Genomic DNA, 48,435 nt, shown 5'->3' with positions numbered 1-48,435 from the left:
ACTATCAAGGCGTATATAGAAAATCAAGGTTAGTTTCACTTAAGGTTTTTATATAGTTCCTAGCGGAACTAAAGCATTCATCCCAAACACTAAAGATATTTGGGATTTCTGCTTGGGTGGTTTTAAATCCTTGTAGGATAAAGTGTAAGTGGTATTAGGATTAGAAATAGGCGTGAATTTTAAAACAACATTATTAACTCTTTGCATAAGCTCTTGGCTAGGAATATGCATAACACATTCTTTGTTGTTAATTTTTACTCTCTTAATTTCTTTGGCAAACTTTTCTAAGAAACTCATAATCTGTAAGAAAAAAGGCGATGGGATATTGTTCTTTTGATTAGCTCCTATGTAGTTATAGCCCTCTAATTCTCTGTAATCTTTAAGATACACATACAAGTATCTTTGTTTTCCTTTAATGACTTCAATAAAACCTTGCTCTTCTAATATATTGACATTCTTTCTCTAATATCGCTTGAAAAACTTGCTGTCAAAATAGACATCAATAAATCAGAATAGCTTAACTTGACCCCACCACTATTGACACGGATAAAAATATTTAAAACTTTATTAAGATTTTTTTCTGTTTCTTCAAAAAATGAGATGAGTTGTTTGTCGTGAAAAGCTTTGTTTAGTGTTTCTAGTAATTCCAATTTATTATCTTTTAAATCATGTTCTTGCGCATAATTCCAAACATTTTTCAACTCCAAAATATCCCCCACCTTAAACCAAAAATGCTCTTTATCGTTTTCAGGCGTTTTTGCATGAAATTCAAATCGGTAATTGTCTTCTGGGTTGTCCATGTTTGGCTGGTGCTTCAAGTTCAAATACCAACGCTTCTCTTCGTAAGCGTTAGGGTTATCGTTTTTAGCCCCCTTTTTCTTAAGCGTTGCCTTTAAGCCCGATATAAAGCGAGGTTAAACGCTGTTGGCCATCTAAGACAATATACAAATCATCACGCTTGATTTGTTCAATACGGATTTTTTCATTGTGGGGCTTTCGCTCATCGTAGTTTGTAATGAATTGATAGAGTTGGAAATTGAGTTTATCGCTATCTTGTTCATCGCTCTTGGCTATATCCTCTTTTTGTAATTTCCAAAATAAAAAAGAGCTGATAGGATAGCCCCTAAGAATGGAGTCAAAAAGTTGCTCTATCTTTTTTTCATCGGCTTTTTTGAGCCACACATATTCACGCTGAATGTCAGGCAAAAAATAACACTCATTCAATTCATCTACCACATTTTTAATGCTATTATCCAAAAACATACTCATGAGAATCTCCTTATTTTGTATTTTATTTAGGCTGTATTATAATCAAATATTAGAATGAGCCAACCTAATTTAAGATTTTTTCCACGCGCTTTTGGATCACTTCTAAAACCAAGCAAAAAAGCCAGTAAATCAAAGCGGCTTCCAAGTAAATAGGCAAAAAATCATAGCTAGCGTTCGCTTTTTGCTGCGCGATCCTAAAAACCTCTGCGATAGTTACCACAGAAGCCAAAGAAGTTTCTTTAAAAAGGCTGATGAAAGTGTTACTCAGGCTTGGCGTAGCGACTTTGAGCGCTTGAAAAAAGATGACATGCCAAAAGGTTTGCAAGTAGTTCAAGCCCAAACTCAAGCTTGAATCCCATTGATCTTTAGGGACAGAAAGAAAGCTCGCCCTTAAAGTCTCTGAAGCGTATGCCCCCACATTAAAAGAAAACGCAATAATGCCTGCCGGGATTGGATCCATATAAACCCCAAGAGCGGGCAAACCATAAAACACGACTACGATTTGGACCAATAAAGGCGTGCCTCTAATGAGCGAAACATAGAAATTCACGCCCGCTAATAAAGCCTTATGCATGAAATGTTTAGGGGGCGCGATTTTAATGAGCGCTACCACAATAGCAATCAATAATCCTAAAATAAAAGAAATGATCGCTAAAGGCAAAGAAATGCAAAAAGCGGCTTTTAGCATTGGGTAGAAAGCCTCTAATAATAATTCCAAACGCTCCTTGCTCAAATCTAAAGTTTCAAAAAACAAAGACAGATTAGGGCTGGCTGACATCTTTTCCAAAAAATTGTTCGCCTAAGCGTTTTAAAACCCCTTTATTGATCAATCTTTGCATCGCTTGGTTGATAAGCTCTAAGGCTTTTTCTTGGTGCTTGTTAATGACAAAGGAAGCGCCCCCGTCTTTTTCTTTGGACTCCCATGCGATTTTAAAGGGGTTGTTTTTGTGGGTGTTTAAGTAGTTTAAGATCGCTAAAGAACTATTTAAGGTCAAATCGGCTCGTTTTTGCGCCACTAACAACAAGGCTTGCGCCATAGAATCCACCGAAACGATTTGAGCGTCGTATTTAAAAGCGATTTCCCCATAAGTGGAGCTTAAAGTGTTAGCCGCTCTCAAGCCTTTAATATCTTTAATGTCTTTAATGCGGTTTTCATCTTTCCTGACCAGCATGATGGTGCCTGAATAGCTATAAGGCAAGCTTTTGTCAAAAGCCGCTTGGCGTTTTTTAGTCGTCAAACTCACTTGATTAGCGACCATGTCAAAACGCCCTGATTTCAAGCCTGTAAGCATAATATCCCATGAAGTTTCGTGGAATTTGATCTTCACGCCAAGCTCTTTAGCCAACTCCCTAGCCACTTCCACATCATAGCCGGTGAGCTTGCCCTCTTTATCATGGTAAGTGAAAGGGGGGTAAATGCCTTCTGTGCCAACGCTGATAGTCTCTTTATTGACAAGCTTTTCATACAAGCTAGAAGCGTTCAAAAAACCCCCAAAAAGGCTTATTACGAACAATAAGCATGAAATTTTTTTCATTTTTTAATCAATCCTAATTTTTTCAAGCATTCTAACACAAAATAAAAATTTTACATGATTTTATTTCACACATAAACGCGCTCCAAGCGTTTGGACAAAGTGCTAATGACTTCATAAGGAATGGTGTTTAAAAGCGTGGCGATTTCGCTTGCGTCATTAGCTTTAGCGCTTTTATCCCCAAACAAAATGACCTCATCGCCCTCTTTGGCTTCAATATTATTGAGTTTGACAAAGCACTGATCCATGCACACCTTACCAATAAGGGGGGCTAATTGGTTATTGATCGCTACTTGAATGCGATTGCCCAAAGCGCGCACCAACCCATCCGCATACCCTAGAGCTAAAACGCCCACTAAAGTCTCTTCATTGGTGTAAAAATGCTCGCCGTAGCCAATCAATTCGCCTTTTTTGACTCGTTTGATTTGAACGATTCGCGCTTTCAAACTGATAACATTTTTTAATATCGTTTGAGACAACTCTTTCATTTTATTAGAAGGGTAAAAACCATAGAGCATGATGCCTGGGCGATAAAGGTTTAACAAACGATTTTCATTCCCGTTACACAAAGAAAGGATGCCGGCGGAATTATAGGCATGGCGGTATTGGAACTCTATTTTTTGATCCAAAAGCTGTTCTAAAAAAGCGTTAAAGGCTTTCATCTGGTTTTTAGCATGGGTTTTAATGTTAGCATCAGCGTTGCTTAAATGCGTGAATATCCCCTCTATTTCCAAGCCCTTTAAAGCGCGGATTTTTTTAATGGTTTCTATGCTTTTAAAATTAGGCTCTAAACCCAAGCGGTGCATACCGGTATCAATTTTGAGATGAATTTTTAAGCGTTTTTGAGACTTTAAAGCCATTTGAGAAAAAACCTCCGCTTGCTCAAGGCTAAAAACCATAGCGCTCAAATCGTTATCAATCAGCATGGAAGCGTTAGTATTAGGGCTATAGCCTAAGATCAAAATGGGGGTTTTAGAAAAATGAGAGCGCAATTCTAAAGCTTCATCTAAGGTCGCTACCCCTAAATAATTAGCCCCTTCTTGTAAAAAAATTTCGCTCGCTTTTAATGCCCCTGCTCCATAAGCGTTCGCCTTGACAACCGCCATGACACAAGCGTCTTTAGGGACAATATTTTTGACTGCATGAAAATTATGCCTTAAGGAATGGGTGTTCACTTCTACAAAACTCGCCCTTTTTAACATGCTGTCTTACTTATTAGAATGCTTGCTAAAATACCAACGAGTTTCAGAATAAACCACTTTATGCAATAAGATTAAAGCGATCAAATTAGGGATAGCCATAAGCCCGTTAGAAAGATCCGCTAAATTCCACACAAAATCAATTTTAGCCATAGCCCCCACCATCACGCTCGCTAAAAAGATCAAGCGGTAATATTTCACTTTTTTTTCACCAAAGGCGTATTCAGCGCATTTTTCCCCATAATAAGCCCAACCAATGATCGTAGAATAGGCAAAAAAGATCATGGTTGTAAAAATCACCACCGTCCCTAGTGAGCCTAGAAAATACTCCGTGCTTTTTAGAGTGAGTAAATTAGCGCTCAATTTCTCCCCATTAGGGAGCAAGGTGTTGTATTCTGGCGCCATTAAAATCACGCTCGCTGTCGCCGAACACACCACTAAAGTTACGATAAAAGTTTGGAGCATGGACACTAGGGCTTGGCGCACCGGGTGGTGTGTTTGAGCGCTTGCGGCAATAATGGCTGAGCTCCCTAACCCCGCTTCATTAGAATACAACCCCCTAGCCACGCCCGTTTTTATCATTGTCGCTACCAACGCGCCGCTCGCTCCGCCCACAACGGGTTTAGGGTTAAAGGCTTCTTCAAAAATGAGTTTGATCGCTTGAACGGCTAAATCAAAATGGCTAACAATAATATAAATGATAGCAATTAAATATAAAAGCACCATGACAGGAGCTAAGTAAGAAGTGAATTTACCAATGGATTTGATCCCCCCTATGACAATAACAGCGGTTAAAAGGGTGAGCAATAAGCCTGAAACCCAATTAGGCAAGTTCGCTTGTTCGCTCAAAATGGAAGAAACCGCATTGGATTGCGTCATGTTACCGGTGCCAATGCTCGCAATAATCGTAAAAATCGCAAACGCCATGGCGAGTTTGGGCATGTTAAGGCCGTTTTTGATGTAATACATGGGCCCTCCGTTGTATCCAAACGCCCCTTTTTCCCTGTATTTCACCGCTAAAATCCCCTCAGAATACTTAGTCGCCATGCCAACAAGCCCAGTAACCCACATCCAAAACACCGCTCCTGGCCCTGCGATGCTGATAGCGGTCGCTACGCCTACGATACTCCCAATGCCTACAGTCGCTCCTAAAGAAAGCATGAGAGCGGAAAATTGCGAAATGTCGCCCTTAGATTGGGACTCTTTGTCAAAAAGGATTTTGATCGCATAAAAGATTTTACTGAATTGCAAACCCCTAAGATAGAAGGTTAAAAACAAGCCGGTGCCTACTAATAAAATTTGCATAGGGATCCCCCACACCAAATTAGATAATAAACGCACCACCGAATCAATCGTTTCCATAAAAACTCCTCAATAAACTAGGGTTTAAAAAAGAAATTCCTTAATCCCTAAAAAATGCAGAAAAAAGCATAATATCGGCATTTTTTTCATTCGCTCCGTCTCGGCTTAAATTGGCGATGATTTTACCAATGGCCGGGCCAAAAGTGATGCCAAGCCACCCCAATCCTGTCGCATGGATTAAGTTTTTATAGCGTTTGTCATAGCCCAAATAAGGAATATCATTAGGGGTTAAGGGCCTGAAACCGCACCACTCTATGGCGTCTTTCATTTCAAAAGGCTGCGTGAAAGCGGCTAAATTCTTTTTCATGTTAGCGATTTGCTCTTTGTCAATGAGAGCGTTGTTGGTGTTTAATTCTAATTTAGAAGTGATCCTTACAGTGTCTCTTCGTGGGGTCATCGCCATGAAAATATCCGCAAACAAGGAGGAGGTTTTGGGCTTCAATTCTTCAGGCATTTTAAAGGTGATGCTATAGCCTTTAGCCCCCATCATTAAAAAATCATTTTTGGTTTTTTTAATGAGAGTGGGGTTAGCCCCGGTGGCTAGAATGATTGTTTCTGCTTGGATTTTTTCCTTATGCGTGATAACGCCATCAATAAGGTTGTTTTTAAACTCAAAATCAACCACTTCTTCATTATAAAGAAACTCCACGCCTGCGTTTTGTAAATATTCTTGCAAAGAGCGCACCACTTCGCCCGGATCCACATGCGCGTTTTCGGTCAAAAGCACGCTCCCGCAGATATTGTCATTAGCGATAGGCATGTATTCTTTGGTTTCTTTCACATTTAAAATCTTATAAGCACCGCTGTTATCGCAAGTTTTAAGCTTTTTTTCAAAACTTTCTTCTAAAGTGTAGATCATTAAAAGCCCATCTTCTTTATACCAAAAATCCATGCCGTCTTTTAGCATTTGATGATACGCATCAATACTCAGCCACCCGTAGCGTTCAAATAACGCCATGGTGCGGTGCGTGGATTTGGCGTTCGCGCTTGTCATAAACTTTAAAATCCATTGATAGAGCTTTAAATTAAGCCCAAAATGGAATTTTAAAGGGGCTTGGTTTTTGAGCATGAGCTTTAGGGTGTCTAACACCACACCAGGGCATGAGAGCGGGGCTTTTTTAAACGCAGAAATAAGCCCGGCATTCCCAAAAGAAGTGCCGTTTGCGCCATCGCTTTTTTCAATCACGCAGACCTTATGCCCTAACTTATGCATAGAATACGCGCAAGAAAGCCCTACAATCCCACCGCCGATTACCACGACTTCTTTTTTCATGCTGATAGTCCCTTTAATAGAATTACTTAATGGCTATCGCTTCAATTTCTACTAAAGCGTCTTTAGGCAGTTTAGCCACTTGAAAGGTCGCTCTAGCCGGATAAGGCTCTGTAAAATAGCTCCCATAAATTTCATTCACCACCGCAAAATCGTCTAAACTTTTCAATAAAATAGTCGTTTTAACCACGCTATCCATCCCTAACCCTGCTTCTTTTAAAATCGCTTTGATATTTTCCATGGATTGCGTGGTTTGAGAATGAATATCCGCACCTTTAAATTCGCCGGTGCTCGCATCAATGCCCAATTGCCCAGAGACAAAGACAAGATCGTTAGTAGCGATAGCTTGAGAGTAAGGGCCTATAGCCTTTGGGGCTAGCGTTGAATGAATGACTTCTTTCATGGTTGAAACTCCTATGATTATGTGTTGTGTCAGCTATTATTATGCAATCAAATTAAAAAGAAATAAAAAATGAGCGCAAAACGCCATGAATTTTCATCTTATTATAAGGTATTGTATATTTTTTACCCATATTTAGAAATTCTTAAACGGGTTTTATTTGAATTTTAGGCTTTGTTATCATCAATTTTAAAAGCTACCACTCGCTTGCAAGCCCTTTTATTATGACTTATTGTAAAAAATGCTTTTGAGCATTTTTATAGACACTCATTGCCACTAAAAGAGGGCAAATCCACAATCTGTTTTTAAAATAGAATTAGAAATTTGGACAAAACCTTGACTTTTATTATTGAGTTTAGATACAATAACAATCGTCTTTTTGAATAAAGAGCGCGGGAATAGCTCAGTGGTAGAGCACGACCTTGCCAAGGTCGGGGCCGCGGGTTCGATCCCCGTTTCCCGCTCCATATTGATTTAACTTCTAGAGCATGGTTTCTATTTAGTTTGCCCAGGTGGTGGAATTGGTAGACACAAGGGACTTAAAATCCCTCGGTAGCAATACCGTGCCGGTTCAAGTCCGGCTTTGGGCACCATTTTTGAGTGCGATTTGATTTTATTTTTTGAATACGCTAGTGTTAAAATTTAAGGCGACATAGCCAAGTGGTAAGGCATGAGTCTGCAAAACTTTGATTCCCCGGTTCGAATCCGGGTGTCGCCTCCATTTATTGTAGTCATTTAGGGACTTTTGTAAGGGACTTTTATGAAAATAGCGGGAGATGGCTGAGTGGTTGAAAGCGGCGGTCTTGAAAACCGTTGAGGGTCATACCTCCGGGGGTTCGAATCCCTCTCTCCCGGCCACTTGATTGAAATCTTTTAAGCGATTGGTTTTGGCAAATTCATCTCTTCTTTTAACAAAGAATTTTGTGAATATTGATTGTCTCTTTTAATTGAAATTTAAGGATTGATTTAAAGGATTTTATTCGGTGGGATTGTCAGCATCAAGCCTTATTGTTCCTCTTATCGTTATTTTAATGGTGGTTTTCACTAAAAGAGTCGCGCTCTCGTTATTTACAGGCATTTTAGCGAGCGCTGTTTTAATGCATTCGTTGCACCTTTCCCAACTTGTAGAATATATTTATCATAAAATCACTTCCGTTTTTTACACTTATGAGCCAGAAAAGGGGCTTCATTTCAATCTTTCCAACCTCTATGTTTTTGGGTTTTTAATCTTTTTAGGCATCTTAAGCCAAGTGATTTTAAAATCCGGTAGCGTGCAGAACTTTGTCAAAAAAGCCAAAAAATACTCTAAAAACGCTAAAACCCCTGAATTTATCGCCTTTTTTTCAGGCATCATTATTTTTGTAGATGATTATTTTAACGCCTTAACCGTGGGGCAAATCTCAAAGTCTTTAAACGACGCCCATAACTCCACACGAGAGCGCTTGGCCTATATTATAGACTCCACTTCAGCGCCGGTGTGCTTATTGGTCCCTATTTCTAGCTGGGGGGCATATATCATGGGGATCATGAATAACGACAACTCGCCCTTACTAAAGGATAGTTTTTCGGTGCTTGTCCAAAGCTTGAGCAGTAATTATTATGCGATTTTTGCGCTCATTGCGGTTTTTCTCACCATTTTATGGCAAATCAACCTCCCTAGCATGAGAAAGCATCAAAACATAGGCGTGAAGGATTTTTATAGCGAACAAGAAGAAAGCTCTTCAAAACTGGCTCCCTTGAGTTTGTTACCCCTTTCTATTTTATTATTGATTATATCCATTTCGTCATTGCTTTTTTATACCGCAGTGATCTTAAAAAACACTGATGCGAGTTTTTCGCTCTTTTATGGAGGGCTGTTTTCGCTCATTATTACTTATCTTTTAGCTTATCAATTTTTAGAAAAAGGGAGCTTTTTTAAACTCATGTTGGATGGCTTTAAGAGTGTGGGGCCGGCGATTTTAGTCTTAACGCTCGCTTGGGCTATTGGGCCTGTGATTAGAGATGACGCTCAAACAGGGCTTTACTTGGCTAACATTAGCAAGGAGTTTTTAAATAATGGAGGAGGCGTGTATATGCCTTTAATCTTTTTTTTAATCTCTGGGTTTATCGCTTTTTCTACCGGCACAAGCTGGGGAGCGTTTGCGATCATGCTTCCCATTGGAGCGGGCATGGCCAATGAAAGCGATATTATTTTGATTGTCTCAGCGATCCTTTCAGGCGCGGTTTATGGCGATCACACAAGCCCCATTTCTGACACGACTATACTATCGGCTACGGGGGCAGGGTGTTCGGTGCAAAGCCATTTCATCACACAATTCCCTTATGCGACTATTGCGATGCTTTGTAGCGCGGTGAGTTTAGGGGTGGCAAGTTTTATGCATTCGCGCTCGCTCGCGTTTGTAATCGGTGCGGCTTTGCTTGTGGGGGTGTTTTATCTTTTAAAAAAATTTTATGGTGAAAATCTAAAAACTTGAATATTCTTAAACAAAGCTTAAAAATCCCATTTTTTAAAATTAAAATAAGGTTTGAGCGATCCATATTGGACTAAAAAAGAGTCTTATTTCATTATCAATCAATTAAAAAAAGTTATTCAAAAATAACCATCAATTATAAAAATCTTCACAAATCCCTAAAGAGTAACGCTTTTTAAAAAAATACATTTTTTTTAATTTTTTAATCAACCATTAAGGTGTTTTAAGTTAAATTTCTTTATCTGTTAAACATACGGGTAATGTTATATCTAAGGAAAGAAAATGGGGTTAGGACACTAATAAGTTTAGGGATTTTGTTAAGCGTTTTGAATGGCGATGATCTGAAATTGTATTCAAAACCTTTGGTCTATTCGGCTGGAAGTGGGATTATTGGGATTGATATTGACAAACGGACATTCTATAAACGAGCGTTCGCTTTCACGATGAAATCGTTGTTCGGTGAAAACTTGCTTTTGTTTGTTAAGTTAAAGCACTCTGCGTTGATGAGCAAACACATGAAAGGACCTTTGGAAAACCGCCACCACCATTCTTTCGCTAAAAATTATGAAAAAGCGATCAATGGTTGTCAAAAATATGTCCATATCAAATTGCCTGAAGGCGCTCCTAGCAACTTCCAATCAGGCTCATACATGGCGACTATGGTGGTGCGTTTTTAAAGCGTTATTTGGGGTATTCTTTAATACCCTTTTGTCTTTTAAAATATCATCTTTTAAAAGACACAAATTTGTTCCTTTAGTCATTTTTTAAATCTTCTTAGAACTCTTTTCATCGTGTTGATTAAGCAAAGTATTTTCAAAACATGGATAAAATCCATAGAAAATTTATAAACTTAAAAAGGTTCTGTTTTCATCAAAATGGGTTACTAAAACCTTTTATGGTGGGTTATAGCGTATTTTTGGCTTTAATTGTTTCTTTTTAAAGGATTAATCTCTTTCCTCTTATCATTTGGTGCTAAAAGCGATCCAATTAGCCCATTCCTTGGTGATTGATTTTTTGTAACCATCTATTTTTATCTGCCCTAAAAACATGAAACAAAACAAACCCCCCTACAAAAACGCCTCTAATTTATAAGCTTTTTTATGCTCTTGTTTCAAATCCATGTAGGCGTTTAAAAGCATGTATTCTTCAAAAGATAAAACCGCTAGATGCTCCTTAGCGAGATCATTCATTTCTAATTCTAACAACACGAATAAAAAGGCTTTTTGCGCCTTATCGTCTTCTTGGCTTAAAATCTCAAAAAACTGGAACCATTGATCGGGAACAAGAAATTTTTGCGCTTTTTGCGCGAGCTTTAAATAATCGTCTTTATCATAACCCACCTTTTTGCAAAGCTCTGAAATTTTTAAAGTGTCTGTGTTTAAAGATTTTTCAAAAAAGGCTTTTAAAAAAGCTTTCACGCACTCTTTATCCAAGTTCTCTTGCATCGCATTCAAAGCCTTCAAAACCTCTTTTTTGCTGCCTTTTTGGGCGATTTCTATAAAAGCGTAGCGGCGTAATTCCAAAGGGATTTGCGCGTTTGTTAAAACTTCAAAGGCGTTTTTCAAATCGTTATGAATGAAAGCCTTCAAGCGTTTAGAAAAATAAGCATGCTCATAAGCTAACGAATGCTTAGCGTGATCTTTAGGCTCAAGGGTGTTATTTTCTATATTGTGGTAATGTTTAAAAAGGTTATCCACTTTTTCGCACCCGCTATTTGGCGTGTTTAAATCAGCCTTTAAATCATAGCGGGCTAAGATTTGAGAGAGGTTTTTAGCGAGATCGCTTTTAAACTTCGTTTTTAAAAAAGTCTTTTGAGTGTCTTGGGATAGGATTTGTTTGAGCAATTTGTCAAAATCCTTTTTTTCATGGTATAAGCGGATTTTATGGCTGAGATTGTGCTTGAATAAAAAAACCCATGAAAAAAAAGCGAACATGCCCAAAACGCCCATAAGCCATACGGCAATGGGGAGGTTAAAGCTATAGCTCCCTAAATTAAAGGCGTAAGCTTGCGGATCAATGCTATAAACAAACACGCCAAAACCCACAATAAACAAAAATGTAAAAATAATATAAAAACGCATGCGCACCTCCTATTTATGGTATGGATGCTTAAAAATAATGCTCAAAGCCCTATAAATTTGCTCGCACAAGACAATTTTAGCCACTTCATGGCTAAAAGTCATCTCGCTCAAACTCCAAGCTTGACAATCCTTTAAAAAATTTTCTTCAAACCCATACGCTCCAGCGATAAAAAAATTAATATTAAGATGATTTTCTAACATTTTACTAAACGCAAAGCTGTCGCCCCTTTGAGCTTTAGGGTGTAAGGCAATATTTTTTGCCTTAGGGCTTAAATACGGCTCAAAGGCTAGAGAGTAGCTTTTTTGAGCGAGTTCTTTAGAAACTTTTTGAGCGTTGGCGGTATTTTTAGGGAATAAATCCACTAATTCCAGCTCGCAATCAAATCGCTTGCATTGCTTTTGATAGCTTTTCACTAACTCTAGGGGCGAATTTTTAGCGATAGAATACACTACGCAACGCATCAATCTTAAAACTTTAAAAAATCTTTGAAGTCTTATGCGTCATCATAGCGATGAGATCGCTCAAAGTCTTTTTCAAATCCTTCCTGTGCACAATCATATCAATCAAGCCATGCTCTAATAAAAATTCCGCCGTTTGAAAGCCCTCAGGCAAATCCGCCCCTATAGTTTGTTTAATCACCCTAGGCCCTGCAAAACCTATCATCGCCCCAGGCTCTGCGATAATCAAATCCCCTAAAAAAGCAAAAGACGCGCTAACGCCCCCATAAGTGGGATCGCTTAAGAGCGAAATGAAAGGGAGTTTGGCCTCACTCAATCGGTTCAAAGCCGCGCTCGTTTTAGCCATTTGCATGAGCGAATAAGTGGATTCTTGCATCCTAGCCCCCCCACTCGCTGAAACGATCAACAACGCTTCTTTTTTAGTGACCGCACGATTGATCGCTCTTACGATCTTTTCGCCTTCCACAGAGCCTAAACTCCCCCCCATAAAGCTGAAATCAAACACCACAATCTGCAAAGGCATGCGGTTGATTTTAGCCTCACCGCTGATCACTGAGCTTGGGCGGTTAGTCCTTTTTTCGTATTTTTTAATGCGTTGTTTATAGCTCTCTTTATCCACGAAATTTAAAGGATCATTAGGCCGTAAGTGTTTGTCAAACTCTTCAAAACTTCCCACATCGCACAAAAATTCAATCCTTTCAGTCGCGTTCATGCGGAAATGGTAATGGCATTTCAAGCACACGCTGTATTTGCCAAACACTTCTTTATAATACATTAACGCATAACATTTAGGGCATTTCACCCAATGGCTTGGCTGTTCTTCCTTACTTGGTGTTGTCCGCAATTTATTGATCTTAAAATTTTTAAAGAAATCTGCAAATCCCATGTCTTTCCTTAATTTTGCAGTTTTGTTAGGATTGTATCCAAGTTTTGCTTATAATAAACCAAATTAGTTTAAGAGTAGCAATGCAAGGGTTTCTTTTACAAACACAAAGCATAAGAGATGAAGATTTGATCGTGCGTGTTTTAACCAAAAACCAGCTCAAAACCCTCTATCGTTTCTATGGCAAACGCCACAGCGTGCTGAATGTGGGGCGTAAAATTGATTTTGAAGAAGAAAACGATGATAAATTTTTACCCAAATTAAGGAATATTTTGCATTTAGGCTATATTTGGGAAAGAGAAATGGAGTGCTTGTTTTTTTGGCAACGCTTTTGCGCTCTTTTGTTCAAGCATTTAGAGGGCGTGCATTCTTTGGATAGCATCTATTTTGACACTTTAGATGATGGGGCTAGCAAACTCTCCAAACAGCACCCCTTAAGAGTGATTTTAGAAATGTATGCAGTCCTTTTGAATTTTGAAGGGCGCTTGCAAAGTTACAATTCTTGTTTTTTATGCGATGCAAAATTAGAGCGTTCTGTCGCTTTAGCGCAAGGGTTTATTTTAGCGCACCCCTCTTGTTTGAAAGCTAAAAGCTTGGATTTAGAAAAAATCCAGGCTTTTTTCCGCACTCAAAGCACGATTGATTTAGAAACAGAAGAAGTGGAAGAATTGTGGCGCACACTGAATTTAGGGTTTTAAAAGGTTAAAGATGAAATTTAAATTTTTGAATATGGATAATGAGAGCGGTTTTATTTTGATTGAAAAGGAATTGAAACGATTAAATGTTACCGCTCAAGTCAAAGAAGATGGCATTGAATTAAAAGGCGAAAACACAGAACAAGCGAGAATTTATCTTCAAACGCTTTTTAATTCTAACATTGTGGAATTAGACGATAACAAAAAAAGCGCAAACGCTGTGATAGAGCGCTTGAAATCTTTAGATTTAAAAATTGCGGTGGCTGAAAGCTGCTCTGGGGGGTTATTATCGCATGCATTCACTTCCATTAGCGGGGCTTCAGCGGTTTTTATGGGAGGTGTTGTGTGTTATAGTGAAGAGGTCAAGCACGAATTGTTGAAAGTCAATGCCACGACTTTAAAAGTCTTTGGAGTTTATAGCGAAGAATGCGTGAAAGAAATGCTATTAGGCGTGTTTTTAAATTTTAAAGTGGATCTAGCGCTGGCGATTAGCGGGGTGGCTGGCCCTAATGGGGGGAGTAAGGCTAATCCTGTAGGCACGATTTATATTGGCGCGCAAAGATTAGGATCTCAAGCTTTCATTGATCGTTGTTTTTTTGAAGGGGACAGAGAGAGTATTCAAAATAAAAGCGTAGAGCATGCCCTAAACATGCTCGCTAGAATGCTATAAAACTACCTTAACGCGCAAACGCTACCGAATTCTTTTTGAGCGACCTTAGCGATGTAGGCGATTTCATTATCGTTAAGGTTTTCAACGCTCGCTTTTAAATACCTTTTGATTTGCTCAATCTGGCAACCCTCTAGCTTGATTTTCACCACAGCCACCTCAGATTTTAAATTCGTGTAAGTGTCAGATACCCGGATCTTAGTCGCTAGGTAATTATAGATAGCGTAGCTGATATTCGTAGCCGTTTGCTCAGACTCATGGAATTGCTCCATGAAGCGTTTTTTATACTTCAACATGATTTCATGAAAAACCACGATCAAGCTCAATTTAGCGTTTAAAGTCGCTTGCTCAATCCCTAAATATTTATTATTAACAGGGATATACGCCACGCCCATTTCTTCGTAGGGGACTTTAGGGTCTTCAAAAACCCAAGCAGGAGCATCAGATAGTTCTGATTTCATGCCCTTTAAATCAGAGACTAAAATCCCATCATCTCTTAAAAGACTCTTAGCGCTTAATGAAACGCTTGAAAACACCCCTAAAAGAGCGATTAAAACCATTCTTTTAAACAAAATGCCACTCCTTAAACTTTAATTTAGTTTTGATTATAGTTAAAAAGTTTTTGATTTCGTTTAATCACAACCAAGTAATCGCATCAACTTTTGATTTTCTTGATTTTTGGCTCGCTTCTGCCACCCTCTTGCCCAAAGCGATCAAGCATGCGATTTTAGGCTTATTGATACGCTGTTCTAAAATCTCGCCCACTTTTAAAGGATCAAAGCCTCCAATAATGCAACTATCCAATCCCATTAAGCTCACGCCCATGCAAATTTGCCCCACAGCGATATAGCATTGCTCTAAAATATAGCTTTCTAATCTTTGCATGCTATGGTTGAATCTCACGCCAAGCATTTGAGCAAAAGAGGGAATCACTCTAACCTTATAAGACTCCGGATAGAGGTTTTGCATGTAATGGCCGTGTGGTAACAACTCGCTGGGTTTTAAAGAACATACCACCATTAACGCTGAAGCACTTTTAATCATTTCTTCATTAAAATAGCTGTGCACTGCAATTTGTTTTTTTAAATCCTTATTAGTAACCATCACAAAATGCCATGGCTGCGTGTTGTAAGAGCTTGGCGATAGTCTGGCGATTTCAGCGATTTCTTCTAATTCTTCACTAGAAAACTCATAATGGCTATCAAACATCTTGCAAGAATGGCGCTCGTTCAGTAATTGTCTTCTTTTTTCGTGATCCAAAAATTTCATTGATTTTCCTTTATTTTTTTAGAATTTCTTATAGCATACAATAAAATCCCTAACGAAACAATTACCATAAGTAAGCTTAAAATCTGCCCCATGCTCAAATTTAAAAAATAAACCCCCATTTGGCTATCCGGCTCTCTGTAAAATTCCGCAATAAAGCGCATCAAGGAATACCCCAAGCCATAAACCACAATCAGCAACCCATGCGTTTTGGTGTGTTTTTTAGCCCACATTACCATTAAAAACACGATAACCCCCTCTAAAAACGCTTCAATCAATTGGCTGGGATAACGCAATTGATTATCCACCATGATGCCAATGATTTGCCCTAAATGGCTGTCTTTGGGGACAACCCTCCCAAAAAGCTCCTGGTTTAAAAAATTCCCAATCCTCCCAAAAACATACCCTAAAGGCAGGCTGATCGCAATCAAATCCAAATAAATCAAAAGCTTTTTCAAATCCTTACGGCTATAAAGATACGAAGCGATCAAAAACCCCACCAACCCCCCATGATAGCTCATCCCACGAATGCCTACAAAATTCCCATGGCTATCAAAAGGGTTAAAGATTTGCCAAAAATGCGTCAAATAATAGCCAGAGTTAGGCTCATAAATGAGAATGTATCCTATCCTTGCCCCTAGCACAATGCCAAGCTCCGCCCATAAAAAATAACTCTCAAATTCCTTCCTTTCAATGGGGAATCGTTTGGGGTCTTTTTGAATCATTCGTAACGCCATGTAAAATGCGATAACAATCGCGCACGCATACGCCAAACCATACCAATGCACTTCAATACCGCCAAGACTAAAAGCGATAGGGTTAAATTGATCATAAATCGTATTCCAAGCGTTCATGCTCATCCTTAAATTTCAAATTCTTTAGGAGCGATCGCTTCAAATTCATACCCTAACAGCACGATTTTATGTGCATGGAGCATCAAGCGTTTGGCGGAACTTGGCTCATTGTTATAAAGCGTATCGCCTATAATGGGGTGGTTGATATGCTTTAAATGGACTCTGATCTGGTGGGTTCTTCCGGTTTTGATCCCCACTTTTAAAAGGGTTTTTTTGTTGATGATTTTTAAGGGCGTGATGATCGTAACCGCTTCTTGCCCTTTTTTAGAAATTTTGCTGAAAGCTTTAGTGGTTTTAATGGTAAGAATGGGGGCGTTGATTTCTCGCTCTTCTTCTACAATCCCTTGAACGATCGCTAAATACTCTTTTTTAACCGCCCTGTCTTTAAAAGCCTTTTTAGCTTTTAAGTGGAATTCTGAATTTTCTTTCACCAATAAAATCACCCCGCTTGTTTCTTTATCCAAGCGGTGCAACAGCGCCCAACCTTTGAAAAAAGAGGCTAGATCATAGCTCTCTATAAAAGGGGGTTTAAAAAGGGCTAGAGTGTTTTCATCTTCAAAAATCACGCTGGGTTTTTCAATTTTTTGGACGCTAAAGCGCGTGTTTTTGGGGAGTTCTTTTCTGGCGACCATCAATTTCTTCCCCCCTATACTCACTAACCCCAAATCAATCAAAGCTTTGGCTTTTTTATGCGAAACGTTTTCTTGAACGCTCAATATTTTATAAGCTTTTTCCATGTTTATCCTTTTTAATGTTTAATGAAAGCGAGCAATTCGTTTAAATCATGCCCGTTTTCTAAAAAACGCGCCACGCCTAAATTTTTGTAATCTAAAAGAGTGCCTAATAGATCCTCTTTTGGAACGATTTTATAAGGCTTGACTAATTCAAACAACGCCACCTGGTTGAAAAGATACTCCCCTGTGATCAAGCGCGTATTGAAAAACGCCGGCTCTAAAGGGTTATGCCCCCCCATTTTGACAAACGAACCCCCTAAAATGACAATGTCTGCGATCGCATAGAAGTTATTCAATTCCCCCAAGCTATCCACTAACAAAATATCGCATTCCACAAAACCCTTTGAAGAAAAACACTCCAAACTAAAACGAGTCGTTTTTAAAATATCTTGCAACAAATTTTGCACGCTTTTAAAACGCTCCGGGTGGCGCGGCACAACAATCAGTCTTGCGTTTTTAAAAGTCTTTTTCAATTCTAAAAACGCTTTTAACCCTAATTCCTCTTCGCCCTCATGCGTGCTGGCTAAAACAATATTTAAAGCGTTTGGGTTTTTAGGGTAAAACGAAGTGATCACAGGCTTTGAAAAACGCTTGATATTCAAAAAATCCACCACTTTTTTAGCCCCTAGATTCAACAAGCGCTTTTGATCATCCTTGCTTTGCGCTAAAATCAAATCAATGCGTTTGAATAAAATCGCATAAAAGAAAGAAAAACGCTGGTACTTGGGGTAAGAGCGAACGCTGATCCTAGCGTTAATGAGCATGGTTTTTGCCCCTAATTTTTGAGCCGTATCAAACACATTAAACCACAATTCCGCTTCTGTAACCACCAACATTTTCAAGCGTTTTAAGTTTTTTTCCCATGCGAATAATAGGGTTTCAAAAGGCAAGTAACGCACTTCTATGTGTTGAGAATGCTGGTAAGTTTGAGCGGCTAATTCAAAGCCGGTATTCGTGGTAACGCTGATTAAAATCGGCTCTTTTAAAGCGTGAATGATCGGCTCTAAAGATTTGACCTCCCCATAAGAGCATGCATGGAACCAAAAAACCGGCTCGCTTTTTAAAAGATTGTCTTTGAGAAAAAAACGAGCCTTTAAAGAATGGCGGTATTTTTCTTTAAAACTCAAAAGCAAGATGAAAGGTGCACAAAAAAGATGCCCCAAAGTCAAACATAAAAGGTAGAAAAACTTAAACAATCAAACGGATTCTTGGCTTTCTTCTTGGCTTTCTTTTGGTTGGCTTTCTTTTGGAGGTTGAGCGTTACTTTCATGTGCGCCCTCAGCGTATAAAATACGCCCGCAATACGGGCAAGTGATCATGTCCCCACTCGTTAGCACTTCGGTATAAATCTTATCGTTCAACCGAATAAAACAACCCCCACAAGCCTGTTTTTTGATCGTTACGATGCTCGTGTTTTTCGCCCATCTTCTAATCCTTTCATAAAAGCTATAGATTTTAGGCTCGGTTTTTTCCACGAGTTCTTCTTTCTTTTTAAAGATGATCTGTTGGGTTTCTTTGATGTTTTTGACTTCGTTTTCCACTAAGTTTTCCAATTCCAACGCTAATTTTTCAAGCTCTAGCATTTCCTTTTTCAAAACTTCTTGTTTTTCGCTTTTGTGCTTGATTTCATTTTGCAGGTTTTCAATTTCCCTGTTGGCTTGATTGGATCGTTCTTTAGCAATATCTTCTTCAATGTTTAAAGAGCGCAATTCCCTTTCGGATTTGATCTCGCTCATTTTCTTTTGGATACTGGCGATTTTAGCGTTCGTGTCTTGTAGGGTTTGCTCGTTTTTAGAAACCTGTAATTTTAGGGCTAATTTTTCTTCTTCCAAATTCAAAATCGCTTTATTTTTAGCTTCTTTATCATTCAAAGCCTTATCCAAGTCTTTCCGTTTTTCTCTGATCAACGGCTCTAAAGAGTCAATTTCTTTATCCAAATGCGAAATTTCAATCAATTGTTTGAGGTGGGTGTTCATCGCTTTCCTTTAAATGATTTGCAAGGGGTTTTTAAAATTCTCTATTGTAACCAAATAATCAAAAGAATGCAAAATTTCAGCCATAATGAGCACAAAACCCCTTTCGCTATAATAATGCGTGGCGTCAATCAAGCTTATCCCTAAAGATTGAGCGATCATAGCGTCATGGTATTTCACATCGCCTGTAACCAAGCAGCTTTGCGCTTTTAAAAAAGAAAACATGGACGCCCCCGATCCGCACACAAACGCTAAATCTTTAATGATTGGAGAACTTTTGACACACGCTAATTGTCCCACCCCTAAAGAAGATTTAATCCTTTCTAACAGCGCATCAAATTCTATATTGGCGTTTTCTTTCACTAACATAAGGCCTTTTTCCATCAAGCCATCAAACCCTAAAAGCGTGCACGCGAAATGCTTGTTTAAATGCGTTTTGTCAAAATTCGTGTGCATGCTGATGACTGAAATGTTTTTTTGGATTAGGATTTTTAAAATATTCCCCGGATAAGCCTCAACATTTAGCGTTTTTAAGGGCTTGAAAATTAAAGGGTGGTGCGTGATGATTAGGGCGTTTTGTGGCGCGTTTAGAGCGATTTGAAGCGTGATTTCTAAGCATGCGATAATGTGGCTAAACTCATGGTTTTTGCTCCCCACATTCAACCCGCTATTATCCCACGATTCTTGGAGTTCAAAAGGCGAAAGGCGGTTCAAAACTTCCAACACTTCCCTAACTAACGCCATTTTAAGCCTTTGTTAAAGCGTTTTTTAGGCGCTCTTCTCTTTCTTCTTCTTGCTCTTTATAAAGAACGGCGCACCCTTTGGCTAAATCCCTAATCTGTAAAATATAATTTTGCCTTTCAGCCACTGAAATCGCTTTTCTGGCGTCTAAAATATTGAAAAAATGCGAGCATAGCATCACCAAATCATAAGCCGGTAAGGGTAGCTTGTTTTCTAAGCAATGCAAGGCTTCGGCTTGGGCGTTTTTAAACATTTCTAACAGCCTTTTCACGCTCGCTACTTCAAAATGATACTTGCTGAATTCGTATTCGCTTTCCAAATGCACTTGCGCGTAACGAACGCTTTCATTATCCTTTTTAGCCCATTCAATCTCTAGGATATTTTCCACTTTTTGGACATACATCGCTAATCTTTCCAAGCCGTAAGTGATTTCCACAGGGATAGGGTTACAAGGAATGCCCCCCACTTGCTGGAAATAAGTGAATTGCGTAACCTCCATGCCATCAAGCCACACTTCCCAGCCAAGCCCCCATGCCCCTAAAGTCGGACTCTCCCAATTGTCTTCTACAAATCGTATGTCATGCTCACTAAGGTTTATCCCTAACACTTCCAAGCTTTTTAAATAGAGTTCTTGGATATTAGAAGGGCTTGGCTTGATAACCACTTGGAATTGGTAATAACTCCCCAAGCGGTTAGGGTTTTCCCCATAGCGCCCATCAGTAGGCCTTCTAGAGGGCGCGACATACGCCACATTCCACGGCTTTTTATCCAAACTCCTTAAAAGCGTGGCGGGGTGGAATGTCCCGGCTCCTGCAGGAATATCATAAGGCTGGATCACCAAACAGCCTTGATCTTTCCAATACTCTTGTAATTTTAATAATAAACTTGAAAAATCTTGCATGCTCTCTTTCCTTTTAAGTGCGTCTGATCAAATCGTTCATGCTCTCTAGCACACTCTTACCCTTTAAAAGCAAGGCTAATTCGCTCGCAATGGGCGTATAAATGCCGTATTTTCTAGCGATTTCCACAATGGCGTTGGTCGTTTTCACCCCTTCAGCCACTTCGCCCAATTCTTCTAAAACCACCTCTAAAGGCTTGTTTTGGGCTAGCCCCAAACCCACACGATAATTCCTAGATAAAATAGAATTAGCGGTTAAAAACAAATCCCCAGCCCCAGAAAGCCCTAAAAAAGTCTCTGTCTTGCCCCCAAAGAACGCCCCAAAGCGTTGCATTTCCACTAAACCCCTAGATAATAAACTCGCTTTAGCGCTATTGCCTAATTTCAAACCATCACAAACCCCCCCAGCAATGGCTATCACATTTTTATACGCGCCAGCGATTTCACCCCCTATGATGTCTTGTTGGGCGTAGGCTCTGATAAAAGAGGGGGTTTTATTGGCAAATTCTAGCGCTAAAGCCTGATTATTAGAATGAATGACTAACGCGCAAGGCAGGCCTTGAATGATTTCAGCTGCAAAACTCGGACCCGCTAAAAAACACAAAGAATCAGGATCGATAAAATCCTTTGCGATCTCGCTCACAAACGCCCTGTTTAAAACCTCTATCCCTTTAGAAGCGATTAAAACATTAGCGTTTTTGGGTAAAGAAGCGTTTTGAAACCATTCCCTTAAATGCTGCACGCTAATAGCGATGACATAGAGCGCTGCTTTTAAGCCTCTTTGTAAATCCACTTGCTCTATGGGGGCAGAACCTTTAGAAATCAAAGCGTCATTGAGCTTTTTTAACGGCTCGTTTAGATCGCGCCTTGAAATGATTTTGACTTCATTCTTTTCTCCAAAAGCAAAGGCTAAAGCCCTCCCCCACGCCCCGCCACCAAATACTGCAATTTCCATTAAATTCCTAATCTCATTGATTGTAAAACTCACCATTTTACAATAATAAGTTTAAAATAGCCCTTACATTCAAAACGCTGTCTTTGATTAAAACATATAAATATTAAATAATATTTTAAAATTAAAAAGCGTTAAATTAGTTGTTTCTCAATATATCTCATTGCATCGCCCACATTGACGATTTTTTCCGCTTGCTCATCAGAAATCTCAATGCCAAACCTTTCTTCTAACGCCATGACTAATTCCACGACATCTAAAGAGTCCGCACCCAAATCCTTCACAAATTTCGCTTCTGGCGTAACTTGTGATACATCTATTTCCAACTGCTCAGCAATAACTGCCTAAAAGTTTCAAATAAATTCGTATCATTCGTATTGAAAGCTTTATTGTTATTTTGTTGATTTTTTGATCGCCTCCACTCTCGCAAATCGTTTTGAAGCTTCTCATCGTTTAAAAACTTTTGATAAACTTCCTCATTTGTTTCTTAAATCTTTAAGTATTGACAAATTTGCTAAAGAATAGTCTAATTGTAGCAGTTTATTATCATAATCTATCCAATCTCTACATTGTTGGATTTCTTCTTGACTCAAATCATACCAATCCAAGTAAAACAAACTGCGATCCCTAAAATACAGCGCCATTTTTTTGATTTCTTCAAACTCTCTGTAGTTTGCTTCATCGTCCTCTTCGTCGTCGTTTTCTGCTTTGTATTTTTCCCAAGTGAAAGCGCTCACGCGATCAAAGACTTTATCAATGCTTCCTTTAAACAAGCCAATCACTTCATTCAATCGCGTTAAATCCTCTTCTTTAGATTGCTCTTGCTCGGCAAATTCTTTTTCTAAAATCTCAATTCTTCTAAAAATTTTATCGCTGAAATCATCAAAGCCATTTTGCATCAAATCCAGTTTGACAGAATGCAAAGCCTTTTGGTAGTGTTTGAATCGGCTAGCGTCTTGCTTAATAGCCCTTTCATACATGGAATGCACCTCGTATAAATATCCTAAAATTTCGTTTTGTTTCTCGCTCCTTTGATTTAACTTCATTAGAAATTCCTCAAGCGAGTCAAAAACAGGGCTTTTTTCGCTGAACTCTTTATATTCTTGATACCTTGTAGCGCTGTAAGTGCAAATCCCTAAAAATTCAATGCCATGATCTTTTAAAGTCTCTCTAATTTTCTTAGCGACTTCTTCTAATTGGCTTTTTGCACGCCTATCAGCCCTACTCAATACGATAAAAACCTGCTTGCCCTCTTCTTCGTATAATTCTTGCAAAAACTCTAAATCACCGCTTTCAATACCCCCACGCTCGCAACTAATAAGCCATAAAATGTGTTTAGCATGCTTTAGGGATTCTTTAGAGGCTTCTTTGTCCCCACCCGTATAGCCTTGATTGGCAGGGTTAAAACCAGGCGTGTCTATGAAGCATAAAAATTCAAAAGGCGCGCTAGGAGTGCTCAAAAGCATGAAAGGCATGATTTCTTTCAAATTAAAGCCAAGGGATTTTAAAAACTGATGATCAAAAGCGAGATGGGGTAATTCCACCATGCCTCCATTTTGAGAAAACCCCATTAAAACTTCTCTTTTACCCTTTAAGCAATAAGTGGGGATAGCTGTAGTGGGATTCATGTCTTCGGGGAGTTTTAATTTCAAGCCCAACAAGTTGTTTAAAAAAGTGGATTTGCCCGCGCTAAACCCTCCCCCCACCGCAACGATGGTTTTTTGGAACAAACTAGGGTAGCTCGCCACCAATTGCAATTCTTTTTGGATTTCTTGGAGCGTCAGTAACGCTATTTCCTTTTCTTTGAGCGAATCCACGCCGCTAGCGAACTCTAAAAACTCGTTGTCTAAAATGCTCTGGTATTCTTCTAGCCCTTCATTGCTTGTTTTGGCGTTTAAAATACGAGCGATTAAATCGTAGCGTTCTTTTAAGCTCACCAGCTCTGTATTGTGGTGGTTTTCAGCCTTGCTATTGTTATTAAAAATACCATTAAAAAAATTAATGCTCATTGGATCCCCTTTAAAGCGTTGATTTTTGCGTCTAATTGAGCGATGGATTGCTCTTTGTTTTGCGCTTGATTGTGCAAGTCTTGCATGTCTTTTTGGAGTTTTGAAAGCACCCCATTAGCAAAATCTTGTTCTTCTAGATCCTCTCTTAAACCTTGGATATAGCCTTTCACATCTTTTTTAGCCTCAGCTTCAAAACCTCTCACATGATTTTCCACGCTTTGTATGAAAGCATTAGCTTCATCGCCTTTTTAAAAAGCCCGTTTTCCCCCCTATCTCGCCAGGAAGCTTATCGGCATAATCAAACTCTTCAAATTCAATGGAATCCAAAACAGCTTTCACGCTTTTTTTGAAATCCACCTCATCAATCAAATCATCAGAGATGATTTCGTGCAATTGAGAAAAGACTTTAGCGTAGAGTTCTTTTTTAAAAACGACTTTAAAAGATTTAACGCTGTCATTCAAAGCTCCTTCGCAGCTTTCATGCATCTCTGTCAAATAATCAAGCACCGCTCCGGCTTTAATCACTGCTCTTGTGCGTTCTACTTCCTCATAACCCCAATCTTTTTCACCAAAAACGCTACCAAACCATCTTGCCCAACCTCCCAAACCGCCTTGCTCCACTCTTTCAGTGTAATACTCTGTTACTTCTTCCTCTTCCTTTCTAGTGCTCGCCCTAGCCGTTTGGATAGCTTTCTTCAATGTTTCTTCCAATCCAACTCTAATCTTGTTGATGAAATGCAAGATAAATTCTTCATACGCTTCCCTAAACTTCATTTCAATGTTACCAGAGAGGTTTTCATAAGCCTTTATTTGCTCTTTGATAGCGCTAATGTCAGCGTTTTTAACCCTCTTTTTTTTCTTCCTCTAGGTCTTGCAACAACTGCGTTATGAATTTATGGAGATTGTTTGCTTGGCTCTCTGCGTAATTTTGCAATTTTTGAGACATGGTTTTTTCTTTCTCTTTGGCGGCTTTTTTTAAACGCTCTTCAATCGCGCTCATATTGCTTAAAAACAATAAGCTTTCTTTAGACTTATCATCGCTACTAAAAGCGTCAGGATAAGAATCTCTTAAATTCCGTAAGGCATTGTGATACTCTTCTGTTTTTTGGCTTCTTTCCCAAGAAGCTTGGTTGTTGAAATCTTTATGCATGCTAAAGCAATTCCCTGAAGCCAAAATGACGCCATTTTTGATTGCTTTTTCAAAAACCTCTCGTTGGTTAGGGTAGGTTTGAATCAACGCTCCCATGATATTATTTAATTGAGATGAAAGGGATTTTTGCGCGTTTTCAAAGGCTGTAGGGAGGTATTGGTTGGATTTTTCCACTTCACCCATAGAGCCAACAGTGCTGTCGGCTTGGCTTGCCACAAAATAAATTTCTTGAAGGCCTTCTTTATGAGAAACCCTGTCAAACAAACTCATATCGCTATCCGTTAAAAACTGACCAGAAGGGCTTACGATAAACACCACATCGCAATCTTTCAATAAGGCTTTGGTGCGCTCTTCTCTGGAAGCGATGGGATCATTCACGCCCGGGGTATCAATCACTTCCAAATCTTTAAGGTTGGGGTTATTCAAAGAAATTCGCACCGCTTTAGTGTAGGGCATATACTTCCCGTCCGTGCCCACGAATTGGAGCAACTTTTGATTCAGCTCTTGTAAGCTGTTGGCTTGAATACGCGGATCTAAGTTTTTCGTGTTGAGCGATCCGCTTTTTTTCATTTTTTTGTATTGATCGTGTGATGAAACGAGTCTTGTATCCTTTTCTAACTCGTTTTTAGCGATCCTTTCAGCCCTTTTTACTATTTCTTCATCGCTTAAAACCCTCTCTTTGGGCGCTGCTTCAGTGTTTTTATTTCTGCCAAACATTTTGTTGCCAGCATTCCTAAATCCCTCTTTAGCCCTATTTGCCAAGCTCTGTTTTTCTTTTTGCTTTTTGACTTCTTCTTCAACAATCCTGTTAAACTCCCTTACATACCTTTCATGTTCGTTTTCAAGCTCTGCAATATCCTTTGGACTATAAAACTCCACTTCAGCGCTCAGGGTATTGGCGTATTTTAAAGTGGTAAGGCTAGCCGTCATGGGCGTTGCCGCTTTGGGTAAAACTTCTACACCCTCAAAAATCAAAGCGTTTAAGAGCGAGCTTTTACCCGCTTTCACGCACCCGATGATACCGACTTTAAGATCCCTATCTTCAGCCTGCATTTCTTTTAGCGTTTTCTCTAACTCTTCGGTTTTAATCACAGAGTTTTCGCTCATAAAAGGCTTCGCTTTTTCTTGTAAGCCTTGTTCTTTTAGCGCTTTTTCAATTAAAGCGCTTTTTTTAATGAGTTCTTGCGCGTTCATTATTAATCCTTTAAATATTGTTGTTCTAGATCGCTTAAAGCGTTGATCTTGTTTTCTAAGATTTGTTTTTGATTTTCTAAATCGTTTAGGTGTTTTTCTTTTTCCTTTTGAGCGAGCGCGATTTCTTGTTTTTTATGCGTGATTTCCAGTTCGCACCGATCTTTTAAACCTTTTAGGGAATTTTCCAAGCATTCATTAAACAAGCCCGGTAAAACTTTTTTAAGCTTGTATTGAACCTCTGGTATCACTTTGACTTCAATCAGATTTTCTAATTTCGCCCGCTCTTTTTCCTCGTTTCTAAAGAATGAAGCGATGATATTAGGCAGTAATGTCAGTAAATCTTTTAAAAGAGGTTTTAGCCCTTGCAAGATCAGCGCGAAGGGTCTTGTAACCGGGTGCTTGGCTAAAATCACGCTTAAGGCGTTGATCCCTAATTCAAGGCCATGCTCTACATTTACAGAAAAGCCGCTAGAAAGCTGCGTGTTGTTCAAGCTTGCAAATTCCACGCAAAAATCTTTTGAAGAAGAAAGGTTGATCTCTTCAATCTCTAATTTAGCGTTTTTGATCAAGCTTTGTTGCATGATGCTTTCTATTTCGCTATTGAACTCGTTAGGCTTGTTGATTAAAGAGGCTAAATAGGATTTTTGCTCCCTGATCTCTTCTATGACTTTTTTAACCACAGAATTTACAGCCACGCTAGAATATTCTTCTTCTAAATTAGCCCTTAATTTTTCATAGGTTTTTTCAATGTCTTTAACGCCCAAATCCAAAGCCTTGATCTTTTCTAAAGCCTTTTCTTTAGAGTAATCAAAGCTTTCCATCACGCTTTTTAGGCTGTTTTGTAACTGGGAATTTAAAAACTTCAATCGTTTCAAATACAAAGCGCTAAAAAGCTTTTCAGCGTCTATTTTATCCGCCACCTCTAAAAGAGCGTTATTGTCTTTATTGGAATGGATGAGGCGCGTTGTCAAATCAAGGTGATCCTGAAGTTGCTCTTCAATATAGTGAGAAATCTCTTCCACTTGCGAAGGCGTTCTTAAATTCGTTTTGCTCAAAATAAAGCTAAGGCCTTTGTCAAACTCTAAAAGGTTTTTTAATTCCCTAACCATGCGTTTAGTGAGACTGCCCTCTTCGACGCTTGTGAGAATGACAAAATGCACGCCTCTTTCTAAATATTCCAAAATGGCATGGGTGTGGCTTGAAATAGGGCTATCAAACCCTGGCATATCCACAAACACTAAAGGAGCGCTGTTTTTCAAAGCTTCATTATTCAAATAAACCTTAAGGTAGGAATACTTAGGTGCATTCTCTTTAATAATCTCAAAACTTTGCTCATTCAGTTCAAAACTTTCTGCTTTTTCATCTTATTTGAAAAAGCCTCTATGCGTTCATTAGCGCTATAGTGCAACTCTGTGGCTAAAGAAGTCTCTGGCGTGATAGCGGTAGGCAAAACGCTCTTCTCTAAAAAGCGGTTCAATAGCGTGCTTTTCCCTGCACTAAAATTCCCCACAACGGGTATCACAAGCTGTTGTTTTTGAATGCTTGCTAAAAGCGTGGAACATTCTATTTTATCAATCTCTACTTCTTTTAAAACTTCTAAAACCTGTTCTAAAAACTTCAAAAATTTGTCTGTGCGCGTAAAATCATCATCAATCCTTTATAATTAAAATCTAAAATCCAAACAAGACGCAAAAATCCCTAAAATAAAATATGGATAGGGTTTATATGGGTATGGGTTTATATGGGGGTGAAAAGATAAAACGGCTGACTAGAAAGAGAGAGAGAGAGAGAGAGAGAAAGCGGATTTTTAAGAATAATCATCATTACAAACTCCTAGCACCATTTAATGGTTGGTATTATACTTGATTTTTCACAATCAAAACTAAAAAACTCAAAAATATTAAAGAGCTTGATTTTAATCAAGCGATAGCTTATAAAAAGCGGTCTTCTTGGGTTAGGGGGATTTAGTTGGGGGTTAATGGGGGAGAGTTAAGCGCAAAATACCCCCCTATCCCCTTAAGAGAATGAGTTTCAAAAACAAGGTAACTAAAACCCCATTTTTTAAAAAAGTTAAAAATTTTAGTTATTGGCATTTAATGAAAAACGCCATGCGTTTTACAACCCATGCGTTTGAGAATAAAACAATTTCATTTCTTTAGAAGCGAACTGGTTTTTTAACGCTTGGGCTAGAGGTAAAGCGACTTCCTCGCTTAAAAAAAGCTTGAATTTAGCGTAGTCTTTACGCCCGCTCACCTGCTCTTTTTGGCTTAAAAGCAGCGAAGAAGCGGCGTATTTATAGCATTCCACATAAAAAAAATCATCAAAGCCTTTTTCAAACAGATAATCTATTAAAGCGTCTTTCAAGCAAATATCAATATAAATTTCTAAAGCCAGCATGCGAAATCCTTCAATTCAAACGATTTTAATCTTTTTAGCGATGAGCATGAACATGGGCGGCAGTAAGAGTAAGGTTAGAGCGCTTGAGGTAACTAAGCCTCCAAGTACCACGATCGCTAAAGGTTTTTGGACTTCGGATCCCACGCTATGAGAAAATAATAAAGGTATCAAACCCAAACCGGCAATGCAAGCGGTCATTAAAACCGGCCTCAAACGCCTTTTAGCGCCCAATAAAACGCATTCTTCTACGCTTTTTCCTTGCAAGAGAAGCTCTTTAAAATAACCTATCATCACCACGCCATTTAAAACCGCAATCCCAAAAAGAGCGATAAAGCCCACGCTCGCTGGCACGGAAATATACTCCCCGACCACAAACAACGCAATAAGGCCTCCGGTAACCGCAAAAGGGATATTCAAAAGAATGAGCAAGGCTAAAGGAATGCTTTTAAAAGTGAAAAAAAGAATGAAAAAAATCGCTAAGATGCTTAAAGGGATAACGGTGGAAAGCCTTTTGTTGGCCCGTTGCTGGTTTTCAAACTGCCCCCCATAAGTGATATAGTAGCTTGGAGGGAGTTTGATGTTTTGAGCGATCACTTTTTTAGCCTCTTCTACAAAAGAGTTCAAATCGCGCCCCACCACATTACTGCGAACCACGCTCATGCGCATTGAATTTTCACGCACGATAGAAACAGGGCCATCCACTTCTTCAATTTTAGCGATAGAAGTGATAGGCACTAAAACGCCATATTTTGAAGTCAAGGCTAAACTTTTGATTTTAGTGATAGAGCTTGCAAAATCGCTCTCTTGGCGGATCATCACCGGCGTGCGTGAAATCCCTGTAGGGATCACATCCACAACCAAGCCCTCTAAAGCGGATTTTAAAAACTTGGAAAATTCATTGCTAGTGATCCCCACATCCGCCATCGCTTCTTTGTTAGGGGTTACATACAAATAATTCACGCCCTCATTGAGCGTGGTTAAAACTTCACTGGATCCTTTAATCCCTTTTAGAGCTTGCGCGATTTGAAAACTCAATTTATTCAATTCGCTAATATCATCTCCAAAAATCTTAACCGCTAAATCCCCTCTAACCCCTGTAAGCATTTCAGAAATCCTCATTTCAATGGGTTGGGTGAAAGAAAAGTTAATCCCCTTAAAGTCTTTTAAAGAATCCATGATTTTTTCTAATAATTCATCTTTAGTTTTAACGCTCCATTCTTTTTTAGGGATGAAAGAAATAAAAGTATCGGTTTGATTCAAGCCCCCTAAATCCAGCCCCAATTCATCGCTCCCTGTGCGCGCGACAATGCTTTTAACTTCCTTGACATGCTTTTTAATCGCGCTCTCAATGTTTAACATGAGATCTTTAGATTGATCTAAAGAAATAGAAGGGGTGGTTTCCACGCTCAAAACCACATCGCCCTCATCTAAAGCGGGCATGAAATTCTTCCCCACAAAAGGGAATAAAGAAAGGCTTGCGATTAAAAAAACAAACGCTCCTAAAATCACTTTTTTAGGGTTATGCACAAAAAATTCCAATAAAGGGGCGTAGATTCTGTTTAAAAACCTCGTTAAAAAGGTTTCACTATGGGGCGTGGCTTTTAAGACAAGAGAGCTGACTACAGGAATGATAGTGATGGATAAAACTAAAGTGCCTAAAAGCGCATACACAATGCTTTGCGCTAAAGGCCTAAACATCTTGCCTTCTAACCCCTGTAAGGTTAGAATCGGCACAAAAAACACAATAATGATCACCACCCCGCTCACCACTGAAACGGCGATTTCTTTACAAGAGCGATAGATCGCATGGAGTTTAGTGGTTTTAGTGTTAGCGCTTAATTTTTCAAAAGCGTTTTCCACCACCACCACGGATGAGTCAATGAGCATGCCTATAGCGATAATCAACCCCCCCAAACTCATCAAATTTAAAGTCAAATTATTGAGCTTGATAAAAATAAACGCCACGGACAAGCTTAAGGGTAAAATCACCCCCACAGCCACGCTCGCCCTCAAATTCCCTAAAAATAAAAAGAGCGTGATGATGATTAAAACAACGGCTTCAATGAGCGTTTTAGAAACGGTGGCAATGGCTTTTTGCGTGAATTCTGAGCGATCATAAAAAACATTAATGGACACGCCATTCGGTAAAAAGGGTTTTAATTCTTCTAGTTTTTGATACACTTGAGTGATGATTTCTTTGGTGTTAGCGTCTTTTAAAGAAAGCACTAAGCCCTCTGTGGTCTCGCCCACGCCATCTTTAGTAACAAACCCCAAACGGGTGCGAGACTGGCTGATGACTTTCGCAAAATCCTTAATGTGCAAATGCCCTAAATTCGTGGAAACGGTGATTTTGCCAATGTCTTCTAAACTCAAAGAAGCGGTTTGGATTTTGACTAAAAAGGTTTCGCCATCTCTATCCACGCGCCCCGCTCCGCTGTTTCTTAAATTCACTCTCACAGCCGATTCTAAATCAGAAATACTCACCCCAAGCCTTGCCATGTCATTAAAATCCGGCACGATCACAAACGCCCTGCTAAAGCCTCCAATGGAATTGACATCCGCCACGCCGCTAATCATTCTTAATTGCGGGCGGATCACAAAGTCTAAAAGCTGTCGTTTTTCTATCTCGGTGATATTGCCATCAATGGTGAACATAAAGATGTCTGATAGCGGCGTAACAATGGGCGCCATGCCCCCCTCAACCCCCACGGGTAAATCTTTCATCACGCTGCTCAAGCGCTCATTAACAATGTTTCTCGCTAAATAAATATCCACGCTGTCATCAAAATCTATCGTAATGTCTGAAATAGAATATTTTGAAACACTTCTTAAAGATTTTTGCCCTTTTAAACCCAAAAGCTCTAATTCTAAAGGGCGCACGATATTATTTTCCATTTCTTCAGGGCTAGAGCCGGGGAGTTTTAAAATGATTTTAACTTGAGTGGGCGAAATATCCGGGAAAGCATCCACTGGAGTGTGGATAAAACTATAAGTCCCAAAAAACAAAATAAGAATCGCGCCAACAATCACAATCACTCTCTGGCGTAAGGAAAATTCAATAATGGAAGCGAGCATTATTCCTCCCCTAAATTGTTGATCATGCCTTTTAACCCTATCAATGACCCCACTGCCACGCTGTCATTGGGGTGTAAATTTTGAGCGTTCACGATAAAAATCTTGCTGCGCTCTTCTAAAACTTGAACCACCACAGGCTTAAAACCTTTAGGCGTTCTCACAAACACTAAGTAATCTTTCCCGTTTCTGATTAAAGCGTTTGAAGGGATTAAAACGGAGTCTTTGGGTTGAGAGCCTTGAATATACATTTCTACCATTTCCCCCACATGGTAATTGCCCTCATCTAATAAAGCGGTGGCTAAAATCGTGTTAGAGCCTTTGTCTAACACCACCGAAACGCTTTGGATCTTCCCGATTTTTTCCCCCTCTTCATTATAGACCGGCGAATCCCTTTTAATAGTTTTAGAAACACCTACAGGCAATTTAATTTGAGCGATCAAATCATCGCTTTTTGAAATACGCACATAACTAGTGAAAGCTAAAATCTTCTCGCCCACATTTTTAGGCGCTAACGCTAAAAGACCGCTATCTCTAGCCACAATCCTAAAACCATACTGCCCTTTAGGGTTTTTGGGATCCACGCCAAAGCTTTTAAACTCACTCTCTAATTGTTCCACCTTTAAGCCCATTTCTTCACTGGTTAGAAAGCTCGTTTGATACTCTCTTTTAGGGATCACCCCCGCCCTATAAAGCTCTAAATCTTTTTTAGTAATATCTTTAGCGATTTTTAATTTATTTTGGTTGTTTTGCAATTCAAAATACAGATTGCTCAAATCAATAGAGCTCACTTCACAGATCGCATCTCCAGCTTTCACCTGCTCGCCCTCTCTTTTATAAACCGCGACCACAGACGCATCAAAACTCAAGCTCTGCACCACAGAACTTTTACTATCAAAATCAATATAAGCGTTAAAAGGAAGCCCTTTACTAAAAATTTCTTTATCTAATTTAATCACCTTTAACCCCATGGGTTGCAAGTTTTTTTCTTCTAAAACAATTTCTGGATACTCTTTGGCTTTTAAAGAAACACCCATTGAAAAAACGCCCATTAACATAAGCCACCATAGCGCCCGCTTCAATGCAATACTCCTAATCTGGTCAAGCTCTCCCCTAAAGTTTCTTCTAAAAGCGCGCTAATATCAATGTATTCAATCTTAGCTTCCGCTAGAGTGATGAGGGCGTCCATGTAAGAATTTTGATAAATCAAGTATTCAAAAAGCCCGATTTTTTGGGCTTCATAAGCGATGCGCCCCATTTCCATCAAACGCTTCTTATTGGCAATGGCTTCTTTTTGGGTTTCAATGTATGCTTCTTTGGTTTTGAGCTGGTTTAAGTAGGAGTTGGCGTTGATTCTAATGTTTCGTTTCATCACTTCATTTTGCGCGAGCGTCCCGCTTTGCAAATCCAAGAATTTACGCTTTTGATAGATGTTTTTAGGCGTTACCGGTAAAGGGATACGCACTTCCACGGAAAGATTAGTGGAAGAGTTATAGCTTTCAGAGCCAATCCCAAATTCAAATGCATTAAACACGTCTCTATTAGCCAGTTTCGCATTCACCTGATAATCTTTAGCCGTCAAATCCAAAATATCCACATACAACGAGCGATCCAATTTGAACTTTAAAGCTTCAGGCTCTAATCGCACGTATTCAAAATCCAAACCGATCACCTTGACGTCATGCAAATGGTCTAAATAAGTGTCAAAATGTGCCCCCTCTTTGACCGGCTCCACAATCGCTAGCATCGTGTCTAGCATTTTTTCTAAATCTATGAGTTTTGTTTCCACATTGGTTTTAGCGAGTTTGGATTCCAAATAAGAATTATTGAAGTTGATATAATCTTTTTCGCTCATGCTGCCGGCTTTGACTTTTTCTTTGGCGATTTTGAGCTGCGAATAAAAGTTCGCTTCCCGTTGCGCATACACCTGATACTTTTCCTTAGTCATCACATAAGTCAAATAAAGGCGTTTAGCGCCAATAAAAGCGAGATTTTTATTCAATTGATAGCTTTTATCGTATTGAATGGTTTTGATAGAAAGGCTTTTGGATAAAAGCGAACTCACCCATGGGAGCTTGGGTCTTACCACTAAAAGGGTTCTGGGCTGTGCTTCTATAATGCCTTGGAAGTTTTTCACCATAGAGGTTTCATTCTCAATGAAAGGGAAATCCCAAGCATTCACGGAGCGTTGCTCATTCAAACGGCTTTTAAAATCGGCTTTTTTGCCGATCAGCTCCATTGAATTAATTTCTACTTCTTTAAAAAACTCTTGTAGGGTAAAGGTTTTCGCGCTAAGCATGCCCGCACTCAACATGCTTATTAAAAAAGTTACCCCCAAAAAACGCTGGACTTTGCGTTTGACAGCATTAAATCGCAATTTCTTTAATATCCCCAATTTCTAAGAAACTTTGATACACGCCCCACAAGAAATTTTTACGATTTTTTTGGATTTCTATATCTTTATCCATGACTAGCACGCTTTTAAAATACTCTTCTAAGGGCGCATGCAAACCAAAATAAGCCTCTATTTTGCTATCCAAACTCTCAAAAGCGCTCGTTTTGATCGCATTGAACGCTTCAAAAAGGGCATGCTCTTGCGATTCTTTAAAAAGATGGGTAGAAAACTCGCTTGATTCGTTAGGGTTCCTGTCTTTATTGATATTGGCTAGGCGTTTGAAAGCGCTAAAAAGCAACTCTTTTTTTTGAGCGTTCTTGGGATCGTCTAAAAAGCGTTTTAAGGCCTTGACTTTTTGAATGATTTTAACGATGTCTCGCTCGTTGGTGTTTAACACGCTCCTTATAATAGAGGGGTTACAATCTATTAGATTATTAAAGCGCTCCAATAAAAACTTCTCTAAAACCTCTAAATCAAAGCTTTGATAAACGCCCACTTTTTCAAAGAGATTTTTTAAATCCGCTTTCAAGTCAAATTCTAACCCATAATGCACGATGATTTTCAATAGCCCAAAACTCAAGCGCCTTAAAGCAAAAGGATCTTTAGATCCGCTAGGGATTTTACCCACGCTAAAAAGAGAAAACAGGCTGTCTATTTTCAAGCTCAAAGCCACGATCGCACTAAAAACGCTAGAGGGCAAAGGAGCGTTTTCGCTTGCGGGCAAATACTGCTCTTTCACACTCAAGGCGACTAACTCGTTTTCATTTTGTTTTAAAGCGTAGTAATAGCCCATGATCCCTTGAAGTTCGCTAAATTCATACACCACTTCACTGAGTAAATCCGCTTTAGCGATTTGAACGGCTCGGCCAATTAACTCAAGGGCTTTTTCTAAAGGCATGTTTAAAGATGAAAGGTATTTTTGCGTCAAGTATTGAGCGATGGTTGATTCTCGCTCCATTTTATCTTTTAAAGTCCCTAAACCTTGCACAAAAACCACGCTCTCTAAAGGGGCGTTATCTAAAGGCTTTTTGAGATCGTTTTCATAAAAGAAAACCGCATCGCTCAAGCGGGCTTTTAAAACCTTTTGATTGCCTAAAATGATTTTTTGCTTGTCTTTATTGGTAGCGTTGCTCACCACAATAAAGCCGTTGTGTAATGTTGGGCTTTCTTGGCTTTTTTGACTAAAGGCCGCAAAATAGCGTTGGTTTTCTTTCATGGAAGTGGTGATGATTTCACTAGGTAATTTTAAAAACGCCTTGTCAAACTCCCCCAAAAGCGCGCTGGGGTATTCCGTGATCGCTACAACCTCATCTAATAAATCCCTATCTGTTTCTACGATGATGTGGTGCTTTGTTTCTAGCTCTTTAATTTCTTGTAAGATTTTAGCTTCGCGCTTTTTAGGGTCTAAAATGACATGGTTTTTTTCTAAAACTTCAAAATACGCTTTAGGGCTATCCACTTCAATAAAATCAAAACCCTCTTGTCGGTGCGCTTTGGTGGCTTGTTTGGTTTTAAAGCCATACTCTTTGACTTCAATATCGTTAAAATTTTCCCCATTAAACAACACGCAAATATTATGAATGGGTCTGATAAAGCTTTTTTCCACATTGCCCCAACGCATAGACTTCCCGAAATTCAAACCCTCTAAAAACTCTAACACAATGGGCATGATTAAGTCTTTTGTAGGCTGTTTGGCGTGGATTTTAGCGTGATAAAGCACTTCTTTATTGTTTTTAAACGCTGTTTGGAAATGCTGGTGATCCTTTAGTCCTAATTTTTGATAAAACCCTAAACCTAACGCGTTCAAGCCTTGCGTTTTATCTTGATTGTTGCATGCGATTTTAACGGGAGGGCCAAAAAATTCCTCTTTAGTTTCTTGCGTTAAAAGAGGAAAGTCTTTAATGAACAAACACAAGCGCCTAGGGGTGTAAAAAACCTCTATATTTCCCACTTCTAAAGCGCGTTTTTGAAAAAGAGCGTGGAGTTTTTTAGGCATTTCTTTATATTCATTCAATAACGCTTGCGCGGGCAATTCTTCAACTAAAACTTCTACTAACAATTCATCTGAATGCAAAATCTCAATTCTCCCTAAAAAACAAAATCACTCTTAAGAATAAGCTAAATCATGCTAGAATTATACTTGAATTTATTTCTAGTTTAATTTATTTCTTAATACAAAAGGTGAGCGTTTTGAAACATTTAGCCCCACTCATTCATATCCCTTTTAAAGCTTTATGGCTAGGTACAGCCTTAAGCGTGTTCTTAAGTTTGAATTTGAGTGCTGAAGAAAGCCCCACTAAAACAGAGCCTAAGCCCGCTAAGGGGGTTAAAAACAAACCCAAATCGCCCGTTACTAAAGTCATGATGACCAATTGCGATAATCTTAAAGATTTTAACGCTAAGCAAAAAGAAGTCTTAAAAGCCGCCTATCAATTCGGCTCTAAAGAAAATTTAGGCTATGAAATGGCAGGCATCGCATGGAAAGAATCATGCGCAGGGGTTTATAAAATCAATTTTTCGGATCCGAGCGCGGGCGTGTATCATTCTTATATCCCAAGCGTTCTAAAAAGCTATGGGCATAATGATAGCCCCTTTTTGCGTAATGTGATGGGGGAATTGCTCATTAAAGACGATGCGTTTGCTTCTCAAGTGGCTTTAAAAGAGTTGCTCTATTGGAAAACACGCTACCATGACAATCTAAAAGACATGATCAAGTCTTACAATAAAGGCAGTCGTTGGGAAAAAAACGAGAAAGCTAACGCTGATGCTGAAAAATATTATGAAGAGATACAAGATAGAATCAGGCGTTTGAAAGAATCTAAAATCTTTGACTCGCAGTCCAGTAATGACCAAGAATTGCAAAAAAGTGCTAATAGCAACTTGGATTTAGACCCTATCGGCAACGCCATGCCCCAAACTTTAGCTCAAACAGAGACCAAAGAAACTCAAATAGAGGAAGCTCAAACGCAAAAATCTCAAGAAATGAAAGAGGCAGCTAGCGAGCGAGCCATTAAGAAGCCGCTAGAAAAAGCAAAAGATAAACCCATGTATTTGGCTCAAATCAATAGCGCTGATTTTGCGCCCGCTAAAAAAAGCCCAAAAAAACCGGCTAAAGCGAGTCCAAAACGCTCCCCCAAAAACAATATGAAAAACAATAAAGGCAACGCTAAAACCACTTCCAAAAATTCCAAAAGTAAAGAAGTGTGCAAAAATTGCTCTCCAGGGCAAAGGAACGCGATTTTAGCTAACCGCATCACTCTCATGCAAGAGCTTTAAAAAGTCCTAAAAATGGCGCAAAAAACTCTTTTGATTATCACTGATGGCATTGGGTATCGTAAAGATAGCGATCATAACGCATTCTTTCATGCTAAAAAACCCACTTATGACTTGATGTTTAAAACCTTGCCTTATAGCCTAATTGATACGCATGGTTTGAGCGTGGGCTTACCTAAGGGGCAAATGGGGAATTCTGAAGTGGGGCATATGTGCATTGGGGCTGGTAGGGTGCTGTATCAGGATTTAGTCAGAATTTCTTTAAGCCTTCAAAGCGATGGGTTAAAAAACAACCCCGCTTTTTTAAACACGATCCAAAAAAGTAAGGTCGTGCATCTTATGGGTTTAATGAGCGATGGGGGCGTGCATTCACACATTGAGCATTTTATCGCTCTGGCTTTAGAGTGTGAAAAATCCCATAAAAAAGTCTTTCTGCATTTAATCACCGATGGGCGCGATGTCGCTCCTAAAAGCGCTTTAACTTATTTAGAAACCATGCAAAATATCTGCAATGAAAGCATTCAAATCGCTACTATAAGCGGTCGTTTTTATGCGATGGATAGGGATAATCGCTTTGAAAGGATTGAACTTGCATATCATAGCTTAATGGGGCTTAATCACACGCCTTTAAGCCCTAGCGAATATATCCAAAGCCAATACGATAAAAATATCACTGATGAATTTATCATGCCAGCTTGTTTTAAAGATTATTGCGGCATGCAAGATGGTGAAAGCTTCATTTTTATCAATTTCAGGAACGATAGGGCTAGAGAAATCGTGAGCGCTTTAGGCCAAAAGGAATTCAGTGGCTTTAAGCGCCAAGCTTTTAAAAAACTCCATATCGCTACCATGACGCCTTATGATAACACTTTCCCCTACCCTGTTTTATTCCCTAAAGAAAGCGTTCAAAACACGCTCGCTGAAGTGGTCTCTCAACACAACCTGACCCAAAGCCATATCGCTGAGACTGAAAAATACGCGCATGTAACCTTTTTCATCAACGGCGGAATGGAGACGCCTTTTAAAAATGAAAACCGAGTGCTTATCCAAAGCCCAAAAGTTACCACTTATGACTTAAAGCCTGAAATGAGCGCTAAAGAAGTAACCCTTGCGGTGTTAGAGCAAATGAAACTAGGCACGGATTTGATCATTGTGAATTTTGCCAATGGCGACATGGTGGGGCATACAGGGAATTTTGAAGCGAGTATTAAAGCGGTAGAAGCAGTGGATGCATGCTTAGGCGAAATCCTTTCACTGGCTAAAGAATTGGATTACGCCATGCTTTTAACAAGCGATCATGGGAATTGCGAACGCATGAAAGATGAAAACCAAAACCCCTTAACCAACCACACTGCTGGGAGCGTGTATTGCTTTGTTTTAGGGAATGGAGTCAAATCCATTAAAAACGGAGCGTTGAACAATATCGCTAGCAGCGTGTTAAAACTCATGGGCATCAAAGCCCCAGCAACAATGGACGAACCCTTATTTTAAACTAAAGGAAAAGAATGCAAATTGATGACACATTATTACAACGCTTGGAAAAATTGAGCATGTTAGAGATTAAAGACGAGCATAAAGAGAGCGTTAAAGGCCATTTAGCGGAGATTTTAGGCTTTGTAGAAAACATCTTCGCTTTAGAAACTCATGCACTAAAAACGGATACAGAGCTATGCACCCCTTTAAGAGAAGACGAGCCTAAAAGCCAACCCCACATCGCCAAAGAGATTTTAAGCCACAACAAACACAGCCAAGATCATTATTTCGTTGTGCCTAAAATCATTGAATAGGTTTTATTGAATAGGCTTAATATCAAGTGAAAAACTTGATTTTTGAAACCAAACAAACAGAAAAAGCTATCGCTTGACTAAAATTCAAGCTCTTTACTATTTGTTTTCAGCCTTTTTTAATTCATCAATCACTTCCACTAACTCCGCAATCGCCTTTGTGATTTCTTCATGCGTGATAGTATAAGGGGGCATGAGGTAAATGGTGTTGTTTAAAGGGCGCAACAACAAACCTTTAGTTAGAGCTTTTTTAAAAACCGCCAAACTCAAACGCTCTTTGGTTTGAATAAAGACTTCAAAGGCAAAGACCATGCCCAAACGCCTTAGATTAGACACCACTTGTCGCTCTATCAAGGGTTTTAACGCATTTTGGAGCGCGCTAAAAATAAACCCGCTTAAAGCCTTGTTTTTTTCAATAACATTTTCTTTTTCAAAAATATCCAGCGTGGCGTTCGCGCATGCGCATGCTAGGGCGTTTCCTGTGTAGCTGTGCGAATGCAAAAACGCTTTATTTTCTTCATAGGGAGCGTAAAATTGGTTATAAATTTCATTGCGGGTTAATAGCGCGCTTAAAGGCAAATACCCCCCGCTAATCCCCTTAGACAAGCATAAAAAATCAGGCTCAATCCCGCATTGTTCATAAGCAAACATGCTCCCTGTGCGCCCAAACCCTGTAGCGATTTCATCAAAAATAATGTGGATGTTTTTTTGCTTGCATAATAAAACGGCTTGTTTTAAATATTTCGCGCTATAAATATGCATATTCCCTGCGCATTGTAAAAGCGGCTCTGCAATGAAGGCGCAAATTTCTTCACCATGTTCATCTAACAAACGCTTTAAAGCGTTCAAGCTATTTTCTATTTCATTGTCGTTTTTAGGCACGGGCGTGATGAGATTCTTGAGCAATAAGGGGGTGTAAGTGTCTTTATAAAGTTTCACATCGCCCACGCTTAACGCTCCCAAAGTCTCGCCATGATAGGAATTAGAAAGCGATAAAAAAAGCTTTTTAGGGCGCGTTTGATTCTTTAAAAAATGGGCGTGATAGCTCATTTTCAAAGCGATTTCAATACAAGATGAGCCGTTATCCGCATAAAAGCATTTATCCATACCGGTGAGCTGGCAAAGCCTTTGAGAGAGCGTGATGATGGGCTTATGGCTAAAAGAGGCCAAAAGGACATGCTCTAAACTATCAATTTGATTTTTAAGCTGTTGGCTGATATAGGCGTTATTATGCCCAAAAAGATTCACCCACCATGAGCTGATTAAATCCATGTAGGCGTTATCGTTAAAATCATAGAGGTAAATCCCTTGAGCCTTTTTAATGGGGATAATGGAGAAATTTTGATGCTCTTGCATTTGCGAGCAAGGGTGCCAAAGGTATTCTAAATCCAAAGCGGCTAAATTTTCTTGAAAATTCATGTTAAAAACTCTCTATAATAAGGATAATTTTAATAACCTTTGGTTAAAATAAGGTTATTTGATTTTACTATAAGGTTGTTTAAACCTGAATTTCACATTTTTGATTTTTTAAAAGGGATTAGAGTTCTTATGATTGAATGGATGCAAAATCATAGAAAGTATTTAGTGGTTACAATATGGATAAGCACGATCGCTTTTATTGCCGCTGGGATGATAGGCTGGGGGCAATACAGCTTTTCTTTAGATAGCGATAGCGCTGCCAAAGTGGGACAGATTAAGATTTCTCAAGAAGAATTAGCCCAAGAATACCGCCGCCTTAAAGACGCATATGCTGAGTCTATCCCTGATTTTAAAGAACTCACTGAAGATCAAATCAAAGCCATGCATTTGGAAAAAAGTGCTCTAGATTCGCTCATCAATCAAGCTTTATTGAGGAATCTCGCTTTAGATTTAGGGCTTGGCGCTACAAAGCAAGAAGTGGCCAAAGAGATCAGAAAAACAAGCGTTTTTCAAAAAGATGGCGTTTTTGATGAAGAATTGTATAAAAATATCTTAAAACAAAGCCATTACCGCCCCAAACACTTTGAAGAAAGCGTTGAAAGGCTTTTAATCCTTCAAAAAATCAGTGCTCTATTTCCCAAAACCACCACCCCTTTGGAGCAATCCAGCCTATCGCTTTGGGCAAAATTGCAAGACAAATTAGACATTCTTATCCTAAACCCTAGTGATGTTAAAATCTCTCTCAATGAAGAAGAGATGAAAAAATATTACGAGTCTCATAAAAAGGATTTTAAAAAGCCCACAAGCTTTAAAACACGCTCTTTATATTTTGACGCTAGTTTAGAAAAAACTGATTTGAAAGAGTTGGAGGAATACTACCACAAAAACAAGGTGTCTTATTTGGACAAAGAGGGGAAATTGCAGGATTTTAAAAGCGTTCAAGAGCAAGTCAAGCATGATTTAAGCATGCAAAAAGCGAATGAAAAAGCCTTAAGGAGCTATATCGCTCTAAAAAAAGGGAACGCACAAAACTACACCACGCAAGATTTTGAAGAAAACAACTCCCCCTATACTGCTGAAATCACGCAAAAACTCACCGCTCTCAAACCCCTTGAAATCCTAAAGCCAGAGCCTTTTAAAGATGGTTTTATTGTGGTGCAACTCATCTCTCAAATTAAAGACGAATTGCAGAATTTTAATGAAGCTAAAAGCGCTCTTAAAACCCGCCTAACTCAAGAAAAAACCCTTATGGCGTTGCAAGCTTTAGCTAAAGAAAAGCTTAAGGATTTTAAAGGGAAAAGCGTGGGCTATGTAAGCCCTAATTTTGGAGGCACTATTAGCGAACTTAACCAAGAAGAAAGCACTAAGTTTATCAACACCCTTTTTAACCGCCAAGAAAAAAAGGGGTTTATTACTATTGGTAATAAAGTGGTGCTTTATCAAATCACAGAACAAAATTTCAACCACTCCTTTAGCACAGAAGAAAGCCAGTATATGCAGCGTTTAGTCAATAACACTAAAACGGATTTTTTTGATAAAGCGTTGATAGAAGAATTGAAAAAACGCTATAAGATAGTCAAATACATCCAATAAATGCAAGGGGAAATCATGGAATATAAAGAAATCGTTATAGGGGTTGATATAGGCTCTAGAAAGATTTGCGCGATAGTGGCTGAATTTAAAGAAGGGATTTTGCGCATCATTGGCACAGCCCATCAAGACTCTAAAGAAATCAATTCAAAAGCCATTAAAAGAGGGCGTATCAATAGCCTTGCTCACGCTTCTAACGCCATTAAAGAAGTGATTAATAGCGCTAAAAAAATGGCAGGTTTGAACGCTGATGAAGACAGGAATAACCCCATTTCCTCCTTTAGAGAATCGTATTACCCTAAAACTAAAGCGATTGTTTCTTTTTCTGGGGCTTATACTGAAAGCATTAGAGATGTTACCGGTGTGGCTAGCACTAAAGACAATGTGGTAACCATTGATGAAATCAATCGCGCTATCAATAACGCATGCGCTAAAGCAGGCTTAGATAATGATAAACATATTTTGCATGCCCTCCCCTATCGCTTCACTTTAGACAAACAAGAAGTGAATGACCCTTTAGGGATGAGCGGGACTCGCTTAGAAGTCTTTATCCACATTGTCTATACAGAAAAAAACAACATTGAAAATTTAGAAAAAATCATGATCCAATCTGGAGTAGAGATTGAAAACATCGTGATCAATTCTTATGCAGCCTCGATTGCCACCTTGTCTAATGATGAAAGGGAATTGGGCGTGGCTTGCGTGGATATGGGCGGAGAGACATGCAACCTTACGATTTATAGCGGCAATTCCATACGCTATAACAAATACTTACCCGTAGGCTCTCACCATTTAACCACGGATTTATCGCACATGCTCAACACCCCATTCCCTTACGCTGAAGAAGTTAAGATCAAATACGGGGATCTTTCTTTTGAAGGCGGAGAAGAAACGCCCTCTCAAAATGTCCAAATCCCTACCACCGGCTCTGATGGCCATGAAAGCCATATTGTGCCGCTCAGTGAAATCCAAACTATCATGAGGGAAAGGGCTTTAGAAACTTTTAAAATCATCCACAGAAGCATTCAGGATAGCGGCTTAGAAGAGCATTTGGGCGGGGGCGTTGTGTTAACCGGTGGGATGGCTTTAATGAAAGGGATCAAAGAACTAGCCAGAACCCATTTCACTAATTACCCGGTGCGTTTGGCGGCCCCTGTGGAAAAATACAATATCATGGGCATGTTTGAAGATTTGAAAGATCCTCGCTTTTCAGTCGTGGTCGGCTTGATTTTATACAAAGCAGGGGGGCATACTAATTATGAAAGGGATTCTAAAGGGGTTATCCGCTACCATGAAAGCGATGATTATATAAGAAAAACCCACCAATCAAGCCCTACCCCCCACATCCATTCATCGCCCACAGAAAGGAATTTAAGCGATTTAAAAACCCCTAGCGCTCCTTTAAACACCGCTAAAAACGATGATTTCCTACCCATAAAACCCACTGAACAAAAAGGTTTTTTTCAAAACCTCTTGGATAAGATTTCTAAAATCTTTTAAGATATAGCGATTTCTTTATGCGATAAAACGGCTTGATACTTGATAGTTATCAAAAGCTAGAAAACATGGTATAATCCCTAGCTATCTATACAAAGTTTAAGATTTGCAAAAATCGTCTCAAGGGGAAAGTAGCTATGGTTCATCAATCAGAGATGGAAAATTATAATATCGGTCAAGCGAGCATTGAAGAAGTAAGCGATCCAGCTTATAAAGGGGCTAAGATTGTCGTTGTTGGTGTTGGAGGTGGGGGGTCTAACATGATTAAACACTTGGTTGAATACGGCGTGCATCAAGATGTTACCCCCATTGCAACAAACACTGATGGCCAACATCTCAAAAACAATCCCGCTCCGGTTAAAATCCTTTTAGGCAAAGAATCCACTGGAGGTTTAGGCGCTGGAGGGGTTCCTGATATTGGTAAAAAAGCCGCTGAAGAAAGTGCTGATGAAATTAGAGAAGCGATTAAAGACGCGAAATTAGTCATTGTCTCTACAGGGCTTGGAGGGGGGACTGGGACTGGAGCCACCCCTACTATTGTCAAAATCGCAAAAGAAGTGGGAGCGCTCACGATCGCTATCGTTACTAAGCCTTTCAAATATGAGGGGAATCAAAAAAGGAAGAGGGCTGAAGAGGGATTGAAAGAATTGGAGCAATCTAGCGATTCTATTTTGGTTATCCCTAACGATAAAATCCTTCTCACCATGAAAAAAAACGCTAGCACCACGGAATGCTATAGGGAAGTTGATGATGTCTTGGTTAGGGCTGTGAGCGGCATTTCTACGATCATCACCAAACCCGGTAATATCAATGTTGATTTTGCCGATTTAAAGAGCGCTCTTGGTTTTAAAGGCTTTGCGCTAATGGGTATTGGTGAAGCCACTGGCGAAGATTCCGCTAAATTAGCGGTGCAAAACGCGATCCAATCGCCTCTTCTTGATGACGCTTCCATTGAAGGGGCTAAGAGCATTATCGTCTTTTTTGAGCACCACCCTGACTATCCCATGATGGCTTATTCTCAAGCTTGCGATTTCATTCAAGATCAAGCCCATCAAGATGTTGATGTTAAGTTTGGCCAACACACGAGCGAGAATATCCCCATTGATCATGTGCGCGTTACTATCATTGCGACCGGTTCTGAAAGAAACAGCAACGGAGCGGGTTTGGAATCTATCGCTACGCCTTCTCAACCTGTGGTGAAACCAACAAGGAAAGTGGGCAATGGCGAGTATTTAAGAATCCCTACTGAAGAAGAGCTGTCCATACCCACAACCATAAGGATCCAACAAGATTGATTGCAGATCTTGCTTTCCTCCCCTATTTTTATAGGGCTATATAGGGCTATGATAAAGCGGTTTGTTGGGTTTGCTCTTGTTGATCATTAATAATAAAAATTTAGAATAAAACTAAAAGCTTTGGGTGTGCTGACCTTTAGAGCGTTTTATGGGATTTTAGGACGCTTTAAAGGGAAATCATCGCAAATACTCTCTTTTGTTAATGAAACGCTAGAAAGCCGTTATAGGTTATATCTTTATCCAACGCATAGATAAGAGATGGGTTTTCTCTACTTGTTGTTAGGCTTGTTGGTATTGTTTAACACGCTCGCAATAAGGCCAACACTCACGCTCTTACCTTGTGCCAAAGCGTTAGAGATTTTAATGATTTCAAGGTTTTGTTTCGCGCTCAATCTATAAGTCTTACTCAAATTCCGCCTCTCATAGTCTCGGCTTTTAATGGTTTCTTTTTCCCATCCACTCACCTCATCAATGGTAAAAACTTTAGGGTATCCATACGCACGAGCCATATTCTGCCTCCCTTTGATAGAGCCTACAATATAGCTCTCAAAAGGTTCGCTAAGCCTATCAATAGGTAAAATAGCTGTTTTGATTTGCGTTTTAGCGATTCCACCAAAATCTATGCCATAACCGCTATCAGGTTGTTTTTTGAAAAAGGTATAAACCTTGTCTTTTAATCGTGTGAGAAATTGAGGTAATTGTGCAGGCACTGAAAAAGCAATGCCATTGAATGTATCCCACACTTCACCATAACTACTAGGTTCAGCGCTGATTAAATCCACTTCATTAGCGCTTGCGTTTTGACAATAGCAAATAGCCGCTTGACTAAACGCTCTAGCTAACACCAATAAGGTCTTTTTTAAATTAAAAGTATCACTAGGTTCGTTTTGAAATACGAAAAAGCTCGTTTCTTTATCGGGTAAAAGGCCATCTTTTAGGCTCTCTTTCCAATACCCTACCACTTCAATATAACCCAGAAAATCCCGCTTAAAGTTTAAAAATGATTTCAGCTGTCGTGTCCTTTCCATATTGTCCTTGCTTGTGTAGCGGTATCTTTTAACAAATTCCTTACTGGACATAAAGCCTTTCATTGGAGCTTCACTTTTAGGATTTAAGAATTTATTAACAAAAGGTTTTCCTAACCCCTTACAGAGTTTGGCGTAGATGGTTCCATTACCTCTCAAAAAGGCGTCAGCATCATAATAGGCGTCTATGAAATTAGGGTCGTCATTCCAATTTTTGGTTACTCGGTCTGCTTTAGAATGTTTATAACCGATCTTATACGCTTCAATCAGTTTTTCTCGTTCCTCTTCAGTAAAATCAGTAATAAATTCAGGTTTAAAAGGTCTAAACGCCGAGATAGTCCCAAAGGGTAGTCCGCTTTTAATCTTACTCACCACCCTAGAAAGATTGGTGCTCTCAATAGTAGAGCCTTTAATGGGGTTCATCTTATAACTTAAAATCAACCTGTCAATGCTGTTCGAACAATGCAGAAATTTCATTTTCTCATCAATAGCTCTGACTTTAGAGCCTTCCATTCTTTCCAAAAAATCATAGTTCAATAGCATAACTCGCTCCTTTTTGTTATTGTTTAATGATACCACTCTATTACTTGCACCGTTCTTTAACGCTGACTTTTTCCTGTCATACTCGTTTAGTTGAGCCAATAAAGATTGGTTAGGATTTTGACAGAAATTTTGAGAGAGATAGCTGTTTTTTAGCTTCCTTAATATTCCTTGAGATAGCATCAAGGATAGATGATAACGAATGGGAATTGATAGGATCTTTTTCAGTATCAATCAAGTCAAACTTGGTGCGTTTAGAATTATTCGCACCGATGAAAATGTTTTTGAAATCGCTTGACATGGGTTATCCTTTAAAATCAACCATCATAACCAACGCGCCTCACGCCAATCACTTAGAAGAGTCTTGTTTGTTGATAGAAATATCTAGCTTGTTGAAAGGGATTTCAATACGATTAGCGTCCAGGGCGTTTTTGATGCGTTCAATGAGTTCGCTCCTCACATTAAAGATCCCGTCTTCAATCTTTGCCCAAACCCTAATAGTGAAATTCAGCGAACTTTGTCCAAAATCCGTGATTCCAATGAAAGTGGGCATGTTTTTATCAATTTTTTCCATCCCGTCAATAACGTCTTTTATAGTCTTATGCACCAGTTCAATATCGCTCCCATATCCTACCCCACAAACCCATTCAATGCGCCGACACGCCGTGTTATTGCTATTGATAATATTAGAATTAGCGACACTTCTATTAGGCAAAACCGCCAAACGCCCGTCATGCAAGCGTAAAGAAGTGTTAAAAAAATTAAGCGCTTCTACTTTGCCCTCTAGGCCAGAGATTTCAATGATGTCTCCTTTTTTGAAAGGGTGTAAAATAATAAGGATTATCCCTCCAGCAATGCTTGAAAGGTAATCTTTTAAAGCCAACGCCACCGCAATCCCCACCGTTCCTAAAACAGTGATAATAGAGGTGGTTTGCACGCCTAGCGTGCTGAGCGCGATGATTGTAGTAATGATAAGGATTAAGATAAAAGTAACCTGCGCGACAAAATTCGCTAAAATCTCATCCTTTTTGGATAAAAGTTTCATGGTTTTGTTCCGTAAGAAAAACGAAAAATAAAAACCTATACAAAAGACAACAATAGCCTTGATTAAGATTATCCCAAAATGCTTTGCCTGCGGGAAAAAATCCACTAACAGCGTTTTAATTTCATCCATAAATCTTTCCTTGCAAATCACAAAATCGCTAACAGAGACAAGATAACTTACCCTTATGTAGCTAATTTTGACATGTTAGCATGTTTAGGACTAACCTTATTACCACAACTCAAACGCTCAATCCAGCGTTAGCAATAAATTCAGTGGCTTTTAAGATGCTGTCTAATGAAAAAGGGTTTTTTAGCGTTGAACCTAGAGATTACTTTATGCGCACCCCCAACTTGATGACTACCACTCACTTTATGGTAATGGTTACCCCCTAGTTTGGCTTTAATGGATTTTATCGTTACGCTATCAACAGATACCGCTCTATAAGATTTTCGCATAAAAGCCATGGTATGTTTAAAAATCTCTGAGTAATTCTTTAGAATTTAGGGGAGTTGGGGCTTTCTCAATTTTGGTCAATGTTGGTGTGGTTAGAAATCTTAATTTTTTGACCCCTTTTGTAAGGCTTATAACCCACTCTTTCCTTTTTCTCAAAGAATAAAACTTTTCTCTTAAATCCATGTTTAATTGATACGGACTCTTTTCTCGCCAAATATAAAATCTTAAACTTTTTAAAAAATTGGATTTTAAGTTTTATTTTATTGCGTTAGATTTTATTTTATTGTCAAACTCGTTTTCTTAAAACCCTAAAAACCTTTGAATAAAACAATAAAAAAACTTAAGCAAAATAAGCAAGCAAAAAACTTTGAACAAAAATCTAAAACACAAAAACCATAAAACCCCCCAAACAACCCAACCCAAAAAAGTTAAAAACAAAAGAAATAAAAAAAACAACACCAGCGGAATAAAAGAATAAAAGAATAAAAGAATAAAAGAATAAAAGAATAAAGAATAAAAGAATAAAAGAATAAACCCCTTAAACAAACAAAAACAAGCGATCAATTAATGAAATCAGATAAAAACAAGATT

39 protein-coding genes, 4 tRNA genes and 5 pseudogenes are annotated in these 48,435 nt (G+C 39.0%); 14 read left to right on the top strand and 34 right to left on the bottom strand.

Features of this window, described 5'->3' with window-relative positions:
* Positions 1-123 precede the first annotated feature (123 nt).
* From H7O61_RS05880 to H7O61_RS05845, 8 genes and pseudogenes are all read right to left on the bottom strand, one after another.
* Positions 124-462 (bottom strand): annotated as a pseudogene (locus H7O61_RS05880) (integrase); the annotation flags it as partial.
* Positions 450-1,269 (bottom strand): annotated as a pseudogene (locus H7O61_RS08145) (DUF262 domain-containing protein); the annotation flags it as partial. The pseudogenes H7O61_RS05880 and H7O61_RS08145, both read right to left, overlap by 13 nt.
* Before the next feature lie 64 nt (positions 1,270-1,333).
* A complete protein-coding gene (locus H7O61_RS05870) occupies positions 1,334-2,047 on the bottom strand; it encodes an amino acid ABC transporter permease (protein ID WP_165538929.1) in 714 nt (237 codons plus the stop codon).
* A complete protein-coding gene (locus H7O61_RS05865; protein WP_187875431.1) occupies positions 2,031-2,804 on the bottom strand; it encodes an amino acid ABC transporter substrate-binding protein in 774 nt (257 codons plus the stop codon). Before H7O61_RS05865 ends, H7O61_RS05870 begins: the two co-directional genes overlap by 17 nt.
* A gap of 65 nt (positions 2,805-2,869) precedes the next feature.
* On the bottom strand, positions 2,870-4,003 hold the full coding sequence (alr, locus tag H7O61_RS05860; protein ID WP_187875430.1) for an alanine racemase: 1,134 nt from the start codon (positions 4,001-4,003) through the stop codon (positions 2,870-2,872).
* Between the two features lie 6 nt (positions 4,004-4,009).
* Complete coding sequence (locus tag H7O61_RS05855; protein WP_000447634.1) at positions 4,010-5,362, bottom strand: alanine/glycine:cation symporter family protein; 1,353 nt, start codon at positions 5,360-5,362, stop codon at positions 4,010-4,012.
* Between the two features lie 40 nt (positions 5,363-5,402).
* A complete protein-coding gene (locus tag H7O61_RS05850) occupies positions 5,403-6,635 on the bottom strand; it encodes an NAD(P)/FAD-dependent oxidoreductase (RefSeq protein ID WP_187875429.1) in 1,233 nt (410 codons plus the stop codon).
* Between the two features lie 22 nt (positions 6,636-6,657).
* Complete coding sequence (locus H7O61_RS05845; protein WP_000665788.1) at positions 6,658-7,035, bottom strand: RidA family protein; 378 nt, start codon at positions 7,033-7,035, stop codon at positions 6,658-6,660.
* A gap of 389 nt (positions 7,036-7,424) precedes the next feature.
* On the opposite strand from H7O61_RS05845, the gene H7O61_RS05840 reads away from it, so the two are divergent.
* The 6 genes from H7O61_RS05840 (at position 7,425) to H7O61_RS05815 (ending at position 10,180) form a co-directional block, all read left to right on the top strand.
* Positions 7,425-7,499: transfer RNA gene (locus H7O61_RS05840), tRNA-Gly, on the top strand.
* Positions 7,500-7,538: 39 nt separating this feature from the next.
* Positions 7,539-7,625 (top strand) — tRNA-Leu (locus H7O61_RS05835).
* Between the two features lie 53 nt (positions 7,626-7,678).
* A tRNA-Cys gene (locus H7O61_RS05830) sits at positions 7,679-7,753 on the top strand.
* A 49-nt stretch (positions 7,754-7,802) separates the two neighbouring features.
* Positions 7,803-7,890: transfer RNA gene (locus H7O61_RS05825), tRNA-Ser, on the top strand.
* Between the two features lie 125 nt (positions 7,891-8,015).
* Complete coding sequence (locus H7O61_RS05820; RefSeq protein ID WP_187875428.1) at positions 8,016-9,506, top strand: Na+/H+ antiporter NhaC family protein; 1,491 nt, start codon at positions 8,016-8,018, stop codon at positions 9,504-9,506.
* 311 nt (positions 9,507-9,817) lie between these two features.
* Positions 9,818-10,180 carry a hypothetical protein gene (locus H7O61_RS05815; RefSeq protein ID WP_187875432.1) on the top strand — a complete coding sequence of 121 codons (363 nt, stop codon included), beginning with the start codon at positions 9,818-9,820 and terminating at the stop codon, positions 10,178-10,180.
* A 390-nt stretch (positions 10,181-10,570) separates the two neighbouring features.
* On the opposite strand, the gene H7O61_RS05810 is transcribed toward H7O61_RS05815, so the two are convergent.
* From H7O61_RS05810 to accD, 3 genes are read right to left on the bottom strand one after another with little or no spacing between them, the layout of a single operon-like run.
* Positions 10,571-11,584: a LapA family protein gene (locus H7O61_RS05810; protein WP_108268919.1), complete on the bottom strand. Its 1,014-nt coding sequence runs from the start codon at positions 11,582-11,584 to the stop codon at positions 10,571-10,573.
* A 9-nt stretch (positions 11,585-11,593) separates the two neighbouring features.
* Positions 11,594-12,046: a 23S rRNA (pseudouridine(1915)-N(3))-methyltransferase RlmH gene (gene rlmH / locus H7O61_RS05805; RefSeq protein WP_079343615.1), complete on the bottom strand. Its 453-nt coding sequence runs from the start codon at positions 12,044-12,046 to the stop codon at positions 11,594-11,596.
* Between the two features lie 13 nt (positions 12,047-12,059).
* Positions 12,060-12,929 (bottom strand): acetyl-CoA carboxylase, carboxyltransferase subunit beta, encoded by an 870-nt coding sequence (gene accD / locus H7O61_RS05800; RefSeq protein WP_079295440.1) that lies wholly within the window; start codon positions 12,927-12,929, stop codon positions 12,060-12,062.
* An 80-nt stretch (positions 12,930-13,009) separates the two neighbouring features.
* On the opposite strand from accD, the gene recO reads away from it, so the two are divergent.
* Complete coding sequence (recO, locus tag H7O61_RS05795) at positions 13,010-13,624, top strand: recombination protein RecO (RefSeq protein WP_187875427.1); 615 nt, start codon at positions 13,010-13,012, stop codon at positions 13,622-13,624.
* 10 nt (positions 13,625-13,634) lie between these two features.
* Positions 13,635-14,291 (top strand): CinA family protein, encoded by a 657-nt coding sequence (locus H7O61_RS05790; protein WP_187875426.1) that lies wholly within the window; start codon positions 13,635-13,637, stop codon positions 14,289-14,291.
* A 2-nt stretch (positions 14,292-14,293) separates the two neighbouring features.
* On the opposite strand, the gene H7O61_RS05785 is transcribed toward H7O61_RS05790, so the two are convergent.
* The 18 genes and pseudogenes from H7O61_RS05785 to glyS all read right to left on the bottom strand — a co-directional run bounded on the left by H7O61_RS05785 (position 14,294) and on the right by glyS (position 35,997).
* Complete coding sequence (locus tag H7O61_RS05785) at positions 14,294-14,860, bottom strand: hypothetical protein (protein ID WP_000476720.1); 567 nt, start codon at positions 14,858-14,860, stop codon at positions 14,294-14,296.
* A gap of 64 nt (positions 14,861-14,924) precedes the next feature.
* Positions 14,925-15,557: an oxygen-insensitive NAD(P)H-dependent oxidoreductase RdxA gene (rdxA, locus tag H7O61_RS05780; protein WP_187875425.1), complete on the bottom strand. Its 633-nt coding sequence runs from the start codon at positions 15,555-15,557 to the stop codon at positions 14,925-14,927.
* The gene (gene lgt, locus H7O61_RS05775) at positions 15,554-16,408 is read right to left on the bottom strand and encodes a prolipoprotein diacylglyceryl transferase (RefSeq protein ID WP_187875424.1); all 855 of its coding nucleotides are present in this window, start codon (positions 16,406-16,408) and stop codon (positions 15,554-15,556) included. The genes rdxA and lgt overlap by 4 nt, the downstream gene beginning before the upstream one ends.
* Positions 16,409-16,416: 8 nt before the next feature.
* Entirely contained in the window at positions 16,417-17,145 is a 729-nt protein-coding gene (locus tag H7O61_RS05770; RefSeq protein WP_187875423.1) for an RluA family pseudouridine synthase, read from the bottom strand.
* A gap of 11 nt (positions 17,146-17,156) precedes the next feature.
* Positions 17,157-18,338, bottom strand: coding sequence for a lipid IV(A) 3-deoxy-D-manno-octulosonic acid transferase (gene waaA / locus H7O61_RS05765; RefSeq protein ID WP_187875422.1), 1,182 nt, complete (start codon positions 18,336-18,338; stop codon positions 17,157-17,159).
* Positions 18,339-19,118 (bottom strand): zinc ribbon domain-containing protein, encoded by a 780-nt coding sequence (locus H7O61_RS05760; RefSeq protein ID WP_165519764.1) that lies wholly within the window; start codon positions 19,116-19,118, stop codon positions 18,339-18,341.
* Positions 19,119-19,127: 9 nt separating this feature from the next.
* The gene (locus tag H7O61_RS05755; protein WP_187875421.1) at positions 19,128-19,859 is read right to left on the bottom strand and encodes a GTP cyclohydrolase I; all 732 of its coding nucleotides are present in this window, start codon (positions 19,857-19,859) and stop codon (positions 19,128-19,130) included.
* A 1-nt stretch (position 19,860) separates the two neighbouring features.
* A complete protein-coding gene (gene glyQ, locus H7O61_RS05750) occupies positions 19,861-20,757 on the bottom strand; it encodes a glycine--tRNA ligase subunit alpha (RefSeq protein ID WP_187875420.1) in 897 nt (298 codons plus the stop codon).
* A 13-nt stretch (positions 20,758-20,770) separates the two neighbouring features.
* On the bottom strand, positions 20,771-21,709 hold the full coding sequence (locus H7O61_RS05745; protein WP_187875419.1) for an NAD(P)H-dependent glycerol-3-phosphate dehydrogenase: 939 nt from the start codon (positions 21,707-21,709) through the stop codon (positions 20,771-20,773).
* Between the two features lie 131 nt (positions 21,710-21,840).
* Positions 21,841-22,032 (bottom strand): acyl carrier protein, encoded by a 192-nt coding sequence (gene acpP, locus H7O61_RS05740; protein WP_205252999.1) that lies wholly within the window; start codon positions 22,030-22,032, stop codon positions 21,841-21,843.
* Positions 22,023-23,715 (bottom strand): annotated as a pseudogene (locus H7O61_RS05735) (dynamin family protein). The gene acpP and the pseudogene H7O61_RS05735 overlap by 10 nt, the downstream one beginning before the upstream one ends.
* Positions 23,712-26,059 (bottom strand): annotated as a pseudogene (locus H7O61_RS05725) (dynamin family protein). The pseudogenes H7O61_RS05735 and H7O61_RS05725 overlap by 4 nt, the downstream one beginning before the upstream one ends.
* Positions 26,060-26,061: 2 nt before the next feature.
* Positions 26,062-27,706, bottom strand: a pseudogene (locus tag H7O61_RS05720) (dynamin family protein).
* A gap of 468 nt (positions 27,707-28,174) precedes the next feature.
* The gene (locus tag H7O61_RS05715) at positions 28,175-28,456 is read right to left on the bottom strand and encodes a DUF3240 family protein (RefSeq protein ID WP_000880326.1); all 282 of its coding nucleotides are present in this window, start codon (positions 28,454-28,456) and stop codon (positions 28,175-28,177) included.
* A 15-nt stretch (positions 28,457-28,471) separates the two neighbouring features.
* A complete protein-coding gene (locus H7O61_RS05710) occupies positions 28,472-31,531 on the bottom strand; it encodes an efflux RND transporter permease subunit (protein ID WP_187875418.1) in 3,060 nt (1,019 codons plus the stop codon).
* Positions 31,531-32,610 (bottom strand): efflux RND transporter periplasmic adaptor subunit, encoded by a 1,080-nt coding sequence (locus H7O61_RS05705; protein WP_187875417.1) that lies wholly within the window; start codon positions 32,608-32,610, stop codon positions 31,531-31,533. The genes H7O61_RS05710 and H7O61_RS05705 overlap by 1 nt, the downstream gene beginning before the upstream one ends.
* Positions 32,607-33,905 carry a TolC family protein gene (locus H7O61_RS05700; RefSeq protein WP_187875416.1) on the bottom strand — a complete coding sequence of 433 codons (1,299 nt, stop codon included), beginning with the start codon at positions 33,903-33,905 and terminating at the stop codon, positions 32,607-32,609. The genes H7O61_RS05705 and H7O61_RS05700 overlap by 4 nt, the downstream gene beginning before the upstream one ends.
* Positions 33,895-35,997, bottom strand: coding sequence for a glycine--tRNA ligase subunit beta (gene glyS / locus H7O61_RS05695; protein ID WP_187875415.1), 2,103 nt, complete (start codon positions 35,995-35,997; stop codon positions 33,895-33,897). Before glyS ends, H7O61_RS05700 begins: the two co-directional genes overlap by 11 nt.
* A 107-nt stretch (positions 35,998-36,104) precedes the next feature.
* On the opposite strand from glyS, the gene H7O61_RS05690 reads away from it, so the two are divergent.
* The 3 genes from H7O61_RS05690 to gatC are packed head-to-tail and all read left to right on the top strand — an operon-like array spanning position 36,105 to position 38,983.
* Positions 36,105-37,199, top strand: coding sequence for a hypothetical protein (locus H7O61_RS05690; RefSeq protein WP_187875414.1), 1,095 nt, complete (start codon positions 36,105-36,107; stop codon positions 37,197-37,199).
* 12 nt (positions 37,200-37,211) lie between these two features.
* The gene (gpmI, locus tag H7O61_RS05685; protein WP_187875413.1) at positions 37,212-38,687 is read left to right on the top strand and encodes a 2,3-bisphosphoglycerate-independent phosphoglycerate mutase; all 1,476 of its coding nucleotides are present in this window, start codon (positions 37,212-37,214) and stop codon (positions 38,685-38,687) included.
* Positions 38,688-38,701: 14 nt separating this feature from the next.
* A complete protein-coding gene (gene gatC, locus H7O61_RS05680) occupies positions 38,702-38,983 on the top strand; it encodes an Asp-tRNA(Asn)/Glu-tRNA(Gln) amidotransferase subunit GatC (protein WP_001165274.1) in 282 nt (93 codons plus the stop codon).
* A gap of 96 nt (positions 38,984-39,079) precedes the next feature.
* Here the strand turns inward: gatC and H7O61_RS05675 are convergent, their stop codons facing one another.
* A complete protein-coding gene (locus H7O61_RS05675) occupies positions 39,080-40,399 on the bottom strand; it encodes an adenosylmethionine--8-amino-7-oxononanoate transaminase (RefSeq protein ID WP_187875412.1) in 1,320 nt (439 codons plus the stop codon).
* Positions 40,400-40,528: 129 nt separating this feature from the next.
* Between H7O61_RS05675 and H7O61_RS05670 the strand changes: the two genes are divergently transcribed.
* The 3 genes from H7O61_RS05670 to ftsZ all read left to right on the top strand — a co-directional run bounded on the left by H7O61_RS05670 (position 40,529) and on the right by ftsZ (position 44,781).
* Positions 40,529-41,992, top strand: a complete 1,464-nt coding sequence (locus H7O61_RS05670; RefSeq protein WP_187875411.1) for a peptidylprolyl isomerase — start codon at positions 40,529-40,531, stop codon at positions 41,990-41,992.
* A gap of 15 nt (positions 41,993-42,007) precedes the next feature.
* Positions 42,008-43,489 carry a cell division protein FtsA gene (gene ftsA / locus H7O61_RS05665; RefSeq protein ID WP_187875410.1) on the top strand — a complete coding sequence of 494 codons (1,482 nt, stop codon included), beginning with the start codon at positions 42,008-42,010 and terminating at the stop codon, positions 43,487-43,489.
* Between the two features lie 134 nt (positions 43,490-43,623).
* The gene (ftsZ, locus tag H7O61_RS05660) at positions 43,624-44,781 is read left to right on the top strand and encodes a cell division protein FtsZ (protein WP_000233657.1); all 1,158 of its coding nucleotides are present in this window, start codon (positions 43,624-43,626) and stop codon (positions 44,779-44,781) included.
* 269 nt (positions 44,782-45,050) lie between these two features.
* Here the strand turns inward: ftsZ and H7O61_RS05655 are convergent, their stop codons facing one another.
* The 4 genes from H7O61_RS05655 to H7O61_RS05640 all read right to left on the bottom strand — a co-directional run bounded on the left by H7O61_RS05655 (position 45,051) and on the right by H7O61_RS05640 (position 47,855).
* A complete protein-coding gene (locus H7O61_RS05655) occupies positions 45,051-46,349 on the bottom strand; it encodes a hypothetical protein (RefSeq protein WP_187875409.1) in 1,299 nt (432 codons plus the stop codon).
* 109 nt (positions 46,350-46,458) lie between these two features.
* Positions 46,459-46,647, bottom strand: coding sequence for a hypothetical protein (locus tag H7O61_RS05650; protein ID WP_079295463.1), 189 nt, complete (start codon positions 46,645-46,647; stop codon positions 46,459-46,461).
* A gap of 48 nt (positions 46,648-46,695) precedes the next feature.
* On the bottom strand, positions 46,696-47,520 hold the full coding sequence (gene mscS / locus H7O61_RS05645) for a small-conductance mechanosensitive channel MscS (protein WP_000343431.1): 825 nt from the start codon (positions 47,518-47,520) through the stop codon (positions 46,696-46,698).
* Positions 47,521-47,660: 140 nt separating this feature from the next.
* Entirely contained in the window at positions 47,661-47,855 is a 195-nt protein-coding gene (locus tag H7O61_RS05640; RefSeq protein WP_079295464.1) for a hypothetical protein, read from the bottom strand.
* Positions 47,856-48,435: the final 580 nt, after the last annotated feature.

This window comes from Helicobacter pylori, from assembly GCF_014496965.1.
In the GTDB taxonomy this organism is placed as follows: domain Bacteria; phylum Campylobacterota; class Campylobacteria; order Campylobacterales; family Helicobacteraceae; genus Helicobacter; species Helicobacter pylori_CZ.
The sequence above is the reverse complement of the archived record's forward strand: the minus strand, read 5'-3'. Positions and strand labels throughout refer to the sequence as shown.

What these genes read in the sequence shown, in the direction of transcription:
- ftsA (WP_187875410.1), top strand. Translation starts at nt 42,008, where the DNA reads ATGGAATATAAAGAAATCGTTATAGGGGTTGATATAGGCTCTAGAAAG.
- H7O61_RS05710 (WP_187875418.1), bottom strand. Translation starts at nt 31,531, where the DNA reads ATGCTCGCTTCCATTATTGAATTTTCCTTACGCCAGAGAGTGATTGTG.
- gpmI (WP_187875413.1), top strand. Translation starts at nt 37,212, where the DNA reads ATGGCGCAAAAAACTCTTTTGATTATCACTGATGGCATTGGGTATCGT.
- H7O61_RS05865 (WP_187875431.1), bottom strand. Translation starts at nt 2,804, where the DNA reads ATGAAAAAAATTTCATGCTTATTGTTCGTAATAAGCCTTTTTGGGGGT.
- H7O61_RS05850 (WP_187875429.1), bottom strand. Translation starts at nt 6,635, where the DNA reads ATGAAAAAAGAAGTCGTGGTAATCGGCGGTGGGATTGTAGGGCTTTCT.
- mscS (WP_000343431.1), bottom strand. Translation starts at nt 47,520, where the DNA reads ATGGATGAAATTAAAACGCTGTTAGTGGATTTTTTCCCGCAGGCAAAG.
- glyQ (WP_187875420.1), bottom strand. Translation starts at nt 20,757, where the DNA reads ATGCAAGATTTTTCAAGTTTATTATTAAAATTACAAGAGTATTGGAAA.
- H7O61_RS05790 (WP_187875426.1), top strand. Translation starts at nt 13,635, where the DNA reads ATGAAATTTAAATTTTTGAATATGGATAATGAGAGCGGTTTTATTTTG.
- accD (WP_079295440.1), bottom strand. Translation starts at nt 12,929, where the DNA reads ATGGGATTTGCAGATTTCTTTAAAAATTTTAAGATCAATAAATTGCGG.
- H7O61_RS05670 (WP_187875411.1), top strand. Translation starts at nt 40,529, where the DNA reads ATGATTGAATGGATGCAAAATCATAGAAAGTATTTAGTGGTTACAATA.
- H7O61_RS05810 (WP_108268919.1), bottom strand. Translation starts at nt 11,584, where the DNA reads ATGCGTTTTTATATTATTTTTACATTTTTGTTTATTGTGGGTTTTGGC.
- gatC (WP_001165274.1), top strand. Translation starts at nt 38,702, where the DNA reads ATGCAAATTGATGACACATTATTACAACGCTTGGAAAAATTGAGCATG.
- H7O61_RS05845 (WP_000665788.1), bottom strand. Translation starts at nt 7,035, where the DNA reads ATGAAAGAAGTCATTCATTCAACGCTAGCCCCAAAGGCTATAGGCCCT.
- alr (WP_187875430.1), bottom strand. Translation starts at nt 4,003, where the DNA reads ATGTTAAAAAGGGCGAGTTTTGTAGAAGTGAACACCCATTCCTTAAGG.
- H7O61_RS05770 (WP_187875423.1), bottom strand. Translation starts at nt 17,145, where the DNA reads ATGGAAAAAGCTTATAAAATATTGAGCGTTCAAGAAAACGTTTCGCAT.
- recO (WP_187875427.1), top strand. Translation starts at nt 13,010, where the DNA reads ATGCAAGGGTTTCTTTTACAAACACAAAGCATAAGAGATGAAGATTTG.
- lgt (WP_187875424.1), bottom strand. Translation starts at nt 16,408, where the DNA reads ATGAACGCTTGGAATACGATTTATGATCAATTTAACCCTATCGCTTTT.
- H7O61_RS05640 (WP_079295464.1), bottom strand. Translation starts at nt 47,855, where the DNA reads ATGGCTTTTATGCGAAAATCTTATAGAGCGGTATCTGTTGATAGCGTA.
- H7O61_RS05715 (WP_000880326.1), bottom strand. Translation starts at nt 28,456, where the DNA reads ATGCTGGCTTTAGAAATTTATATTGATATTTGCTTGAAAGACGCTTTA.
- rdxA (WP_187875425.1), bottom strand. Translation starts at nt 15,557, where the DNA reads ATGAAATTTTTGGATCACGAAAAAAGAAGACAATTACTGAACGAGCGC.
- H7O61_RS05650 (WP_079295463.1), bottom strand. Translation starts at nt 46,647, where the DNA reads ATGTCAAGCGATTTCAAAAACATTTTCATCGGTGCGAATAATTCTAAA.
- H7O61_RS05760 (WP_165519764.1), bottom strand. Translation starts at nt 19,118, where the DNA reads ATGAACACCCACCTCAAACAATTGATTGAAATTTCGCATTTGGATAAA.
- H7O61_RS05870 (WP_165538929.1), bottom strand. Translation starts at nt 2,047, where the DNA reads ATGTCAGCCAGCCCTAATCTGTCTTTGTTTTTTGAAACTTTAGATTTG.
- ftsZ (WP_000233657.1), top strand. Translation starts at nt 43,624, where the DNA reads ATGGTTCATCAATCAGAGATGGAAAATTATAATATCGGTCAAGCGAGC.
- H7O61_RS05655 (WP_187875409.1), bottom strand. Translation starts at nt 46,349, where the DNA reads ATGCTATTGAACTATGATTTTTTGGAAAGAATGGAAGGCTCTAAAGTC.
- H7O61_RS05675 (WP_187875412.1), bottom strand. Translation starts at nt 40,399, where the DNA reads ATGAATTTTCAAGAAAATTTAGCCGCTTTGGATTTAGAATACCTTTGG.
- rlmH (WP_079343615.1), bottom strand. Translation starts at nt 12,046, where the DNA reads ATGCGTTGCGTAGTGTATTCTATCGCTAAAAATTCGCCCCTAGAGTTA.
- H7O61_RS05745 (WP_187875419.1), bottom strand. Translation starts at nt 21,709, where the DNA reads ATGGAAATTGCAGTATTTGGTGGCGGGGCGTGGGGGAGGGCTTTAGCC.
- H7O61_RS05755 (WP_187875421.1), bottom strand. Translation starts at nt 19,859, where the DNA reads ATGGCGTTAGTTAGGGAAGTGTTGGAAGTTTTGAACCGCCTTTCGCCT.
- H7O61_RS05855 (WP_000447634.1), bottom strand. Translation starts at nt 5,362, where the DNA reads ATGGAAACGATTGATTCGGTGGTGCGTTTATTATCTAATTTGGTGTGG.